The organism is Apilactobacillus quenuiae (genome assembly GCF_002994005.1).
GTDB lineage: Bacteria > Bacillota > Bacilli > Lactobacillales > Lactobacillaceae > Apilactobacillus > Apilactobacillus quenuiae.
In genome coordinates this window covers 1-49339 of record NZ_POSN01000007.1, presented here as the reverse complement: position 1 = coordinate 49339, position 49339 = coordinate 1, and the positions used below count along the sequence as shown (strand labels likewise).

Here is a 49339-nt window from a genome sequence, read left to right as displayed (position 1 = left end):
TAGGCTAGAAGTGGAAGTGCAGCAATGTATGGAGCAGACTAGTACTAATTGGTCGAGGACTTAACCAAGTAAGGTGGTTCTCTAAAGGAATAATAATATCTAGTTTTGAAAGAACGAAGTTCTTTTAAAAGAATAGTGTGGTGGCGATAGCTAGAAGGATACACCTGTTCCCATGCCGAACACAGCAGTTAAGCTTCTAAACGCCGAGAGTAGTTAGAGGATCGCCTCTTGCAAGGGTAGGAAGTTGCCGCGCTAATATTAAATAAAGAGTCCTCGGTTTAATTATCGAGGGCTTTTTATTATACATGCCGTTTTAGCTCAGAAGGTAGAGCGTTTCCATGGTAAGGAAGAGGTCCCGGGTTCAAATCCCGGAAACGGCTTAAAAATAAAGGTGTACTACTATAAAAAATAGTAGTACACCTTTTATATTTGATGATTAATATTTAATTCATTAACTGGTAGATTAGCATTTTTAATAATAGGAGATACACTTCCAATACTTATTAATGCTAAATGATGCATTGATCTTGTAGCAATTGTATATAATGTACCGATTAACTTATTAGAACTGTAGTTTTCAGCAGAAATATTCCAAGCAATTACTGAATCAAATTCTAACCCTTTAGCCAAATATATCGGCATTACTACAACACCATTAGGTAATGAACGATCAGTATCTGAAAGCAGGGTTGAATCTATTTTTGTAGTTATATGTTGATAAACTTCTTTTGCTTCAACTAAATTTTTAGTAATAACCGCAACGGTTCCCTCAGTTTTTAATTCTTCTTTTGCCTTCTTAATTAATGAATCTATACCATCTGTTGAACTATGTCTGATAATAATTTCTGGTGATGGTCCTTGACGATTAAAAGCTTCAATTTTATTACCATTAGGCAATAATGATTTAGCAAAATTAGTTATTTGATAGGTAGAACGATATGAGCGATTTAATGTTATTAATCTTGATCTTTTAGTTGCAAAAGCATCATTTAATTTATTTAGTAGTGTTTCTGGGGATTCAACTTCTTTGAATAGAGCTTGTTCACTATCGCCAATCAAATTAATTTTTGTTCTAGGAAAAGCATGTTTAATGTAAATTAATTGTGCAATTGAATAATCTTGCATCTCATCGACAAATAAATATTGCATTTTTTGGTTTTGTCCGCCACCCATTAATAGATCACGAAGATATAGAACTGGAGCTGCATTATCCAGATCAAGTCTGTGCAACTCTATTTGCTTATCATAATTATCAATATTATTTTTCCAATCATTTTTATTAATAGTTTTATCTAAATTGATTTGTTTCATAAAATTCATATATTGGGCATAAGGATCAAAGAAGTTTCCGTTATAGATAGCATCATACATTTTTCTAAAATGTTCAGTTACAATTTGCTTAGCAATGAAGTATCTTTCATCGTCTTCATCTTGGAAGCTTCCCAATTCATGACCATCAATAAAATCGTGGTATTGTTCTGAATTAAGTTGATCAATTTTCTCATCAACCCATGGTTTATATACTTCAAGTTCAATTCTTTTTTTCAAAAGTTTGATTAATCGATTCTTAGTATTCAAGAACTTATCAGCAGCTTTCATTAGTTTAGGTTGTTCATCATAAATATTTTCAATCACTTCATTATCGAAAATAACCTGTCCATCTAGCATTAAATCATTGAAAAACATATTTTTAGCATTGATGTTTTCAGAATAATTATAAATTTGCTTCATATATTTATGACTTTCTTTGAAATTCCTGATTGCTGCTGACTTATCATCTAAATTAACTTCATTTTCATATCTGTCAAATAAACCTTGAACTTTTAGTCCTTCAAATCGATTATCAATAAATTCTTTAAGGGTTACTTGGCGCATATTACGTTCACCCAAACTAGGTAAAACATCAGAAATATAGTGTGAAAATAATCGATTAGGGGAAAACAAAATAATTTGATCAGCTTCTAGTGAACTTCTACTATGATATAGTAAAAAAGCAATTCTTTGTAAAATTGCAGAAGTTTTACCAGAACCAGCAACACCTTGTACCACTAATAAGTCACTATTAGTATCTCTAATAATGTCATTTTGTTCACTTTGAATAGTTGCAACAATATTTTGCATAGTCTCATCATTTTGGCCACCTAATGCACTTTGTAGCATTTCATCGCCAACAGTCTCATTAGTATCAAACATATTATCTATATGGCCATTTTTAATTTGAAATTGACGCTTTTTTACTAAATCAGTACTTTGTTTACCGGCAGGCGTTGAATAATTAACTTTACCTAAAGTTCCATTATAATAAATACTAGAAATAGGAGCACGCCAATCATAAACTAAGAAATTATCATTATCATCAACAAAAGATGCAGTTCCAATATATAATTTTTCATTTTCTTTTTCACCATCATCTAAGATATCGATTCGACCAAAGTAAGGTGAATTTGATAGTCTTTTATAAGTTTGTAATTGGTTTTTGATAATTGCTTCATTTTGAATAACATTATTAACTAAGCCTCTTTGCTGTTGTAAATCAGCGGATGTTTCGATACGATCATCTACTTCAAAATAGTTAACAGAAGTATTGTTACCATAGTTTTGTTGAACTCTTTTAGTTTCACTATGTGCTTGATCATATTCCATTTGTGTTTGTTCTAAACGATGACCTAATTTTTCTACTACATAGTTAACACGTTTTTGTTCATCTTTTAAATCTTGAGCGTCCATTATAGTCCCCCTCAATTTTATAATGCAATTCGTTCAAATATGCTAGACAATTTTAATGAGATTTAGCTAAAATGTCAATGGATAGCAACTTTGACAGATACTATTAAATCCAGTAAAATATAAATGATTATAAGAGATATTAGCTAACCAACTACAGAGAGGTCATCATTTTGCTGAGATTGATCGGGAAAGCGAATTGGATTGAAAATGGGTATGCACCCTTATCGCAGAGAGGCATTTTGCAAATTAGGTGGTACCGCGTGAAGGCGTCCTATTGTTTATTTAACAATGGGATGCCTTTTTTGAAAGGATGATAAATTTGACAAAGAAAAAAGTAATTTTAACTGGTGACCGTCCAACTGGTAAATTGCATATTGGACACTATGTAGGTTCATTAAAGAATCGTGTGGAATTACAGAATTCTGGTAAATATGACACAAACATTATGATTGCTGATATGCAGGCATTAACTGATAATGCTCGTGATCCAGAAAAAATCAGACATTCATTATTACAAGTAGCATTAGATTACTTGGCAGTTGGAATTGATCCTAAGAAATCGACTATCTTAGTTCAATCACAAATACCAGCTTTGAATGAATTAACAATGCATTACTTAAATTTGGTATCTGTAAATAGATTAAAACGCAACCCAACTGTTAAGAATGAAATTCAACAAAAGAAGTTTGGTGAAAGTGTACCTGCTGGATTCTTTATTTACCCAGTTAGTCAAGCTGCCGATATCACTGCATTTAAAGCTGATACAATTCCAGTTGGTGAAGATCAAGAACCAATGTTGGAACAAACGAGAGAAATCGTTAGAAGTGTTAATAATATTTATGGTAAAGATATTTTAGTAGAGCCTGAAGGATATTTTCCACCTAAGGGAATGGGACGTATTCCTGGCTTGGATGGTAACGCTAAGATGAGTAAATCATTAAATAACTGCATTTATCTATCAGATGATGCTAATACTATTAAAAAGAAAGTTATGTCTATGTACACTGATCCAAATCATATTCATGTTGAAGATCCTGGCAAAGTTGAAGGAAATACGGTGTTTACTTATCTAGACATTTTTGCCGATGATAAACAAAAGGTGCAAGATTTAAAAGATCAATATTCTCATGGTGGTTTAGGCGATGTCAAAATTAAACGTTATTTGAATGAAGTATTACAAGCTGAATTGCAACCAATTAGAGAACGTCGAGAAATGTATGCTAAAGATCCTCAAGCAGTTTATGACATCTTAAAAGCAGGTAGTGAGAAAGCTAATAAAGTTGCTAGTAAGACCTTGGATGAAGTAAGAGATGCTATTGGTATCAATTATTTTAAATAATCAGTTTTTAGATACTTTTGATTAAGGTGGATTGGAATGAAAAATTTAGTAATTGTAGATATTGGTTCTAATTCATCAAGAATGGCCATCTATAAAATTGATTTAGATGGTTTTTGCACAGAAGTAAGACGTTGCAAAAGTAGTAGCCGTTTATCAGAAGGAATGGGACCTGAAAAGTATTTAACTCCTACAGCAATTAATCGGACAATAGATTCTCTTAAATCTTTTAAACAAATTTATAGTAGTGTTCCTAATCCAACGGTTATTACGATTGCAACGGCAGCTGTTCGCCAAGCTAAAAATCAGAAGTCATTTTTAAAAAAAGTACGTAAAAAAGTTGGCTTAAATGTTCGTGTACTATCAGGACGCGAAGAAGCATACTATGATTATCTAGGTGTTATTAATCGAGTTAAAATGAATGATTATGTGATTATGGATATTGGTGGGGCTAGTATTGAATTAGTTAGAGTTCGTGGTCGAAAGAGACGTGATTTAATCAGTATTCCAGTTGGCTCTGTTAATATTTCCGAGCGCTTTAACTTAAAAAATTATGTTAATGGTGCTGATTTATTCAATGCGCAACGTTTTTTAAAAAATGTTTTCCATCGAGTTCCATGGTTGAATAAAGCCGACCATTATCAAATTGTTTTACTTGGTGGTGCTGCTAGAACTTTGGCTCGTATTAATCGTAATCACCAGCATTTTCATAATATTGATTATTTAAATGGCTATCATTTGAATCAACATCGTATTTTAGGAACTTATGAGATGCTATTACGTAAAAACTTATCTGATCGAAAAAATGTGAATGGTTTAGAAAAAGATCGTGCAGATATAATTCTAGGTGGATTATTACCATTAATAACCCTTTTAGATGAACTAGATTCTAGAAGAGTTGTGTTTTCAGATGGTGGTGTCAGAGAAGGGATTATTAACGAATACATTAATAAACACTATAGAAAGTATTAATTTTGGTTTTTAATCTTAAATTAAAGGTTAAAAACCTTTTTAATTATTAATCTTTTAATAAATGTTATCATTGTATAATATAGAATTAAAAATATGAGAGGTGTTTGTTTTGGGCACTTTTAAGCATTTTTATCATAAAGACTATGATGAAAGATTAAATATCATTTCTGATTTTTCTGGTTTAAATAATCAAGAAGTTAATGAATTTTCAGCTAGTAAAAATCAAAAAAATAACAATTTAATTGAAAATTATATTACAGACTATTCTTTACCAGAAGGAATTGCAGTTAATTTTATAATTGATGGGATGTCTAAAGTTGTCCCTATGGTAACTGAAGAGCCTTCAGTCATTGCTGCTGCTAGTAATGGTGCACGAATGTTTAGTAAAAGTAACGGCTTGCATACAAAGGTGATAAGCCATAATTTAACAGGCCAAATTATTATTAAAACAGACAGTGTTAATTTACTTTATGGATATGTAAATACTCATTATGATGAGCTTTTAAAAGTGGCTAATAATGCTCATAGTTCAATCATTGAACATGGTGGTGGCGCTAAAAAAATTAAAGTTCGAAAATTAGATAATAACTACTGCTCGTTAGATTTATTCGTTGACGTTGCAGAAGCTATGGGTGCTAACATTATGAATTCGATGTTAGAAGCTTTAGCAAGTTTTATTAGGACTAGTCATAATGAAAATGTTTTAATGAGCATTTTATCTAATTACTCAATTGATAGTTTGGTAAAAGTGACTGGAAGTGTTTCATTTGCTCAGTTAGGTAAAAATGACATTTCTGGTGAAAGAGTTGCTAAAAAAATTGTTGAAGCATCATATATTGCACAGATTGATCCTTATCGAGCAGCTACTCATAATAAAGGAATTATGAATGGAATTGATGCTTTTGTTATGGCGCTTGGCAATGATTGGCGTGCTGTTGAAAGTGGTGTGCATGCCTATGCTAGTCGTAATGGACATTATCAAGGATTAAGTAATTTTAAAATCGAAGATAATGCTCTATTTGGTGAAATGACGATTCCATTGTCGCTGGGCTTTGTTGGTGGAGCCACTAAAGTTTTACCAAAAGTCAAAATCAACCAAAAAATTGCAAAAGTTAATTCTAAAAAAGACTTAATGCAAATGGCTGCAGCTGTTGGATTATCTCAAAATTTAGCTGCTTTAAAAGCTCTAGTTACTGAAGGTATTCAAAAAGGCCATATGAATTTACAACTAAAATCTTTAGCAATGAGTGCAGGAGCTGACGATGCAGATATATCTTATGTTGTAGAAAATCTGCGTCAGATGGTCAATCCTAATCTTAAAGATGCCCAATCAATCATTAAAAACTTAAGAAAATAATAACGAAGGTGAAAATAAAATGGATATTCAATTAAATAAAGAAACACAAGGACTAATTAATGTAGTAAATAAATATTTCCCAGGTAAAATTGAAGTGCAGTTTATCGGCCAATTACAGTCGGGATATGTTCGTCATGATCAAGCACAAGTAGTACAAGATGGTAAAAATCTTTTTGTACAAATCTCTGACTTATCTGCTCCTGATTACACTGCTTCACATGAATTAATTCATTTATTAATGACTTTACGTGGTTTTCCACAACTATTTTTCTCATTATCAACAGGTAATGAAAAAATTGATGAACAATTACAAGTAATGGGGACCGAACTTTTTGATATTGTTTCACATTTCGTAGTAGTTTCAGAACAACGTAAACATCATTTAATTAATGATGATATTGAATCAATGTACTTAAAGGGAATTCAAAATACAATTGAACCTGAATCAGATGAACTAGATAATTCAATGGAATTACGTTTATTAACACTTATTGACGCACACGTATTTTATGGTGATTCTTTTGATAAGAAAGTTCGTGCTACTTTAGAAAAAGATTATCCGGTGGCTTTAAAAGCAGCTGACAAAATTTATGAAATCATTACTGAAAAACCTACTGATTCACCATTTGGTTTACGTCGTAATGTTGTGAAATTATTTAAATCATTTGATAAACAATTAATAGAGTGGGGATTGCCTGCATTGCATAATACTGAATATGCTACGATTTCCAGTGTAGTTTCAGAACGTCAATTAAACTTGAATGTTCAACAAATGTTTGAAATCTTTCATTCAGAAATGCATGAAAGTAATACTAATCGTCGTGCATATGTTGGTTTTAACAAGAGTGATGATCAAAACTCATTTGTTGTACCAGCACCAACAGGAATGGATGACAGTCCTGCATATTTCAAAAAGTTATATTCACTAAAAGTTAAAGATTTATTTAAAGAATTAAAGATGCCATACATCATTAGAAAATAATTTTGGGAGGCTTTTTATAATGGATGAAGAAATTCAATCATTATTTGATAATGCAAAACATATTGTATTCTTAACAGGAGCTGGAGTTTCAACAGCATCAGGAATACCTGACTATCGTTCTAAAAATGGTTTATACACAACTGATACAACTGGCAAACCAGCTGAATACTATTTAAGCCATGCTTGTTTAAATAATGAACCAGATACCTTTTATACTTTTGTAAAAGAAAATATGTATTATCCGGATGCCAAACCTAATGCAATCCATGAAAAACAAGCAGAACTAACTCGTCAAAATCGTGCATCAATTGTCACACAAAATGTCGATGATTTGTATCAAAAAGCAGATGCTAAAAACCTAATTGAATTTCACGGTAATCTGTACAATGTTTATTGTCAAAAGTGTCATCAATCAGTTGATTGGCATGAATATATGCAAAGTCCAATTCATAAAAATTGTGGTGGAATTTTAAGACCAGGAATTGTTTTATATGATGAAGGTTTAAATCAAGAAAACATTATGAATAGTGTGAACCTAATGGAAAAAGCTGATTTAGTTGTAATTGTCGGGACTTCAATGCGTGTCTATCCGTTTGCTGGATTATTGGATTATCGTAATCCAAAAGCACAAGTTTTGGCAATTAATCAAGAAGAACTTAATTTTAGTTTTCCATTTAAGATGATCAAAGCAGATGCTACTAAGTTCTTTAGTGAATTAAATGTTTAAGAGTGGGATGATTTTATGATAACGATTGGTTTAACAACTTGGTCTGATCATCCGGTTTTAATTGATGATGAACAACGTAAAGTTAAATTAAATGAGTATACAGGATATTTTCCTACGGTTGAAGTTGATAATCCATTTTATGGAATTCCACGTTTAACAACAGTGAAGCAATGGCAGCATCAAGTTCCTAAAGATTTTCAATTTGTAATCAAAGCGAATAAGTTAATGACAAAACATGATTTAAAATCATTAATGCCGGCAAATGATGAACAAAGATTACAAGCATTTGCTAACTTTAAGACAGCCATTCAACCATTATTAGAGGCTGGTCAATTAAAGACAATACTATTTCAATTTCCACCTTATTTTCAGAGAAACAATGACAATATTAGGTATTTAATTAAAATTCGACAATTGTTAGGCAAAGAAATGCCACTTACAGTAGAATTCAGAAATCCTGGTTGGACTGAAGATGGGATTTATGAATCAGTAGTTCAATATTTGAAGCGATTTAATATGACTTTAGCAATTGTAGATGAACCACATAACTTAAATAATGGAATTGAATTTAAACCTGTTATTACTAATAAGAAATTAGCCTTTTTAAGGTTACATGGACGCAATGAAGATGGTTGGTTTCATCAAGGAAAAGATTGGCGCATTCAAAGGACACTTTATCGTTATAATGATTCTGAACTTAAATCTTTTGCTGACAGTATTAAAGGTCTTGAACAAAAAGTTGATGAGGTATGTATTATTTTTAATAATAATTCAGGTAAAGATGCTGCTCCCAATGCTTTAAAATTAAAAAAACTATTGCATTTACATTTTAAAAATTTAGCACCTAAACAGTTAGATTTATTCTAATGAGGAATATTTTTGCATAATTAAATATGATATACTTATTAATAATATTATATAAATACAGGTTGAAAGGATGATTTGAATGGCTGATAACAATACATTTTATGTTACAACTCCAATTTATTATCCATCTGGACGTCTACACATTGGTAATTCATATACAACTATTGCATGTGATGCATTAGCACGTTATAAACGTTCTGAAGGATACGATGTCTTTTTCTTAACAGGGACTGATGAGCATGGTTTGAAAATTGAAGAAAAAGCTGAAGAATTAGACATGAGTCCACAAGCTTACGTGGATAAAATGGCTAAACAAATTAAACAACTTTGGAAGACTTTAGATATCACAAATGATAAATTTATTCGTACGACTGACGAAGATCATGAAAAAGCTGTACAAAAAATTTTTCAAAGATTGTTAGACCAAGGTGACATTTATCTTGGTGAATATAAAGGTTGGTATTCAGTATCAGATGAAGAATTCTTTACTGAATCTCAATTAGCAGAAGTCTATAAAGATGACCAGGGTAATGTAACTGGTGGAAAAGCTCCTTCAGGACATGAAGTTCAAATGGTCCATGAACAATCATATTTCTTTAAGATGAGTAAATATGCTGATTGGTTAGTTCAATACTATAAAGATCATCCAGATTTTATTCAACCTGAATCGCGAATGAATGAAATGATTAATAATTTTATTAAACCTGGTTTGGAAGATTTAGCGGTTTCTAGAACTTCTTTTAAATGGGGAGTACCTGTTAAATCAGATCCTAAGCATGTTATTTATGTATGGATTGATGCGTTAAGTAATTACATTACTGCTTTAGGATATGGTAGTGATGATGAATCATTATTTAATAAATTCTGGCCTGCAGATATTCAAATGGTAGGTAAGGAAATTGTTCGTTTCCATACAATTTATTGGCCAATTATTTTACATGCACTTGGCTTACCACTACCAAAACATATTATTGGTCATGGTTGGCTAACTATGAAAGATGGTAAAATGTCTAAATCAAAGGGTAATGTTATTTATCCAGAAACATTATGTGAAAAATATGGTCTAGATGCAGTTCGATATTACTTATTAAAGGCAGTTCCATTTGGTAATGATGGTATCTTTACTCCAGAAGACTTTATTGATCGTATTAATTATGATTTAGCTAACGATTTAGGCAATTTATTAAATCGTACTGTTTCAATGATTAATAAATATGAAGATGGTGTAATTCCAGAATATCAATCAGAAGTGACACCTGCTGATAAAGAATTAGAATCTATTGCAACTAGTGTAATTGCTGAATACAAAGAAAAAATGAACAGTGCTCATTTTTCTGATGCATTATCAGCTATTTGGAAGTTGGTTTCGCAAACTAATAAATATATCGATCAAACAACACCTTGGATTTTAGCTAAGAATCAAAACGAAAGTGATGCTGAACAATTATCAGCTGTTATGGCACATTTGGCTGCTAGTTTACGTTTGATTGCATTATTAATTAGTCCAATTATGACTAATGCACCAAAACAAATTTTTGCTCAGTTAGGATTGGATGATCAAAACTTAGATTTAAAGGATTCTAAACTTTCAGATTTAGGGACTGGACACAAAGTTGTTGCTAAAGGAACTCCAATTTTTCCACGTTTAGATAAGGAAGAAGAAGTTGCATTTATTAAAGGTCAAATGACTAAGTCTGATAAGAAAAAGGGACGTGCTGTAAAAGAAGAAGCTAAGCAAAAAGCACAAGCTAATTTTGATACAGATAAACCGCTAGAAGCTAATGATAAAAAAGAAATTCGTTTTGATGCCTTTGAAAAAGTTGAATTAAAAGTAGCTCAAGTTAAATCGGTAGTTAAAGTTAAAGGTGCAGACAAGTTGCTTAAGTTTACTTTGGATGCTGGTAAGGAAGAAGCTACCCAAATTCTTTCAGGTATTGCCAAATGGTATCCTGAATTTGATAAATTAGTTGGTAAAAAAGTAATCATTGTTTCAAACTTGAAGCCTAGAAAAATGCGTGGCGAATTAAGTCAAGGAATGTTGCTATCAGTTGAACATAAAGATGGTAATGTTGAATTGGTAACCGTTGGAAATCAATTTGAAAATGGTTCAACCTTAGAATAATGGTTATTTAATAACTATATAATTGAATAATAGCCATTAATTCTGAATTGAATTAATGGCTATTTTAGTGAAATGGAGTGTAATTAATATATGAAGATTTTTGATTCGCATACACATTTAAATGATGATGCATTTCGTGATAATGTGGATGCTTATATTGAACATGCTCATCGATTAGGCGTTGATAAAATGGCAATTGTTGGTTCAAACGCTAAAATGAACAAAGAGGCAATTGAATTAGCCCATAAATACGATAATTTATATGCAATTGTTGGTTGGCATCCAGAAGATTCATTAAATTATGACGATGAACAAGAAGCGATTTTAAAAGAACAATTAAAAGATGACAAGGTTGTTGCGCTAGGTGAGATTGGTTTGGATTATTTTCAATCAGTAGCACCTAAAAAATGTCAATTTCATGTTTTTAGACGGCAAATTAGACTAGCTAAAGCTATGAAGATGCCTATTTCTGTTCATAATCGTGAAGCTTTTGAAGATACTTATAAAATTTTAAGTGAAGAAAATGCTCATAACGGAATTATTCATAGCTTTAATGGTGATCCGGAATGGTTGAAGAAATTTATTGATCTAGGAATGTACGTTTCATATTCTGGAGTTGCAAGTTTTAAAAAGACACATGAGGTACATGATGCGGTTAGACAAACTCCAATCGATAGAATGCTAGTGGAAACTGATGCTCCTTATTTAGCACCAGAACCATTGCGTGGTCATCAAAATGAACCAGCATATACATTATATACAGTAGAGGCAGTGGCTCGTTTTAGAGACACTACGCCTGATAAAATAGCAGATGTTACTTATAATAACACTATGAGAATTTTTGGATTGGATAACTAATGGAAAAAATTAAAGAAGTAATTGTGGTTGAAGGTAAAGATGATACCAAGAGAATTAAGCGAGCAGTGAATGCTGATACGATTGAAACCAGAGGTTCTGCAATTGATGATGCTACTTTAGCGTTGATTAAAAAAGTAGCTCAAAAAAGAGGGATTATCATTTTTACTGATCCTGACTTTTCTGGTGAGCGCATTCGTCGAATCGTTTCAAAAGCCGTTCCTAATGCTAAGCATGCTTTTGTAGACCGTAAAAAATCTGTACCAACTAAAAGTGATGGTTCATTAGGTGTTGAGCATGCTAGTGTTATTACAATTAAAGAAGCACTAAAAAATGTTTATACCTCTGATGTAGAAAATCATATTGATGCTATTAGTCATGATGATTTAGAAGGAGCTCGTTTGATTAATGATGATCAAGCTAAAATTAGAAGAACTAAATTCTGCAATATTTTACAAATTGGATATGTAAATGGAAAACAATTACCCAAACGTTTAGCAATGTTTTCTATTTCTAAAGAACAATTTTTAAATGCAGTTAAGAAATTAAAGGAGTAACTATGACAAATAATCCAGATATTGCTAGTCCAGCAAGAACCCAAGCTATTTTAAATCGTTATCATTTATCAGCTAAGAAAAGTTTAGGACAAAATTTTTTAACTGATTTAAATGTTTTAAGTAATATCGTGAAGGCCGCTAATTTAAGTGATGAAGATAATGTCATTGAAATTGGTCCCGGAATTGGTGGCTTAACTGAATACTTAGCAAGAAATTCAAAAAGAGTTTTAGCCTTTGAAATTGACCAAAATTTATTACCAGTTTTAGATGATACACTATCACCTTATGATAATGTAAAAATTATTAATGAAGATATCTTGCAGGCTAATTTACCTAAAATTATTAAAGACTATTTTAATAATGAACGTCCGATTAAAGTTGTTGCTAATTTACCTTATTATATTACTACCCCCATTATATTAGACTTATTAAAGGGAAATGCTGAATTCGATAACATTACAGTAATGATGCAAAAAGAAGTAGCTCAAAGGTTGGTTGCTAATCCTGGTAGCCGTGATTATGGTTCCTTATCAGTAATTATTCAGTATATGAACGATGTTAAAATTGCATTTGAGGTTCCACGCAAATCGTTCATTCCAGCACCAAATGTTGATTCTGCAATCGTTACTTTAACTAAAAAAGAATCAATTGAAAATGAAGTTTTTGATGTTAAAGCATTTTCTAGTTTTGTAAGGGGATGCTTTGCTCATCGTCGCAAAACATTTTGGAATAATATGCAAGGACTATTTGGAAAGAAACCAGTTGTTAAAGAGCAAGTTCAATTAGTCTTAGATAAATTAAATATTAATTCTGGGATTCGTCCTGAAAAAATTTCGGTAAATCAATATGTTGAAATGGCTAATGAATTTCATGATAGAAAAATGATATAAAACAATTGCCATTTTCTAACGATTGTGATATAATTTGAAATTATTTATTTTGTGTGGTATAATCATTAAAGTGAGGTGAATGATTATGCCAACAAATTTGAACACAATCAAAAGTGAGTTGGAAGATCGTCTTGGCCAAAAGGTTATGGTGACCGTTCAAGTAGGAAGAAATAAAACACTAAAACGTCACGGAAAATTATCAGAAATTTTCCCAGCAGTTTTTATTGTTGATTTAGAAAAAGATGAGAATTTAAAACGAGTATCTTATAGTTATACTGATATTTTAACTAAAAATATTGAAGTGGACTTTGAAGATGACAATAAAACAGAAGAAGTATAAAAAAAGCTAATATTTGATATTAGCTTTTTTATTTACATAATTGCTTACAAAAAAGTTTCACTGACTTTTATATTTTATTTTAGTATAATGTTAAATAAATAAATGATGTGAAACGAGGTGTAATGCTTGAAAATTGTAGAAAAAGCAAAAGCCAAGCTTAATTTAGGCTTAGATACTTTATATCGACATAAAGATGGTAGTCCTGAATGGAATATGATAATGACCTCAATTGATTTATCTGACTATGTAGAAATCATCACTACTCAGGGTGACAGTATTCATGTTAATTCAAGTCAGGCTTTTCTCCCTCATGATCAAAGAAATTTAGCATATCAAGCAGCTTTGTTAATGAAAAATAAATTTGGTATTAAAGAAAATATTACAATTAATATTAAGAAAAATATTCCAGTTGCTGCCGGATTAGGTGGTGGGTCTTCTGACGCTGCAGCCGTTATTCGAGGATTGAATAGAATTTGGCATTTAAATTTATCATTTAAAGAAATGGCAATTATTGGATTAAATTTAGATTCTGATGTTCCATATTGTATTTATAGTAAAACTGCGCAAGTAACTGGGAAGGGTGAAGTTATCAGATTAATGCCCAAATTACCAAATATGTATTTTGTATTAGTAAAGCCTAGAATTAGTGTTTCTACTCCTGAGATTTTAAATAATATTAATTATGATAATTTACAACATGTTAATATTGATGATTTAATTAGGGCAATGCAATCTCAAAAATATGAACAGATTGTACAGAATATGGGAAATGTTTTAGAGCCAATCTCTTCTAAAAAATATCAAGATATTTTTAAAATAAAGTCAAAATTAATTAAGTATGGTGCTGATAATGCCCAGATGAGTGGCACTGGTCCTAGTGTTTTTGGATTATGTAAAAATGAAAGACACGCTAAACATATTTTCAATAGTATTCGTGGTTTTTGTTCAGAAGTATATATTGTAAAGTCTATGTAAAAAAATTATTTTTCAGTGATTTATAATTAAAAATAACAAAGTTGTGTCTTAAATCCGAACATTATGATAAAATTTACTTGTAGTTTTTACTTTTACGAGGTGAAAAAATGAAAGCCAAACGTAGTACTAGACTAGTTGATATGACTAGATTTTTAATGGAAAACCCTAACACAGTGGTTCCTTTAACATTTTTTGCACATAGATATGAATCTGCAAAATCATCAATTAGTGAAGATTTAACAATATTAAGAAAAACCTTCCAAGAAAGCGGAACTGGACTTTTGGAAACAATTCCAGGAGCCGCGGGTGGAAGTAAATATATCCCAAGTATTGAAAAAGATGAAGCTGTTCGTTTTATTGAAGAACTCCAATCATTTTTAGATGATAATACAAGAATGTTACCGGGTGGATATGTTTATATGAATGATCTATTAAACCGTCCATCAATCTTAAGACAAATTGGTAGATTGATTGCTACAATGTATAAGAATAAAAAAATCGATGCAGTATTAACAGTTGCTACTAAAGGAATTCCAATTGCACAAAGTGTGGCAACTTTATTGAATGTGCCATTTATTATTGCTAGACATGATTCTAGGATTACTGATGGATCTACCATCAGTGTTAATTATGTATCTGGTTCGCAACGTCGGATTGAAAAAATGGTACTTTCTAAAAGAAGTTTACCTGCTAATTCCAATGTTTTAATTGTGGATGATTTTCTACGTGGTGGAGGATCTGCAGCTGGTCTTTGCAGTTTAATCAATGAGTTTGATAGCAAAGTTGCTGGAATTTCTTTCGTTGCTGAAAGAGATTATGATGGTGAACGTAAAATTAGTAACGATCAATATACTTCTTTATTCAAAATTGATACAAATAGCGATAATATAAAGGTTTCACAAGGTAATTTTAATTGGGAACCATTTGATAATTTTAGTAAGAAGGGAAATTAGCATGAACACTAGAAATACAATCATTTTAGCTGCGGGTAAGGGTACCCGTATGAAATCTGAGTTGTACAAAGTTTTACATAAAGTTTGTGGTAGAACAATGGTGGACTGTGTATTAACTCAAGTTGAACAAATTAATATGGATAATGTTGTAACTGTAGTTGGCTATGGGGCTGAATCAGTTGAAGAACAACTAGGAAAAAGAAGTCAATATGTTCTACAAGAAAAACAATTAGGGACTGGTGATGCTGTTAAAAAGACTGCACCAATCTTAGGCAACTTAGAAGGGTCCACTATGGTAGTTAGTGGTGATACACCCTTATTTAAGGCTGATACTTTTAAAAAGTTATTTGATTATCATGAAGAAAGCAATGCTGTTGCTACAGTTTTAACTTCTAAAGCGCCTAATCCTTTTGGCTATGGCAGAGTTATTCGTGATTCAGAAGGTAATGTTAATAAAATCGTTGAGCAAAAAGATGCTAGTGAAGCTGAAAAGAAAATTGACGAAATTAATACTGGTGTCTATGTTTTTGATAATAAGGAATTATTTAATGCTTTAAGTCAAGTGAATAATAACAATGCTCAAGGTGAATATTATTTACCAGATGTCATTGGTATTTTTCAAGAACAAGATAAAAAAATTGGTGCATATCAAATGGATGATTTTAATGAATCTATGGGGGTAAACGATCGCATTGCTTTGTCTAATGCCAATCAAGTTATGCAAAAACGTATAAATGAAGCACACATGGCTAATGGTGTATCAATGATTAATCCTGATAATACTTATATCGATTTTGACGTTAAAATTGGTCAAGATACAATTATTGAACCGGGTGTAAAAATTCATGGGAACACTAAAATCGGTCAAAATTGTAAAATTGGTGCTAATTCAGAAATCCATGATTGTGTGATTCACGATGGTGTTACAATAACTTCATCTTACCTTCAAGAATCTGAAATGATGGAAGGATCTGATATTGGTCCTTACAGTCATTTAAGACCACATGCAATTATTGGTAAAAATGTTCATCTTGGCAACTTTGTTGAAGTTAAAAAAGCTCAAATTGATGAAGGGACTAAGGTTGGACACTTAACTTATGTTGGGAATGCACATCTAGGTAAGAATATTAATGTTGGTTGTGGTGTTATTTTTGCTAATTATGATGGTAAAAATAAGCATGAAACTAATGTTGGAGATGCATCGTTTATTGGTAGTAACGCTAATTTGATTGCTCCTGTAAACATTGATGATCATTCATTTATTGCGGCAGGTTCTACAATTACTGATGATGTTAAACAATATGATATGGCCATTGCTAGACAACGTCAGACTAACAAGCCAGGTTATTATAAAAAATTACCATATAACGGATAATTAAAACGTTTGTTTATAATTCCTATAACTTTTAAGTGAAAAAAGTATGGTTTTAGTGTAAAATAATGTTGAATGATTTATATTGAATTGACGAATAATATTTTATTGTTAGGTGGAGGAACTTTATGGCTGAAAAATATTCTGATCCTAAATTAAAGATTTTTGCATTAAATTCAAACATCCCATTGGCTGAAAAAATTGCTGATCGTGTTGGAGTAGATTTGGGTAAAACATCTGTGGATAGATTTAGTGATGGAGAAATCAAAATTAACATTGAAGAAAGTATCCGTGGAGATAACTGTTACATCATTCAATCTACATCTGCTCCAGTAAATGATAATTTAATGGAATTGATGATTATGATTGATGCATTAAGACGTGCTAGTGCAAAAACTATCAATGTTGTAATTCCTTACTATGGTTATGCAAGACAAGATCGTAAGGCTCGTTCAAGAGAACCAATTACTGCTAAATTAGTCGCTAACATGTTAGAAACTGCTGGAATTAATCGAGTAGTAGCGTTGGACTTGCATGCTGCTCAAATTCAAGGTTTCTTTGATGTCCCAGTCGATCATTTAATGGGTGCACCACTATTGGCTGACCATTTTATGAATCATGGATGGAATTCTGATGCAGTTGTAGTTTCTCCTGATCATGGTGGAGTAGTTCGTGCTCGTGCATTGGCAGAATTCTTGAAGTCACCAATTTCTATTATTGATAAGCGCCGTCCACAAGCAAATGTTGCTGAGATTATGAATATTATTGGTGATGTCAAAGGTAAATCATGTCTAATGGTTGATGATATGATTGATACTGCTGGTACAATCACTTTAGGAGCTCAAGCTTTAATGGAAGCTGGCGCTAAAGAAGTTTATGCTTGTTGTACTCATCCAGTATTATCTGGTCCAGCAATTGATCGCATTGAAAAGTCACCAATTAAAAAATTAGTAGTTACTGACACAATTCGTTTACCAAAAGAAAAACAAATTGATAAAATTGAACAAATTTCAGTTGCACCATTAATTGGAGATGCAATTAAACGTATTAATGAAGATCGTGCCGTTAGTCCATTATTTAGTAATCGTTTTAGAACTGATGACAAATAATGAATAAAAAAGATCTTGGTTTAATTGTTTCTGTTGTGAGTATAATTTTCGGCTTGATAATTTATATGTTTAATATACAAGTTATTGTAATTAGTAATATCTTTTTTCTCTTAGGATTATTACTAATTGTAGTTGGAGCGATTATGATACTTGCTAAGGGGCATCTATTTACTGGTTGGCGTATTTTTCATCGTAAGGATGATAATGAACGTTTTGAAAATGAAAAAATTCCAGCTAAAGAAATTGGCCGTAAAAAGAATGAATCCATAGTAATTAATGATTTTTCTAAATTATTTTTAATAATCGGTATTATATGGATTTTAATCGCAATTACAATTACTTTATAATAAAAAATGTCCACCAACACTTATAAGCGTTGGTGGACATTTTTATTTAATTATTATTTGTTCTTTAAAGCAAAATTACGAATGGCATATGCAACGCCATTTTCTTTGTTAGTTTTAGTAACCTTATTAGCAATTTTTTTTAATTCATCTACAGCATTACCCATGGCAACACCAGTTCCAGCATATTTTATCATAGTCATATCGTTGTTTTGATCACCAATAGCCATTACATTGTCAGCTGTTAGGTTTAGGTCTTTAGCTAAGCTATCAAGAGCGTTTCCTTTTGATGATTTTTTATTCATAAATTCAATAAAAACAGGGGTACTCTTAACAACAGAAAAACGATTAAACAAATCCTTTGGTAGTTCTGTAAAAGCTTTATCTATTACATCAGGATTAGCAATTAACATTGCTTTAACTATTTCAATATTTTTATCGATTTCTTTTGGCTCACGAACTTTAATTGGCATTTTAACTAAATAGCTTTCTGCAATTGAAAAAGGACTTAAATCTCGATTAGTAGCATAAATATAATCGGCAGTTTCAACTTGAAAATTAGTATTCAATTTATTACTTAATTTTTCTATTTCTAGAAATTCTTCATGAGTAATGTTTTCTTTTTCAATAATATTGCCATCAGCATCTTGAACTTGTGAACCATTAAAAGTAATAGCATATTCATCGTGACCTGAAATATTTAATGCTTTTAGATATGTTTTGACGCCAGTCAATGGGCGACCAGTACATAAAACGACTTTAATACCTTGTTTTCTAGCTTCTGTAATAGCATCAATAGTTTCTTGTGCTAAGTTATTTTCTTCGTTTAATAACGTTCCATCAATATCGATAGCGATTAATTGAATATCTTGCATAATATTACCTCCAAATAATTAGACTAATTGATTATTTTTGATGTGCTTTTGAAATTTTTCGTATATTGGTTGAAAGATTTCAATATTGTTTTCAGAATTAAGCATCTCTTTAGGGAAAAAGAATCGTTCATCACCGAGTTGTTTACCGGTTACTGCACTTACTAATCTTGATACTTTCGATAATTCAACCATTGTTCCGTCGGGACGACGAAGTTCAATTTGGGTGGCATGATGTTTCTTTTTGGGATCATAAGCATCATATGGTAAATCAAAACTATTGTTAGTATCTGTATAGTATTCAGGAGCAAAACCAACTTGTTTAATTAACTCTTGTAATTTAGGAATTAATTTTTTAGTTTCATCGTTAAATTCTGCAGATTTAAGAGGGCGACGATTAATAAAACGATCAGCCAAATCTGAAAGAATACTGTCTTTTGAATCCACCCAATGAATAAAATATGTGTTTAATACGCCATCGTCTAGTTTTAAGTAATCATCAATATCAAAATTATTTTGAAAAAATGGCATTAATAAATATGGAGTCGAACTATCATTAGTAGGCATTTTATCAGCTAATTCTTTTGCCCGCTTCAATAAATGACTTAAAATAACTTCCATTGAACGAGACACCGGATGAAAATAAACTTGCATGTACATTTGAAGACGACTGATAATATAGTCTTCAACGGCATGCATTCCAGAGATATCAAAGCAAATACCACCACGATATGGACGCATTACTCGTAAGATTCTAGTTAAATCAAAATTACCATAACTTGCCCCTGTATTATATGCATCCCTTAATAAATAGTCCATACGATCAGCATCACATTGACTAGAAATCATTTGAACAACTTGAGAATTTTTGTAAGTATGATTAATTACAGCAGCTACTTGTTTTGGGAAGTCTGGATCTACCTTGCGTAATACTGCATTTACTTCCGTTTTAGGCGAAGTGATAATTTCTTGTGTGATCATTTCATGATTAGTATGGAAAATATGTTCAAAAGTATGTGAATATGCACCATGTCCAATATCATGTAATAAGGCTGCACATAAAGCTACTAATCTTTCGGAATCATCCCAAAGTCCATCTCCGGGCTCTTTAGTAGGATAGTTTCTTAAAAATAAATCACAAATTCTACGAGTGATTTCATAAACGCCTAGACTATGAGTAAATCTAGAGTGCTCAGCACCGTGAAATGTGAATGATGAAGCACCTAATTGCTTAACTCTTCTTAGCCTTTGCATTTCCTTAGTGTTGATTAAATCTAGGATTACTTGATGTTGTACATAAATGTAATCATGAACAGGGTCACGAAAAACTTTTTCTCGTGGTAACATTTTATCTGTAAACTTCAATGATTGTCCCCCCTTATAAAAATATATCGTTAATAACCATTATAACAAATAATATTAATGGACAATTAAAAATATCCTTATTAAATTAATGCATTTAACGTACACACCATATATAATTAATGTAAGAATTTATAATGCAAGGGAGTGAAAATATATATGACCGATAATAGTGAAAGTGTAGTTGTAGATTTAACTACCTATATTAAACAAGATGATGAAAGTGAAAAATTTACTTTTCGTGAGTTAGGTACTTTGGTGAATGTTAATGATAAAACATATTTACGTTTTAAAGAAACCCAAAAGGAAGAAAAGGTGGCTTCAGTAACTATTAAGATTAGTGATGACCATGTTCAATTGACTAGACAGGATAATATGGGGCACCATTCAAGACTGATTTTCGCTGAAAATGAAAAGCATGATACCATCTACCAAACTCCATATGGACCGATTAAACTTTCAGTTAACACTAAGGATTTATTATATAATTACCAAGAGGCTCCACAAGCTGGTGATTTAGATATTGAATATGAACTAATGTCTGGAAATATGATGATTGGTGAGTACAAAATGGAATTGCATTTTTCCGCTTAAACGAGTATTATATTATTTAGTATTTTGAAAGGACGTGCACCGATTTGAAACTAGAAGCCTTAGAAGGTAAAGACAAGAAAGAATTATCAATGGTAGAAGTCGCTCATGCTATTTTAGCTGAACATGGTGATGTTATGGCCTTTGCTGATATCGCAAACGAAATCCAAAAATATTTGGGTGATTCTGATGAAGAAATTCGTAAACGATTAGTTCAATTCTATACAGATATGAACGTTGATGGTAGTTTTATTTCTTTAGGTGATAATCTTTGGGGATTAAGAACATGGTATCCATATGAATCAATCGATGAAGCTACTGTTCATCCAGAAGATGAAGATATTGATCGTCCTAGAAATAAAAAACGTCGTAAAGTTAATGCTTTCCTTGCTGATGCTTCTGATGATGATGACGTTATTGATTATGATGACGATGATCCAGAAGATCAAGACGACGAATTTGAAGATGCCGATGAAGGCACTGACGAAACCGATAAATATCATAAAGACTTAGATGACATTGATGAAGAAAATGATACCAAGGACGACGATATTCCAGATGGTATCGAAGGCGAATTGTCAGAGTTACATGATGACGACGATGATGATTCTAAAGATTAATTAAAATAATTTTATTTATATATTATCTTGACTAAAGATATATAACCATGTATTATTATTTTTGGGCTCCTTACAAAGGTGTTTGTAAGGACAATTGATCGATTAAAGTAATCAATAACTCCCTATTCTCGTGAATAGGGAGTTTTTACGTTTTTACCCTAATAGATTTTATGAGGAGTTATATACACATGACTAAATATGTTTTTGTTACTGGTGGAGTTGTTTCTTCACTAGGAAAAGGAATTGTTTCTGCATCACTAGGCCGTTTATTAAAAAACCGTGGATTAAATGTCACAATTCAAAAATTTGATCCATACATTAATGTCGACCCAGGTACTATGAGTCCTTACCAACATGGTGAAGTTTTTGTTACTAATGATGGTACAGAAACTGACCTTGACCTTGGACATTATGAACGATTTATTGATAATGATTTGAACAAGTACTCAAACGTAACTACTGGTAAAATTTATTCAGAAGTTTTACGTAAAGAACGTCGTGGAGATTACTTAGGGGCTACTGTTCAAGTTATTCCTCATATTACTGGAATGATTAAAGAAAAAATTATGCGTGCTGCTAAAGTTTCTGATGCTGATATTGTTATCACTGAAATTGGTGGTACTGTTGGGGATATTGAATCATTACCATTCTTGGAAGCAATTCGTCAAATGAAGGCTGAAGTAGGCGATGATAATGTATTTTACATTCATACTACTTTGATTCCTTACTTGCGTGCTGCAGGTGAAATGAAAACTAAGCCAACCCAACATAGTGTTAAAGAATTACGTGGCTTAGGTATTCAACCTAATTTATTAGTTGTCAGAACTGAACAAGATGTTACTGATGAAATGAAGAGAAAAATTGCTTTATTCTGTGACGTTAAGCCAGAAGCAGTTGTTGAATCAAAGGATGCACCAACTCTATACACTATTCCATTAATGTTACAAGCTCAAAATATGGATCAACAAGTGTTAGATCATTTTGGCGTAAAAGCACCAGCTGCTGATATGACTGCATGGAAACAACTTGAAAATAAAGTACAAAACTTAAGTAAAGAAATTAACATCACTTTAGTTGGTAAATATGTTAAGTTAAAGGATGCTTATATTTCAATTACTGAGTCATTAAAGCATGCTGGTTACCCATTAGATGCTAAAATTAATCTAAAAATGTTAAATTCAGAAAAAGTTAACGAAGATAACGTAAAAGATTTATTAAGCGATGCTGATGGTATTTTAGTTCCTGGTGGATTTGGTGATCGTGGGATTGAAGGAATGATTACTGCTGTTAAATACGCTAGAGAAAATGATGTTCCTTACTTTGGTATTTGTTTAGGTATGCAAATTGCAAGTATTGAGTTTGCTCGCGATGTTTTAGGATATAAAGATGCTAATACCACTGAAATTGATCAAGATACACCACATAAGATTATTGACTTGATGGCCGATCAAAGTGATATTGATGGTATGGGGGGGACTCAACGTTTAGGTGCTTATCCATGTAAGTTAGTTCCTGGTACTAAAACAGCTGCGGCTTATGATAATAAAAAAGAAATTTCAGAACGTCACCGTCATCGATATGAATATAACAATGCATATAGAAAAGAAATGGAAGATAATGGATTAGTTATTTCTGGTACTTCACCTGATAATCATTTAGTTGAAGTTATTGAAATTCCAGAAAATAAATTCTTTGTTGCTGCGCAATATCATCCAGAATTCTTGTCTAGACCAACTAAGCCAGAAGGTTTATTTAAATCATTTGTTAAAGCTGCCGGTGAAGAACACGACATAAAAAACAAATAGCTTATTGAAAAAAGGACTAAATTATTATTTAGTTCTTTTTTATTAACTTTTAATTAAATATACGCATAATTTGCCATAAAGTATTGTTTTTTTTTATGTTATTATTTATGATTGTTAATGTACTGTTCACTAAATTAAGTGAAACGTAAGTGAGGAATTTAAATAATGAATAAAATGATAATAAGAGGTGGACATCGATTATCTGGTGATGTAACTATTGGTGGTGCTAAAAATAGTACAGTAGCTTTAATTCCTGCTGCTATTTTAGCTGATACACCAGTACAATTTGATATGGTTCCCAATATATTGGATGTGCATAATCTAATGGTTATTTTGGAATCTATGAATGTTAAATCAGATTTTGCCGATGGCATTTTAAATGTTGATCCAACTAATATAATAGAGAATGCTTTACCTAGTAAAGCAATTAAAAGTCTAAGAGCTTCATATTACTTCATGGGTGCACTATTAGGTCGTTTTGGAAGGGCTAAAGTGACTTTCCCAGGTGGAGATAATATTGGCCCCAGACCGATTGATCAACATATTAAAGCTTTCAAAGCAATGGGAGCTAAAGTGGTTAATGATAAAGATAAAGTCATTATCACAACTGGTGAAAAAGGTTTACATGGGGCATCAATCTTTTTGGATGTTGTATCCGTTGGAGCTACTATTAACGCAATCTTAGCAGCTGTCAAAGCAAATGGACACACTGTTATTAGAAATGCAGCTAAAGAACCAGAAATTATTGATATTGTGACTTTTTTGAATAATATGGGAGCTAAAATTAGAGGCGCTGGTACTGATGTAATCAGAATTGAGGGTGTTTCAAAACTGTTTGCTAAAAATACCCATATTATTATTCCTGATCGTATTGAAGCAGGCACTTACCTAGCGATGGCTTCAGCTTATGGTGATGGCATTAATATTCACAATGTAATTCCAGAACATTTGGAATCATTTATTGCTAAATTATTGGAAATGGGAATTGACTTAAAAATTAATGAAGATAGTATTTATGTCCCTAAAAGCCATAAACTTAATAGTATTGAAATTAAAACGATGCCTTATCCAGGATTTGCTACTGATTTACAGCAACCAATCACACCGCTTTTATTGAAAGCTAATGGTGATAGTACCATTATTGATACTATTTACCCCAAGCGAACTAAACATATTAGCGAATTAAGCAAAATGGGAGCTAAGATTCGTTACAATGATGGTAATGGAAGTATTATTGTTAGTCATACTGATGATTTAAATGGCGCCACGATTTCTGCTGGGGAAATTAGAGCAGGTGCTTCAGAAATGATTGCTGGATTAATGGCTAATGGCACTACAATTATAAATAATGCTGATAATATTTTACGTGGTTATGATAATATTGTTGATAAGTTAACCCAACTAAAAGCTGAAGTTGAAATTATAAATGATGAAAAATAATTTTTTGGCTATTGCTGAAATTATTTTTTAATGTTAATATAATTAAGTCGACTAATCGATAATCTCTGAATCAACATATGATACAGGGCAAAGGAGCGATATATAATGAAACAAGGAATCCATCCAGAATACCACGAAGTAGTATTCCAAGATACTAGTACTGGTGCTAAATTCGTTGCTGGTTCAACTATGAACTCAAGCGAAACTATCAAGATGGACGATGGTAATGAATATCCATTAGTACGTCTTGAAATTTCTTCAGATTCTCATCCATTCTACACTGGCCGTGAAAAATTCACTCAAGCCGATGGTGCTGTGGATCGTTTCAACAAGAAATACGGTTTCAAGTAAATATAAAAAGCAAGTCTGTTTGGACTTGCTTTTTTTTTACCTAATTTTTTAAAATATAATTAATCCATTTAGACATTACCTTATCGATAATTTCAAATGTTTGTTCAAATTTTCCAGTGAACCATGGATCAGGAATTTCACGGTTACTTTTTTGATTATCAACATTTAAATATAAATGAATTTTTTGTAAATCATCTTTTGGGGACCAATGAAGTAAGTTGCTCATGTTTTCTTTATCCATACCAATTATGTAATCATATTTATCAAAATCTTTTGCTTCAATCTGAGAGGCATACATATTAGAGTAATCTAAATGATGTTCATCTAAAATTGTTCTAACTTTAGGATGAGGAGGATTTCCTAATTCTTCAGAACTAGTTGCTGCAGAACTAACTTTAATTTGATTTGATAAATTATCTCGCTTAATTAAATTTTTTGAAATAGCTTCATCCATCGCAGAACGACATACATTTCCATGACATACGAATAAGACTTTTTTCAAACTGATGACCTCCAATTGTTTATTTATATAAATTTTAACAGGATTTTATGTAATATTAAATTATATAGTTATTCAATATCAATAAATAGTTGTACAATGAAAAATAGGATAATTGAAAGAGTGATTAAAAATGCGTGATAATTTTATTTATATTAATGCTAATTTGTTACGTAATATGGTTAATACTCATGGTATTAGTTCAGATGACTTTGTTAACGGATTAGATAAATTGCCTCAAAACATCATTTTGCTTAATGATGATCGCATTAATGCTAATAATGTTAATGCACACACTAAATTTAGTGTAATTAATGGAAAAGATTCTATTCAAAAATTCTTATTGAATAAACAAATTGTTAATAAAAAGTTTATGGACTTTGAACGCAATTACGATTTGAATTTATTATTGAATACAGAAATAGCAAGTTTATTATATTTTGGACATATGGGATCACCAATGAATGAACCATTTTCTTCTAAATTACAAAATAAGTATGTTTACCTTGCTTATAAAAATAACTTGTTAACAACTTATTATCGTAATTTTTCTGATTTTAATCATATTCTTGAAATAAGTATTAAGCGTCATTTAAGAAATTTACATAGTAGCAGAAGAATGTTTAAGCGACCTTTATCGTTAAAATCAATACCTATAGATGTATTAAAATTATTAATTAAGTTAAGTAGTGAGGGATTAGTTATTAATCTTGATGCAGCTATTGAAAAACATCGATTATATCAAATTCCATTATTGTTGGAAAATAAACCGCAGAATCATTATGTTTGGCATACACAAAATGATATATATAATAATACAATTAATATTGGTTATTTAAAATATAATCTTGTTAACTCAAAATGGAATATTGATGTTGATAACAAGTCATTACCTAAGGAAATGGATGAATTATTGAATTAAAATAATTTTTTATTTCATGTTATACTATGATAATAATTATTTTTGTAAAAAGAAATGTATAGGAGATTAAAAGTTATGAAAATGTCGCTTGCAGAAATAGCAAGAGCAGTTTCCGCACAAAATGACATTAGTGATTATGAAGATGTTAATATTACTAATGTTTCTTTTGACAGTCGAAAATTGGAACCAGGGTCTTTATTTGTGCCATTGGTTAGTGAAAATGATGGACATGATTATATTAATGATGCAATAAAGCACGGAGCTAAGGCTGCGTTATGGCAATCAGATCACGATAATGTACCATCTGATTTTCCAATAATAAAAGTAGATAATACATTAAGTGCACTTCAATTTTTAAGTCAATATTATTTGGCAAAAATTAATCCTAGAGTAGTTGCCGTTACTGGTAGTAATGGCAAAACTACTACAAAAGATATGATTGCATCTATTTTATCTACCCAATTTAACGTTACTAAAACGCATGAAAATTTTAATAATGAAATTGGCGTCCCAATTACGATTCTGTCTATGGAGCCTAATACAGAAATGTTAGTAATTGAAATGGGAATGGACCGCCCTGGACAGTTAGATTTATTAAGCCATTTAGTAGAACCAGATATAGCAATTATTACAATGATTGGTGAAGCACATATTGAGTTCTTTGGAACTCGTGATAAAATAGCTGATGCTAAAATGGAAATTACTCATGGTTTAAAGGAAGACGGCGTCTTTATTTATAATGGAGATGAACCGTTGCTAAGACAAAGAGCCAAAGGATTACCATTTAGAATGCTTACCTTTGGTAAAAATGAAGATAATGATTTCTATTCAACTAATATTGATAGCGAAGAAGAACAAACCAGTTTCACTGCTAATAATTGGGATGCTAAATTTACAATTCCAATGATTGGTTCATACAATGTTAATAATGCTTTAGCAGCTTTATCAGTAGGAAATCTATACCGTATTCATGAAAATTATATGATCCAGGCCTTAAAGAACTTTTCAGCAACTGATAATCGAACTGAATGGATAGAGGGTAATAAGCACGAAATGATATTATCTGATGTTTATAATTCCAATCCAACAGCAGCTAAATTAGTTTTAAAAGCATTTTCTAATAGTGAGACAAGAGGAATTCGAATTGCAGTATTAGGTGATATGTTAGAACTTGGTGATAGATCAAGAGAAATGCATGAATCATTATCTGACTCGCTAGATCCATCAATCATTAAAAGTGTCTATTTAATAGGTGAAGAAATGAAATATCTAGCAGATAAATTGTCTAATAAATATGAACCACAATCGCTACATTATTTTAAAAAAGGTGATTTAGATCAGTTGTTTGATCAACTGAATTCTGAAATTTATGAAACTGATGAAGTATTATTAAAAGCTAGCCATGGAATCCATTTAGAAAAAGTATTAAATAAATTAACTGAAATTTAGGCTAATTTATTTGCTAATTGTGAATAAAAGGTTTAATATAGGCTAGTTACATTTTTTAGATTATCGGAATTTTTATAATCAAGTCACTAACGTAATGATGAGAACGGATTTTTCTCAAGTTAGTGATGGTATTATATAAAATGTTTCGTTTAGGAGGAAACATATTTGAAGTTTAGAGAGTTAGGTCTTTCAGAAGACTTATTAAAAGCAATTGAGGAAAAAGGTTTTAAGGAAGCCACCCCAATCCAAGCTGAAACAATTCCTTTAACATTAAAAGGTGAAGATGTTTTGGGTCAAGCTCAAACAGGTACTGGTAAAACAGCTGCCTTTGCTTTACCAATTATTGAACATATTGATTTAGATAATCCCAATGTTCAAGCTTTAGTTATTTCGCCAACTCGTGAATTAGCTATTCAAACTCAAAACGAAATAAGTCGTTTTGGTAAAAATAAGGGTGTAAAAACTACTGCTGTATACGGTGGTTCAGATATTAGAAGACAAATTAAAGATTTGAAGCATCGTCCACAAGTTGTGGTTGGTACTCCAGGTCGTTTATTAGATCATATTAATCGTCGTACATTAAAGTTAACTAATGTTAAAACATTAGTTCTAGACGAAGCTGATGACATGTTAGACATGGGATTCTTAGAAGATATTGAAAATATTATTAAGCAAGTTCCTGAAGAAAGACAAACATTATTATTCTCAGCTACAATGCCACCATCTATCAAACGTGTTGGGGTTCAATTCATGAAAGACCCTAAGCAAATTAAAATTAAAGCTAAAGAATTAACTACTGATTTAATTGATCAATATTATATTCGTGTAAAGCAATTTGAAAAATTTGATGTGATGACCAGATTCTTTGATATTCAAGCACCTAAAGTGACAATTGTATTTTGTCGTACTAAGCGTCGTGTTGATGAAGTATCAAAGGGGCTACTATTAAGGGGTTACCGTGCAGCTGGATTACATGGTGATTTAACTCAAAATCGTCGTTCACAAATTATGCGTGAATTTAAAAATGATAAAATTGATGTTTTAGTTGCTACTGATGTTGCGGCTCGTGGAATTGATGTTTCAGGGGTTACTCATGTTTATAATTATGATATCCCTCAAGACTCAGAAAGCTATGTTCATAGAATTGGGCGTACAGGTCGTGCTGGTAATCATGGTGTTTCAATGACTTTTGTCGAACCTAATGAAACTAGTTATTTGAGAGATATTGAAAAGCTAACTAAGGTTAGAATGTTACCATTAAAGCCACCTTCAGCTGATGAGGCCTTGAAGGGACAATTAAAAGCAGCAACTAAACAAATTGATTCATTAATTAAAAAGACTAAAGTTGAAAAATTTGCTGATACTGCTGATCAATTATTAGAAGAATATGATGCAAAAGATTTAGTTTCTGTCTTATTAAGCAAAATGACTAGAAATCAAGTTAAAGTTCATATTTCATCTGAAAGACCACTACCAAGTCGTAATAAGCATCACCGTGGTGGTGGATTCCATCGTGGCGGTCGTCGTGGTAACTTTAGAAGAAATAATAATCACCGTAATGGTGGCGGATTTAATCATGGTGGTAAGCGTCGTAATGGTGGCAATCATCGCAATGATAATTATTCTTCAAAACGTCGTCCAAATAAGTCTTTTACAATTAAAAACAAAGATTAATTTTAATAAAAAGTCATCGATTTATAATATAAGTCGATGGCTTTTTTGCTAGTATAGATATACAATTAGAGTATAACTAGTGTTAATTGGAGGATAAATATTATGGTGGTAGCTAAGCATCGTAATGCTGAATTAATTATTGATAGAAGTGCCATATATAAGAATATTAATGCTGAAAAACAACGTTTGCAAAATAACACTGCTTTATTTATGGTAGTTAAAGCTAATGGTTATGGACATGGGGCAATTCAAGTTGCTAAAACAGCGGTTAAAGCAGGTGCCGATGGATTTTGCGTTGCTATGTTAGATGAAGGAATTGAATTACGTAATGCTGGTTTTAATCAACCAATATTAGTTTTAGGTATTAGTCGAATTGAAGATGTTTCATTAATTGCTGAAAAGAATATTTCGGTAACCGTTTCTTCTTTAGATTGGTTAAAACGTGCTAACAGAATATTAAAAAATACTGATTTATTATTACATGTTCATTTGGGATTAGATACTGGAATGGGTAGAATTGGTTTTCAAAATGCCACGGATTTAAAAGAATCTATTGATTACTTAAATAAAAATGATAATTTTGACTTTGAGGGCATCTTTACTCATTTTGCTACAGCTGATGAAAATGATAAAAGTTATTTTAATTTACAAGTAAAAAGATTTAATGATTTTATGAAGGTTGTGAATCCTAGACCTAAGTATGTGCATGTATCAAATACTGCGACTAGCTTGTGGCATAGTCAATGTAATGGTAACATGGTAAGATATGGTATTGCGGGTTACGGATTAAATCCTTCGGGTGGAAATGTAGAACCACCATTTAAATTGTATCCAGCTCTATCTTTAACTAGTGAGATTGTTCATTGCAAATTGGTTAATCCTAATCGTTCTGTTGGTTATGGAGCTACCTATACAACAAAAAATCAACAATGGATTGGGACTGTTCCGATTGGTTATGCTGACGGTATTACTAGAAAAATGCAGGGATTTTCATTATTAGTAAATGGATATGAGTGTCCGATTATAGGACGCGTATGTATGGATCAATTAATGATTAAACTACCTGAGGAAGTAGCTGTTGGCACAAAGGTTACAATCGTTGGTAAAAATGGCAACAAAGAAATAACTTTACAGGATATTGCTGATTATTGTGATACAATTCATTACGAGGTGGCTTGTTTATTTACTAATCGTCTGAAACGAGTTTATATTAATTGATATAAATATAATTTAGAAAATAGGAGCAATTTATATATGGTATTGAATAATGGAACTTATTTTAACGTTAATAAATATTCATCAGCTCAATATGAGTTGAATGAATTCGCTAATGGTATTTCAGCCAAATTAGATAATAAAAATAGTGTTAAAGTGAGTCCAATGCTTGATGACTATTTATTAATTAATTCTATGATTAATGGATATACTGAGATGGGAAATCTTAATCAAGAAATATCTCGTGAATTTGCACCTTGTGAAGCAGATGCAGAAAGTAAATTAATTAGAATGAAGTTTAGATAGGGGATGTTAAGATTGTCAAACGTTGAAATTAAACGTGGCGATATTTTTTATGCTGACCTATCACCAGTAATTGGCTCAGAGCAAGGTGGGATGAGACCAGTATTGATTATTCAGAACAATATTGGTAATCACTACAGTCCTACTGTTATTGTTGCTGCGATTACTGCAAAAATTTCAAAGCCTAAGATGCCAACCCATGTGGGCATTAGTGCTGATAGGACAAAGATTGAAAAAAATTCTGTTGTTCTATTAGAACAAGTTAGGACCATCGATAAACAGCGTTTAAATGATCGAGTTGATCATTTAAGTGATAAATTTATGAAACGTATCGATAAAGCTTTGAAATTAAGTGTTGGGGTTCAGTGATTTTATACATAAAATAAAAAAGATGCGATATAATCGCATCTTTTTTATTATCTTTCATCATTTAAATTTTCAATTTCTGCAACTCTAAATGCTTTGCGATTAAGATTAGATGTAATTCGGTCTAATAGTTCTTTATCAACGTTAGCAGGTAATGTAAACATAATTCTATGTACAAGTTCACCTTCCTGAGCATCTAAACTTATAACGCTGGCAATGGATGTATATTTTGTTATTATTTTAGAGATTGCTTCTAGATCTCCACGGTTGCCGGGCGCTAACACAGTAATAACATAACTACCGATATTAACATTCCATGATTGTGACAACATATCCAGTAATCTAGTATGAGTTAAGATTCCATAAAACTTATTTTCTTTGCTTAAAACCGCAATGTATGGTAAATCTTTAATTGAGAAAAATACATGGAAAAATGCTGAGTCAACACTAATAAATTTTGTAGCATTTTTTAATAAAGTTGTAACCGGTAAATTCATATCGCCACCACGTGATTTATGGCGGTAAATATGCATTTTATAAATGTTTCCTCTAAAAATAGTACCAGTTTCATCTAAAATAGGCACACATCTAAAACCAGATTCTTCTAAAACATTCAATGCATCTTTTAAAGATACATTTTCTGTTACAGTGACTAGTCTACTCTTTGGTTTTACTAAAGATTTTAATAACATATATATCACTCCTTAAAATATTAGAAAACGTCTAATATTCTCATTTTAGCATAAATGATTAATAAATATTAATTATTTATAAAATAAAAAAGCCACGTTGAAAAAATCAACGTGGCTTTTTAATAGATTATATTACTTTAAAGATTCCATACCTTTTTCAGCAGTTTCCTTTAAAGTTTTAGCAGAAGAATCCATCTTAGCTTTTTCTTCATCACTTAGAGGAACTTCAATAACTTGTTTTACACCTGAAGCATTAACAACAGCAGGAGTACCAATGTAAATATCGTTTAAACCATATTCACCATTCATTGGAGCACCAATAGGCAATACTGAGTTTTCGTCACGTAGAATAGCACGTGAAATTCTCATTAATGCAGTAGCAACACCATAGAATGTGGCACCTTTCTTGTTGATGATAGTGTAAGCTTTATTTCTAGTTTCATCTTCAAGTTTTAGTAAGTCATCTTTGCTTACTCCAGCATCTTTAGCTACATCTAATAATGGACGTGAACCAACAGTTGCTTCATCGATAGCAGCAAATTCTGAATCACCGTGTTCACCCATGATGTATGCATTAACATCAGCAGGGTTAACACCGATTTTCTTAGCAACAGCTACTTGGAAACGAGTTGTGTCTAGTGAAGTACCAGAACCTACAACCTTTTCCTTTGACCAACCTGAAAGTTTTTGAACACCGTATGTTAAAACATCAACTGGGTTAGCAGCAACTACAAAAATACCATCAAAACCAGATTTAACAACTTCTGGTACGATTGAAGATAAAATCTTTAAGTTCTTGCCAACTAAGTCAAGACGAGTTTCACCTGGTTTTTGTGGTGCACCAGCAGTGATAACAACTAAGTCAGCATCTGCACAGTCACTGTAATCACCAGCGTAAATGTTCTTAGGAGCAGTAAATACTTGAGCATCTTCTAGATCAAGTGCGTCTCCTTCAATACGATCTTTAATAATATCAACGATGACGAATTCTTCACCGATTCCTTGTTGCATCATAGCAAATGCGTATGATGAACCTACGGCACCGTCACCAACTAAAACGACTTTTTGATGTTTCAAAGCCACAATAATCATCCCTTCAAAAACATATTTAAAGTTACATGAAAATTATATCATTAAAATTTGATTTCGTAAGGATATACCCTCAAAAAATCTTATTTTCTTAATATTTAATATACATTATAATCTTATATTGAATTGTTGAATTCCAGAAAACATCGTTAATTATGATATAATCTAGGATAATTAGTTAAAATAAGGAGCGTTTAAATATGAAGATGATTGTTGGATTAGGAAACATTGGTCCACAATATGATGGAACTAGACATAATACAGGTTTTTCAGTAGTTGATAAGTTTGCTGAAAAGTACAATATTGTTTTATCAACTAGAAAGATGGAAGCTAAATTTGGCGCAGGATTAATTGATGGCGAAAAGGTTATGCTAGTTGAACCTTTAACTTTTATGAATGAATCAGGTCGAGCAGTAGGACCATTAATGAAATACTTTAAACTACCATTAGAAGATTTAGTGGTTGTTTATGATGATATGGATTTACCAGTGGGCAAAATTAGATTAAGAAATCATGGTTCAGCTGGTGGCCATAATGGAATTAAAAGTCTAGTCGCACATTTGCAAACGGATAAATTCAATCGTGTGAGAGTTGGAACTGGTCACCCAACACGAGAAAGTGTTGTTGATTACGTATTAGGTAAATTCACGGCAGAACAAAAGCCTGATTTTGAAAAAGCAGCTGATAATTCAGTTTCAGCGTTAGAAGATTTTGTTGCTGGAAAAGAATTCAGTCGTTTAGAAAATAAATATAATTAAAATTCAAAGAGGGGGAAAACTAAATTGGAAATCAAACAATTTTTCTCTCAATTACCACAATATTCTTCGATAATTGAAGATTTAAAACCTAATCATCGTCAGTTAATAACTGGACTTTCAGGATCTGCAAAATTAATGTTGATTGCAACTTTGATGCAAGACACACAGAAAACATTTTTGCTTGTGACCGATTCACTATCTCGAGTTTCCGATATTGTTGAAGATTTACAAAACATTTTGCCATCGAAGGACGTTTTAGAATTTCCGGTGGAAGAAGTTTTGGCAGCTGAAATTGCAACGAGCTCACCAGAATTTAAAGCATCTCGAGTTTTAGCACTAGATGCTTTACAAAGTGGAAAACCCAAGATAGTTGTTACTTCTGTATCTGGTGTAAAACGATATTTACCTAATGTGAATAGTTTTAATCAATCAAAATTAACTATTGAAACTGGGATGGATGTTGATTTAGAAAAATTAAGATCTATGCTTTATCAAATGGGATATAATCCTGAAAAAATGGTTGCAGCTCCTGGTGAATTTTCCATCAGGGGTTCAATTGTTGACATTTATCCATTAAATTCAGAATTTCCAATTAGAATTGATTTTTTTGACACTGAGGTTGATTCATTAAGATATTTTGATATTTCTAATCAACGCAGTATCGAAAATACGCAAAAAGTTTCGGTTTTGCCAGCTAACGATATGATAGTTAGTGCAGATGAAAGAAAAAAGGCTTCTGATAAAGTTAGTGAAGTTTTAGAGCAAAGATTACTTTCCATTAAAAATGATGATGATAAACGAAAATTATCTAATGCTGTCCAACCAATTGTTGATGATATGAAAAAGGGGATTGTTGATAGTAATTGGCTTTTATATGCTAAGGACTTATTTGATCGACCTAGCTCAATCTTGGATTATGTTCCAGATGATGGAGCTATATTATTTGACGATTATAGCCGCTTGTTAGATTCAGATCGGCAATTAATGACGGATGAAAGTAATTGGGCCGAAGATAAATTAGAACATGCTGAATTATTGTCTTCCAATAAAATTACTCTAGATTTTAAAGAGCAATTTCATAAAATTAAACAAGCTGAAATATTATTTTCATTATTTCAAAAAGGATTAGGTAATATTAAGCTAACTCAATTGCAAGATATTAAAGTTCGTCCAATGCAAAAATTCTTTGGTCAAATGCCTTTATTAAAAACTGAGATTGATAAATGGTCTAAACAAGGTGAGACAGTAATTATTTTGGTTAAAGATAAAAATCGAATGCAAAAGGTTACGCAAACTTTAAATGATTTTGAAATTGAAGTTATCCAAAACTCTAGGGACAATATTTTACCGAATAAGGTTCAAATCATTCCTGAACGATTGAAAAATGGTTTTGAGATACCAATTAACCAATTAGTCATTATTACTGAATCAGAAATGTTTGCCAAAGTGCATAAGAAGCGTCCACGTCGACAAACCTTTTCAAATGCACAAAGGATTAAAAGTTATACTGATTTAAAACCTGGTGACTACGTTGTTCATGCTAATCATGGGATTGGTAAATATGAAGGCATGAAGACAATGGAAGTTGATGGTAAGCATCAAGATTACATTACGATTACTTATCGTGATAATGCACAGTTATTTATTCCGGTTACGCAATTAAACCTAATTCAGAAATATGTTTCATCAGAAGATCGTCATCCACGTGTTAACAAGTTAGGTGGCAGTGAGTGGCAAAAGACTAAGCGTAAAGTTCAAGGTAAAATTGAAGATATTGCTGATGATTTAATTGATCTTTATGCTAAACGATCATCACAAAAAGGTTTTGCATTTCCTAAAGATGATGAATATCAAGATAAATTTGAGGATGCATTTCCGTATGAACCAACTCCTGATCAAGTGCGTAGTTCCGAAGAAATTAAAACTGATATGGAACAGCCACATCCAATGGATCGCCTATTAGTTGGGGATGTTGGCTATGGTAAGACTGAAGTTGCTTTACATGCTGCTTTTAAAGCAGTTGAAGCGGGTAAACAAGTGGCTTTTTTAGTACCAACCACAGTTTTAGCACATCAGCACTATGAAACAATCCTTAATCGATTTGAAGGGTTTCCAGTTAACATTTCAGTATTATCAAGATTTAGAACTAGAAAACAATTAAATGCTGCTAAAGATGGTTTGTTAGATGGTAGCGTTGACATCGTTGTAGGAACCCATCGTTTATTATCAAATGACATTCAATTTAAAGATTTAGGATTGCTATTAGTGGATGAAGAACAACGCTTTGGGGTAAAACATAAAGAAAAGATTAAGAAATTAAAATCAAACGTCGATGTTCTAACTTTGACTGCTACGCCAATCCCAAGAACTTTAAATATGTCTATGATGGGGGTTCGTGATTTATCAGTGATTGAGACACCGCCGGCTAATCGTTATCCGATTCAGACCTATGTGATGGAAGAAAATGCAGGAGCCATTCGTGAAGGAATTAATCGTGAAATTAGTCGTGGTGGGCAAGTTTTTTATATGCATAATCGAGTTTCTGATATTGAAGAAACAGTTAATCATTTACAGGCGTTAGTTCCAGATGCCAGAATTGGTTATATTCATGGTCAAATGACCGAAAATCAATTGGAATCAGTATTATATGATTTTGTTAATGGTGATTATGATGTGTTAGTAACAACCACCATTATTGAGACTGGCGTTGATATACCGAATGCCAATACGCTCTTTGTGGAAAATGCTGATCATATGGGACTGTCCCAGTTATACCAAATTCGTGGACGTATTGGTCGTTCTAATCGTGTTGCTTATGCTTATTTTATGTATAAACCAAATAAAGTATTAACTGAAGTTTCTGAAAATAGATTAGAAGCAATTCGTGATTTTACGGAATTAGGTTCAGGATTTAAAATTGCCATGCGCGATTTATCATTGCGTGGTGCTGGCAATTTGTTAGGAAAACAACAATCGGGATTTGTTGATTCAGTTGGATATGATATGTATACTGAAATGCTTTCAGATGCAGTAGCTAGAAAACGTGGGCGTAAAACAGATGCTAAAGTTGAAACGCATATGGACCTAGACATTGAGGCTTACTTACCAGATGAATATATTCAAGATGCACAACAAAAGATTGAATTATACAAACGAATTAGGCAAATGAGTAATGATGATCAATATCGTGAATTACAATCGGATATGATTGACCGCTTTGGTGATTATCCCAAAGCAGTAGCTAATTTATTAGCAATTAGTAGAATCAAAATGTATGCAAGTACTGCTCTAGTACAAAGTATTACTAGAGGTACTAAACAAATTGTGATTACATTATCCAAAATTGGAACGGAATTTTATGATAGTAAACAAATCTTAAAATCAATTGCGGCAACTGAATTTCGTTCAATGATTGGTACTGCTGATGGTAAGATGCAAATTGCTTTAACAGTGCAACCAACTATGAATGATGATAAGTGGATGAATGAATTGATGAAATTTGTTTTAGAATTAGATAAAGAACATACAGGAAATTTAAATAATGAAAAATAGTGAAAAAAAACTCTCAGCTCTTATGAAAGGGGCAATGTTATTATCAGTTGCCTCATTGATTAGTAAAATACTCAGTGCTTTTTATCGAGTACCATTTCAAAACTTGGTTGGTAATGTTGGCTTTTATATTTATCAACAAGTTTATCCTATCTATGGAATTGGCATGACGCTTGCATTAACAGGATTACCCATTTTTATATCACGAGTGATTGCCGAGCAAGATAGTGAAATGAATAAAAAAGCTTTATTAAGACAGATTTTAATTACGTTATCTTGCTTTGGCTTAGTTATATTTATTGGATTACAAATGGGTGCATTTAAGGTTGCTCAACTAATGGGTGATCCTAATTTGGTAGGGATAATTAGGGCAATCAGTTGGATGTTTTTATTTATGCCATTTTTAGCTAGCTTTCGTGGATACTTTCAAGCAATCCTTTTTATGAAGCCGACTGCTTATTCACAAGTGATAGAACAATTGATGCGGGTATCAGTAATATTGATAGCTGCATATATTGGATTTATAAACCACCTAAGTCCTTATACGGTGGGAAAGTATGCAATGCTAGCAGTGCCAATTGCTGAAGCATTTTCACTGGCAGTCTTGTTAATATATTATCGTAAAAATATTGGTAAACTACCGAAAATAAAACAGCTTGCTTACCCTAATTTAACTAAGCAACTTTTTTTAGAGGGTGGAACACTTTGTTTACTAGCTTCTATTATGGTTCTATTGCAACTTGTTGATTCCTTTACGGTTAGGAAAGGATTGGTACTATCTGGATTGTCATTATTCGATTCGCAAGTATCAAAAGGGATTTATGATCGGGGACAAACACTGGTTCAGTTAGGATTAGTGTTTGCAACCTCATTTTCAACTGCAATTTTGCCTTCATTGAGTCAGTCCTATAAGAAAAAAGAATATAATAGCTTTAATAGTATTGCTAATGAGATGATGCGTGTTAGTATTTTCTTGACAGTAGCAATTACCACCGGGATGATTAGCTTGATGCCAATGATTAACCAATTATTATTCAATAGTCAAACAGAAAATCATACTCTTAGTATTTACTGTCTCAGTATTTTAATAACAACGATTATTACAATTTACAGCAGCATTTTACAAAGTGTTGATCAATTCAAAGTAGCTGCATTTTCCATAATGGCTGGTTTATTATTAAAATTGATAATAACTGAATATTTGACTGCCCAGATTGGAATTATGGGTGCTAGTATTTCAACAATTGTTAGTCTTCTTTTTGTACTAAGTTTAGAATTGTATTTCTCTAAACTTAAGTTAAAGATCAATGATAAAGTATCCTTTACTATTAAAATTGTCTTAAATGCTATGATTATGCTATTTATTGAAATCTTATTATCAAATATTGTGGTTGAATATATTCCAATCAATAGTCTTAGAATAAAGGCATTGATTTTACTATTAATTTTGATACCAATTGGAATATTCTCATTTATTTTTATTGCTAAGAAAATTAATATTTTAAGTGATGAAGAATGGAAATCAGTTCCTATAATCAATAAATTTATAAATAAATAAGGAGATTATTTTTTATGAGACTAGATAAGTTTTTAAAAACTTCAAGAATCATTAAACGTAGGACGGTCGCTAAAAGTATTGCTGATCAAGGTAGAATTTTAGTTAACGGGCATGTTGCTAAGTCTTCTACTGATATTAAATCTAATGATAAATTAGTTATAAAGTTTGGTAATAAGACATTAACACTGCAAGTTAATCAACTTTTTGAAACAACTAAAAAAGCTGAAGCAGATCGTATGTATACAGTTTTAGATGAACAATATGAGCGTGATTTTTCTAATGAATAAATTTTAAAATGAATATTTACTATTTTATTTTTTATAAGTAATGATTATACTTGTCTATAACAACTATGAATATGGAGGTTACTAAAAATGTCTAACAAAGTACGTCATTTGAATAACGATTATGAAAAACTTAAGATATATAGACATCAAAAGATTCTACGTACTCGTAAAAAACGTGCGTTGATTTTAGTATCTATATTTTTAGTTGTCATTTTAGTTCTTATTTATCAAATAATAGCAACTAAAAATGAATCTAGCAGCGTTGAAAATAAGGCTAATAATATGCAAGTTGTGTTACAAAATAATAAAGAAAACAATAAAAAATTAAAACAGAATGTTAAGCAACTTTATAATAATGATTATTTAGAAAAATTAATTAGACAAAAGTATTATTATAGTAAACCTGGTGAAACAGTTTATGGTTTACCTGGCGATGTATCTAAAGATGTTATTCAAAATTAAAATGGTATAAAATACCATTTTTTTTGTACAATAATATCGATAATGGTGCTATACTTAAAATACTTACTTTTTTAGGAGGAACATTTTTTTTATGGCAATTGAAGTTGGATCAATAATTTCCGGCAAAGTCTCAGGAATTACTAATTTTGGAGCATTCGTTGATTTAGGAGATAATAAAACGGGATTAGTTCATATTAGTGAAATTTCTGATAGCTATATTAAAGACATCAAAGATGTTTTAACAGTTGGCGATGAAGTTAAAGTTAAAGTTTTAAAGATTGGTGATGATGGTAAGATTGCTCTTTCAATCAGAAAAGCCAAGCCAGATTCTGAAAGAAAGCCAGAACATCATTCACACAATCACAATAATCATGGTAATTCTAAACGTGATTTTGGTAATAACCACCGTCATAACGATAACCATAAAAAAGCTAGTTTTGATGATTTAATGAATAACTTCTTAAAAGATAGTGAAAGTAGACTAGCAACAATTAAGAAAAATACAGAAGGCAAACGTGGTGGCCGTGGTGGTCGTCGTAGCTAAAACTAAAAAATGATTGAGGCATTTGCCTTAATCATTTTATTTTTATAAAATTTTAAGGAGAAAAATGATGCAAAGTGGTAGAACATTGCGCGAAAATTTTTTCGATTTGATATCTCAAAAGCATTGGTGGAATAATGATGAGTATGTTGTAATTGGTGTTTCTGCAGGAGTTGATTCGATGTGCTTATTATATTTAATGAAAAGCCTTCCTATAGCGTTAAGACCTAATATTATAGTTGCACATGTTAATCATAAATTAAGAACCCAAAGTGAAATAGAAGAACAATATATTAAGCAATTCTGTAAGCAAAATAATTTACAATTAGAAGTGGGTATTTGGCATAAATCTGATCATCCAATTAATGGAATAGAGAATGCGGCGCGTAATTTTCGTTATGATTTTTTTCAAAGTGTTATGGAAAAATATAATGCTAAAAAGTTATTAACTGCACATCATTTAAATGATCAAGCAGAGACCATTATAATGAAGCTTATTAGGGGGTCATATGTTAAGCAGATTAGTGGAATTAATAGGATTAGACAATTTTATCAGGGCTTTTTATTAAGGCCATTATTAGATTTTAAAAAATCTACCTTGAAACAATTTGCTATTGATAATAATATTAAATGGTTTGAAGATGAAACTAATCAAGATCTGGATGTACAGCGCAATCGGATCCGACATCAAATTTTGCCAATGATGGAAAAAGAGAATCCTAAAGTAATTGAGCATTTAGGATCATTTTCTAAACAGCTAAAGCAATTGGTTGATACTAATCAAGAACTTTTATTAAAATTAATTGGAGATTTAAAATTAAAAAATAATAATTTGAATTTAGAAAAATTTACAAGCAAAAGCGAGAACCTTCAATTTGAAATTTTAGAAGAAATTTTAAATCCAATTAATAATTCTGCTTTAGCTAATCAAGATAAAATATATGAAATTATTTATTTGCTAAATAATAGACAAAAACCTCAATTAAGGTTTAAATTAAATGATAATTATTACCTTTTTAAATCATATAATGAATTTGGTATACAAAAATATAAAAATAATTTTATAAGTTTATCAAAGAAAGATGAGTTTGTGGTAACATTAAACCAATGGTTTTCTACATTAAATGGAAAGCTGTTTATGATAACCGATCGTGAAATTAAACATCCTGATAAATACCAAAGAATTTCTCAATTTAATTTATCAAGGGAAGACTTTCCTTTATTTGTTCGGATGACTGAAAATTCAGATAAAATCACCTTAAAAAATGGCGGTCATCAGTCAGCAAAGCGTATCTTTATTAATAAAAAGATTCCTAATTCACTTAGAAAAAATGCTCAGACACTAGTAAGCTCAAATAATGATGTTTTATCTATTTTGGGATATAGTGAATCTACTATTTTAAATTCTTTTAATAAAAGATATAATTTAATCATCAAACAAAAGCTTTTGGAAGGAGAACGTAATGAATAACGACATTCTTAAGACCTTATATAGTGAAGAAGACATTGAAAATGCATGTAAAAGATTAGGTGAACAGATCACAAAGGACTATCAAGGTGAAAATCCGATAGTGATTGGAGTCTTGAAGGGTGCAATCTTCTTTATGACTGATATTGTTCGTGATATTGATTTATATATGGATATTGATTTTATTGATGTATCTAGTTATCATGGTGGAACTCAATCTAGTGGATCAATTGAGTTGATGAAGGATGTTGATATTGATGTAAATGGTCGTAATGTTTTATTTATTGAAGATATTATTGACACTGGTAGGACATTAAAGTATTTAGAAGATTTATTATCTGATCGTGGAGCTAAGTCTATTAGTGTATGTACTTTAATGGATAAACCAGAAGGGCGTGTGGTTGAAGCTAAAGCTGATTATGTAGGCCTAGAAGTTCCTAATGAATTTGTAGTTGGTTATGGCTTGGATTATGATGGCAAATATCGTAATTTACCATATGTTGGAGTTTTAAAACCAGAAGTTTATTCAAACAAATAGATAGTCTATATAACAAAAAAATGATAATATATGTTTTGTGTCTTAAATTTGCAAATCACAATAAGCTTTATTTATCTTAAAGTGATATAATAAAATATTAAATAATAGTCTAAGACATTAAGAACAGGAGGCAATTGATGCGTAATAACAAAGGATTATTCAAGAACAGTCTGTTCTATATTGTTGCTTTCTTGATTTTAATGGGAGTATTCTTTTTTGCAACTAGTAATAAAGGAGAAACTCATAATCAAGAGATTCAATCTAGTCAGTTTGTTAAACAATTAAAAGATAACAAGGTAAAAGACTTTTCTGTTCAACCTTCTGATGGTGTTTATAACATCTCTGGTCAGTATAGAGAAGCTCAAGAAACAAAGTCTAATAGTGGTAGTAGTTTCCTATTTGGAAATTCCCAAAAAACTACTAAGGTTTCATCATTTAAAGCTAATGTTTTAAAGAACAATAGTACAATTGCTGAAATCACTAATTATGCTAAGAAAAATAACGTCAAGATGAACGCTAAAGAAGCTGATACTAATGGTGGTTTCTGGACCAACTTATTAATTTCAGTTGTACCTATGCTAATTATTTTAGTATTCTTTTTCATTATGATGAACCAAGCTGGCGGTAAAAACGGCGGTAAAGGTGGCATTATGGGAGTAGGTAAGTCTAAAGCTAAGCCTACTCATAGTAATGTGAAATTCTCAGATGTTGCTGGTGAAGAAGAAGAAAAGCAAGAATTAGTTGAAGTTGTTGAATTCTTAAAGAATCCAAAAAAATATTCAAAGCTAGGTGCTAAGATTCCTCATGGTGTGTTACTAGAGGGGCCTCCTGGTACTGGTAAAACTTTACTAGCTAAAGCTGTTTCTGGTGAAGCTGCAGTACCATTTTATTCAATTTCTGGTTCTGATTTCGTCGAAATGTTTGTCGGAGTTGGTGCTAGTCGTGTTCGTGATTTATTTACTCAAGCTAAAAAAGACAGTCCTGCGATTATTTTCATTGATGAAATTGATGCTGTAGGTAGAAAACGTGGTAATGGCATGGGCGGTGGCCATGATGAAAGAGAACAAACTCTTAATCAACTACTTGTTGAAATGGATGGTTTCTCAGGTAATGATGGTGTTATCGTTATTGCTGCTACTAATCGTTCTGATGTCTTAGATCCCGCTTTAACTAGACCAGGTCGTTTTGATCGTAAAGTTTTAGTTGGTCAACCTGACGTACGTGGAAGAGAAGCAATATTAAAAGTTCATGCTAAGAATAAGCCTGTTTCTGACAAGGTTGATTTACATGAAATTGCTAAACAAACTCCTGGCTTTGTGGGTGCAGACTTAGCTAACTTGCTTAATGAAGCTGCTTTATTAGCTGCTCGTCGTAATAAGGATAATATTGGTCCTGCTGAATTGGATGAAGCTGAAGATCGTGTTATTGCTGGTCCAGCTAAAAAGGATAAGGTTGTTAGCAAAAAAGAACAAAATATCGTTGCTAATCATGAAGCTGGTCATACTATTGTAGGATTAGTATTAAATGATGCCAGAGTTGTTCATAAGGTTACAATTGTTCCTCGTGGCCGTGCTGGAGGATATGCAATTATGCTTCCTCGTGAAGATCAACAATTGATGTCCAAGAAGAATGCTATGGAACAACTTGCTGGATTAATGGGTGGTCGAACTGCTGAAGAAATCATTTTTGATTCAGAATCTTCTGGAGCTTCTAATGATTTTGAACAAGCTACTAATTTAGCACGTGCAATGGTTACTCAATATGGTATGAGTGAAAAGTTAGGCACTGTTCAATTAGAAAGTCCAACTCAAGATCCATATGCTCGTAAGTATTCTGAAAAGACTGCTGCAACTATTGATGATGAAGTAAGACGAATTATCAATGAAGCACATGGTGAAGCTCATGATATTATTGAACAACATCGTGAACAACATCATGCAATCGCTGATGCCTTGCTTAAGTATGAAACACTAGATGAAAAACAAATTCTAAGCTTGTATCGTACTGGTAAGATGCCAGAAGAAAACAATGATGTTGATGAAAATGCATCTTTTGAAGAATCTAAAGAAGAATTAGAAAAACGTGATGAAGAAAGAAATAATCATGATGATTCTAATGATTCAAATAATGATCAACAATAATTTGATTAAATAAAAGCGTGGGTTGAATAAAATATTTAACTCACGTTTTTTTATAAATATTTAAATATAAAAGGAGATTTAACATGTCAGACTATTTAACCAAAAGTGTTACTAAAGATGGAATGTTTAGAGCTTACGCAATGGAAGCTACAGAATTAGTTTCTGAATCACAAAAGGATCATAATACTTGGCCAACTTCTTCTGCTGCATTAGGCCGTAGTTTAATTGCTAGTTTATTATTATCTTCATCAGTACTTAAGGGAAAAGAATCTATGACGGTTAAAGTGATGGGGGATGGACCTGCCGGAACAATTGTAGTTGATGCTGATGCAAAGGGTCATGTTAAGGGATATATGCATAACCCTTATGTTGATATTCCTTTAAATAAGCATCACAAATTAGATGTTGGCGGAGCTATTGGTCATAATGGAACATTACAAGTTATGAAAAGCCAAGGCGGAAAAGAACCTTATACTAGTAATGTGGATTTAGTATCTGGTGAAGTAGGTGATGACTTTACTTATTACTTAGCGCAATCAGAACAAATTCCTTCAGCAGTTGGAGTTTCTGTTTATGTAAACGAAGATGGTACTATTGGTGCAGCTGGTGGATATTTAATTCAAGTATTACCTGGGGCTTCTGATGATGCAATTTCTAAGCTAGAAAAAAGATTGAAGTCAATTCCAATGATTTCAGAATTATTTTTATCCAAGCAAAAACCAGAAGATATCTTAAAATTAATTTTTGGTGAAGATAATCTAACAATCTTACAAAATTTACCAGTTGAATTTAAATGTGATTGTTCTAAAGAAAAATTTGCTAATGAAATCGCTGGAATTGGTAATAAAGAAATTCAAGCTATGATTGATGAAGATCATGGTGCAAAAGTTGTTTGTAATTTCTGTCAAACTACTTATAATTTTAGCGAAGATGATCTAAAAGAATTAGAAACATCATCTATTAATAGTAAAGAAGACAAAGATAAAAAATAATACTATAAAAATGACCATTAATATTTATTATGCTATTATATTTAGCAGAATAAATATCTGACTGATTTGTATGAGGTGAAAAGTATGGAATGGAAAATTGGGGACGTTACAATCCCAAACCAAGTGGTAGTAGCTCCAATGGCTGGAGTAACTAATACAGCATTTAGAATGATTTGTAAGGAATTTAATGCTGGATTAGTTGTTTGTGAAATGATTTCTGATCGTGGAATTATGTATAATAATCAAAAAACTTTAGATATGATTAACGTTGATGCTAAAGAACATCCAATGAGTATTCAAATCTTCGGTGGAAGTAAAGAAACTTTAGTACAAGGTGCTAAGTTTATTGATCAAAAAACTGATGCTGATATTATTGATATTAATATGGGATGTCCAGTGAATAAAGTTGTTAAGACCGATGCTGGATCAAAATGGCTATTAGATCCTAATAAAGTTTATGAAATGGTTTCAGCAGTCACTTCAGCAGTTAATAAACCAGTTACTGTTAAAATGAGAACTGGTTGGGATGAAGACCATATTTATGCTGTTGAAAATGCTTTAATGGCTGAAAAAGCAGGTGCTTCAGCAGTTGCTATGCACGGTAGAACTAGAAAACAAATGTATCAAGGATCTGCTGATTGGGATGTTTTAAAAGCAGTTGCTGATAAGCTAACAATTCCATTTATGGGAAATGGTGATGTTACTACTCCACAAAAAGCTAAAAAAATGCTTGACTATGTGGGATGTGATGCTGTAATGATTGGCCGTGCTGCTGAAGGTAATCCGTTTATGTTAAAACAAACAGCTCATTATTTAGAGACTGGTGAAATGCTACCAGAACCTTCAGTTGAAGAAACGATTAAAACTGCTAAAGAACATTTGCATAGATTGGTAGGCATTAAAGGTGAATTTATTGGACCTCGTGAATTTAGAGGGCAAGCAGCATATTATTTAAAGGGACTTAGACGTTCAGCTAGAACTAAGGCTGCCTTAAATGAAGCTGGTACGGAACAAGAAATGATTGATATTTTTGATAACTTTCTTGAAAAAACAACTAAAAGAAATGCAAGTAAAGTATAGAATTTAATAAATATTAATAGGTTAAGCTTATTTATGGTATTATTATTATAGAAAATAATTTATTCTGATGGAGGTATTACTGTGGCAAAAGAAAAGCAAATGAATGATCAATTGCGGGTTCGTCGCCAAAAGATGAATGAATTACGAGAAGAAGGTATCGATCCATTTGGTAGCCGCTTCGAACGTACTCATTTAGCTAAACAATTGCATGATGCATATAATGATTTAACAAAAGAGGAATTAGAAGAAAAAGATAAAAAAGTTGTTATTGCTGGTCGTATGATTGCAAAACGAGGTAAGGGTAAAGTTGGTTTTGCTGATTTACAAGATCGTTCTGGTAAAATTCAACTTTATGTTAGAAAAGATGTTGTTGGTGAAGACAATTATCATATCTTTAAACGATCTGATATTGGGGATCATTTAGGTTTTGAAGGTGAGGTTATTAAAACTGATATGGGTGAATTAACAGTTAAGGCTACCCATGTAACTTTCTTAGCAAAGGCTTTGCGTCCATTACCAGATAAATACCATGGTTTACAAAATAAAGAACAAAAGTATCGTCAAAGATATTTAGACTTAATTGCTAACCGTGATAGTTTTGATCGTTTCCAAAAACGTACTAAAATTATCTCAGCTATCCGTAGTTATTTAGATAATCAAATGGATTGCACTGAAGTTGAAACTCCTGTGCTTCACAACCAAGCTGGTGGTGCTAATGCCCGTCCATTTATTACTCATCATAATGCACTAGATATTGATTTATATTTACGTATTGCACTTGAATTACATCTTAAGCGATTAATTGTCGGTGGTATGGAACGTGTATATGAAATAGGTCGTGTATTTAGAAATGAAGGGATGGATCAAGACCATAATCCTGAATTTACTGAACTAGAATCATACATTGCATATTTTGATTTTCATGATGTAATGGATGAAACTGAAGGTATCTTTAAAGCCGCATCTAAAGTTGTTTCAGATGATGGAATTATTGAATACCAAGGTGATAAAGTAGACTTTAATAAGCCATTTGTTCGTTTACACATGGTAGATGCTATTAAGAAATATACTGGTGTTGATTTCTGGAAAAAAATGAGTTTAGAAGATGCTAGAAAATTAGCAGATGAACATCATATTGAATATAAAGATTTTTGGAAGGTTGGACATATTATTAATGAATTCTTTGAAGAATTAGTACAACCTAAGATCCAAGATCCTACATTTATTTATGGTCATCCAGTTGAAATTTCACCATTAGCTAAAAAGAATGCTGACGATTCAAGATTTACCGATCGTTTTGAATTGTATGTATCTGGAATGGAATATGCTAATGCATTTTCCGAATTAAATGATCCTATTGATCAAAAGGCAAGATTTGAAGCTCAAGCTGCAGAAAAAGCTCAAGGTAATGATGAAGCTCAACCTGTCGACTTAGATTATGTTGAAGCTTTAGAATATGGTATGCCTCCTACTGGTGGTTTGGGTATTGGAATTGATCGTTTAGTTATGCTATTAACTAATGCTGAATCAATTAGAGATGTTTTATTGTTCCCAACCATGAGACCAGAAGATAATTCTACAGAAGAATAAGAAAATAAAAAAGTTCTTACAATTAAAAAATTGTAGGAACTTTTTTATTTTCTTATTGACTTACATTGTCATTATTGATATTATTATTTCTGTTGTCATTTTGGTAACGAAAGTTACAAACCATTTAAAAATAATTACAAAAAGTTATTGACTTTCAGTTGTTAAGATGGCATAATAATTAGTGTTGCGTTGTTGATATGACAAACAGCAACACGCTAATTAAAAAATAATTACAAAAAGTTATTGACGTTGAATTGTTAATATGATATAATTAAAAAGCTGCTTGTTTTAAGCGGCTAACTGATAAGTAGATCTTTGAAAACTGAACAAGATTGATAATCAATGATGTGTAAGGAACTTACGATTTAGATCGTAAGTAAATTAAACACAGCGAAGTCAATTCGCTTTTAAAAACAATTAATTTGATGAGCTAGTTAAAAGCTTTTCATCTATAAGATGAGAGTTTGATCCTGGCTCAGGACGAACGCTGGCGGCGTGCCTAATACATGCAAGTCGAACGAGTCCTCCCAATTTGATTTTATCCTAATACATGCAAGTCGAACGAGTCCTCCCAATTTGATTTTATGCTTGCATAAATGATTTTTGGATTCGGGACGAGTGGCGAACTGGTGAGTAACAC

General features: G+C 31.7%; 45 protein-coding genes, 1 tRNA gene and 2 rRNA genes. 42 read left to right on the top strand and 6 right to left on the bottom strand.

Going from position 1 to position 49339, the window contains the following annotated elements; translation table 11 throughout:
- The first annotated feature begins 136 nt into the window (after positions 1 to 136).
- Both rrf and C7N44_RS07885 read left to right on the top strand, forming a co-directional pair.
- Positions 137 to 253, top strand: a 5S ribosomal RNA gene (gene rrf / locus C7N44_RS07890).
- A 54-nt stretch (positions 254 to 307) separates the two neighbouring features.
- Positions 308 to 380, top strand: a tRNA-Thr gene (locus C7N44_RS07885).
- A gap of 43 nt (positions 381 to 423) precedes the next feature.
- Here C7N44_RS07885 and helD read toward each other — a convergent pair.
- Positions 424 to 2727: an RNA polymerase recycling motor HelD gene (helD, locus tag C7N44_RS07880; protein ID WP_105957370.1), complete on the bottom strand. Its 2304-nt coding sequence runs from the start codon at positions 2725 to 2727 to the stop codon at positions 424 to 426.
- 310 nt (positions 2728 to 3037) lie between these two features.
- Here helD and trpS point away from each other — a divergent pair, with 310 nt between their 5' ends.
- From trpS to C7N44_RS07800, 16 genes are all read left to right on the top strand, one after another.
- A complete protein-coding gene (gene trpS, locus C7N44_RS07875; RefSeq protein WP_449657868.1) occupies positions 3038 to 4066 on the top strand; it encodes a tryptophan--tRNA ligase in 1029 nt (342 codons plus the stop codon).
- Positions 4067 to 4102: 36 nt separating this feature from the next.
- Positions 4103 to 5035: a Ppx/GppA family phosphatase gene (locus C7N44_RS07870; RefSeq protein WP_105957368.1), complete on the top strand. Its 933-nt coding sequence runs from the start codon at positions 4103 to 4105 to the stop codon at positions 5033 to 5035.
- 109 nt (positions 5036 to 5144) lie between these two features.
- The gene (locus tag C7N44_RS07865) at positions 5145 to 6392 is read left to right on the top strand and encodes a hydroxymethylglutaryl-CoA reductase, degradative (protein ID WP_105957367.1); all 1248 of its coding nucleotides are present in this window, start codon (positions 5145 to 5147) and stop codon (positions 6390 to 6392) included.
- A 19-nt stretch (positions 6393 to 6411) separates the two neighbouring features.
- Entirely contained in the window at positions 6412 to 7374 is a 963-nt protein-coding gene (locus C7N44_RS07860; protein WP_105957366.1) for an IpaB/EvcA family protein, read from the top strand.
- Positions 7375 to 7390: 16 nt separating this feature from the next.
- Positions 7391 to 8101, top strand: a complete 711-nt coding sequence (locus tag C7N44_RS07855; RefSeq protein ID WP_105957365.1) for an NAD-dependent protein deacylase — start codon at positions 7391 to 7393, stop codon at positions 8099 to 8101.
- Between the two features lie 15 nt (positions 8102 to 8116).
- Positions 8117 to 8968, top strand: coding sequence for a DUF72 domain-containing protein (locus tag C7N44_RS07850; protein ID WP_105957364.1), 852 nt, complete (start codon positions 8117 to 8119; stop codon positions 8966 to 8968).
- A gap of 79 nt (positions 8969 to 9047) precedes the next feature.
- Positions 9048 to 11090 carry a methionine--tRNA ligase gene (gene metG / locus C7N44_RS07845; RefSeq protein ID WP_105957363.1) on the top strand — a complete coding sequence of 681 codons (2043 nt, stop codon included), beginning with the start codon at positions 9048 to 9050 and terminating at the stop codon, positions 11088 to 11090.
- Between the two features lie 90 nt (positions 11091 to 11180).
- On the top strand, positions 11181 to 11948 hold the full coding sequence (locus tag C7N44_RS07840; protein ID WP_105957362.1) for a TatD family hydrolase: 768 nt from the start codon (positions 11181 to 11183) through the stop codon (positions 11946 to 11948).
- Positions 11948 to 12502, top strand: a complete 555-nt coding sequence (rnmV, locus tag C7N44_RS07835) for a ribonuclease M5 (protein ID WP_105957361.1) — start codon at positions 11948 to 11950, stop codon at positions 12500 to 12502. The genes C7N44_RS07840 and rnmV overlap by 1 nt, the downstream gene beginning before the upstream one ends.
- 2 nt (positions 12503 to 12504) lie before the next feature.
- Positions 12505 to 13392, top strand: a complete 888-nt coding sequence (gene rsmA / locus C7N44_RS07830; RefSeq protein WP_105957360.1) for a 16S rRNA (adenine(1518)-N(6)/adenine(1519)-N(6))-dimethyltransferase RsmA — start codon at positions 12505 to 12507, stop codon at positions 13390 to 13392.
- An 85-nt stretch (positions 13393 to 13477) separates the two neighbouring features.
- Positions 13478 to 13732 carry a Veg family protein gene (locus C7N44_RS07825; protein ID WP_105957359.1) on the top strand — a complete coding sequence of 85 codons (255 nt, stop codon included), beginning with the start codon at positions 13478 to 13480 and terminating at the stop codon, positions 13730 to 13732.
- A gap of 126 nt (positions 13733 to 13858) precedes the next feature.
- Entirely contained in the window at positions 13859 to 14707 is an 849-nt protein-coding gene (gene ispE, locus C7N44_RS07820; RefSeq protein ID WP_105957358.1) for a 4-(cytidine 5'-diphospho)-2-C-methyl-D-erythritol kinase, read from the top strand.
- Positions 14708 to 14814: 107 nt separating this feature from the next.
- Positions 14815 to 15660 (top strand): pur operon repressor, encoded by an 846-nt coding sequence (purR, locus tag C7N44_RS07815; RefSeq protein ID WP_105957357.1) that lies wholly within the window; start codon positions 14815 to 14817, stop codon positions 15658 to 15660.
- A gap of 1 nt (position 15661) precedes the next feature.
- Positions 15662 to 17035 (top strand): bifunctional UDP-N-acetylglucosamine diphosphorylase/glucosamine-1-phosphate N-acetyltransferase GlmU, encoded by a 1374-nt coding sequence (gene glmU, locus C7N44_RS07810; protein ID WP_105957356.1) that lies wholly within the window; start codon positions 15662 to 15664, stop codon positions 17033 to 17035.
- Positions 17036 to 17160: 125 nt separating this feature from the next.
- A complete protein-coding gene (locus tag C7N44_RS07805) occupies positions 17161 to 18141 on the top strand; it encodes a ribose-phosphate diphosphokinase (RefSeq protein ID WP_105957355.1) in 981 nt (326 codons plus the stop codon).
- Positions 18141 to 18488: a DUF3899 domain-containing protein gene (locus C7N44_RS07800; RefSeq protein WP_105957354.1), complete on the top strand. Its 348-nt coding sequence runs from the start codon at positions 18141 to 18143 to the stop codon at positions 18486 to 18488. The genes C7N44_RS07805 and C7N44_RS07800 overlap by 1 nt, the downstream gene beginning before the upstream one ends.
- Before the next feature lie 53 nt (positions 18489 to 18541).
- Here C7N44_RS07800 and yidA read toward each other — a convergent pair whose 3' ends face one another.
- Both yidA and C7N44_RS07790 read right to left on the bottom strand, forming a co-directional pair.
- Positions 18542 to 19360 (bottom strand): sugar-phosphatase, encoded by an 819-nt coding sequence (yidA, locus tag C7N44_RS07795; protein WP_105957353.1) that lies wholly within the window; start codon positions 19358 to 19360, stop codon positions 18542 to 18544.
- Between the two features lie 18 nt (positions 19361 to 19378).
- Positions 19379 to 20722 (bottom strand): HD domain-containing protein, encoded by a 1344-nt coding sequence (locus tag C7N44_RS07790; RefSeq protein WP_318530509.1) that lies wholly within the window; start codon positions 20720 to 20722, stop codon positions 19379 to 19381.
- Positions 20723 to 20878: 156 nt separating this feature from the next.
- Between C7N44_RS07790 and C7N44_RS07785 the strand changes: the two genes are divergently transcribed.
- The 5 genes from C7N44_RS07785 (at position 20879) to C7N44_RS07765 (ending at position 25526) form a co-directional block, all read left to right on the top strand.
- Entirely contained in the window at positions 20879 to 21313 is a 435-nt protein-coding gene (locus tag C7N44_RS07785; protein ID WP_105957352.1) for a DUF1934 domain-containing protein, read from the top strand.
- 44 nt (positions 21314 to 21357) lie between these two features.
- On the top strand, positions 21358 to 21930 hold the full coding sequence (gene rpoE / locus C7N44_RS07780) for a DNA-directed RNA polymerase subunit delta (protein WP_105957351.1): 573 nt from the start codon (positions 21358 to 21360) through the stop codon (positions 21928 to 21930).
- 188 nt (positions 21931 to 22118) lie between these two features.
- Positions 22119 to 23735: a CTP synthase gene (locus tag C7N44_RS07775; RefSeq protein WP_105957350.1), complete on the top strand. Its 1617-nt coding sequence runs from the start codon at positions 22119 to 22121 to the stop codon at positions 23733 to 23735.
- A gap of 165 nt (positions 23736 to 23900) precedes the next feature.
- Positions 23901 to 25175: a UDP-N-acetylglucosamine 1-carboxyvinyltransferase gene (locus tag C7N44_RS07770; RefSeq protein WP_105957349.1), complete on the top strand. Its 1275-nt coding sequence runs from the start codon at positions 23901 to 23903 to the stop codon at positions 25173 to 25175.
- Between the two features lie 105 nt (positions 25176 to 25280).
- Positions 25281 to 25526: a type B 50S ribosomal protein L31 gene (locus C7N44_RS07765; RefSeq protein ID WP_105957348.1), complete on the top strand. Its 246-nt coding sequence runs from the start codon at positions 25281 to 25283 to the stop codon at positions 25524 to 25526.
- A 40-nt stretch (positions 25527 to 25566) separates the two neighbouring features.
- Here the strand turns inward: C7N44_RS07765 and C7N44_RS07760 are convergent, their stop codons facing one another.
- The gene (locus C7N44_RS07760) at positions 25567 to 26028 is read right to left on the bottom strand and encodes a low molecular weight protein-tyrosine-phosphatase (RefSeq protein ID WP_105957347.1); all 462 of its coding nucleotides are present in this window, start codon (positions 26026 to 26028) and stop codon (positions 25567 to 25569) included.
- Positions 26029 to 26158: 130 nt separating this feature from the next.
- On the opposite strand from C7N44_RS07760, the gene C7N44_RS07755 reads away from it, so the two are divergent.
- From C7N44_RS07755 to C7N44_RS07730, 6 genes are all read left to right on the top strand, one after another.
- Positions 26159 to 26947 carry a hypothetical protein gene (locus tag C7N44_RS07755; protein WP_105957346.1) on the top strand — a complete coding sequence of 263 codons (789 nt, stop codon included), beginning with the start codon at positions 26159 to 26161 and terminating at the stop codon, positions 26945 to 26947.
- A 75-nt stretch (positions 26948 to 27022) separates the two neighbouring features.
- Positions 27023 to 28396: a UDP-N-acetylmuramoyl-tripeptide--D-alanyl-D-alanine ligase gene (locus C7N44_RS07750; protein WP_105957345.1), complete on the top strand. Its 1374-nt coding sequence runs from the start codon at positions 27023 to 27025 to the stop codon at positions 28394 to 28396.
- A 165-nt stretch (positions 28397 to 28561) separates the two neighbouring features.
- On the top strand, positions 28562 to 30070 hold the full coding sequence (locus C7N44_RS07745) for a DEAD/DEAH box helicase (protein WP_105957344.1): 1509 nt from the start codon (positions 28562 to 28564) through the stop codon (positions 30068 to 30070).
- Positions 30071 to 30172: 102 nt separating this feature from the next.
- Complete coding sequence (alr, locus tag C7N44_RS07740) at positions 30173 to 31288, top strand: alanine racemase (protein WP_105957343.1); 1116 nt, start codon at positions 30173 to 30175, stop codon at positions 31286 to 31288.
- 36 nt (positions 31289 to 31324) lie between these two features.
- Positions 31325 to 31591: a hypothetical protein gene (locus C7N44_RS07735; protein WP_105957342.1), complete on the top strand. Its 267-nt coding sequence runs from the start codon at positions 31325 to 31327 to the stop codon at positions 31589 to 31591.
- A 3-nt stretch (positions 31592 to 31594) separates the two neighbouring features.
- Positions 31595 to 31957, top strand: coding sequence for a type II toxin-antitoxin system PemK/MazF family toxin (locus tag C7N44_RS07730; protein WP_167387303.1), 363 nt, complete (start codon positions 31595 to 31597; stop codon positions 31955 to 31957).
- Between the two features lie 47 nt (positions 31958 to 32004).
- Here C7N44_RS07730 and cbpA read toward each other — a convergent pair whose 3' ends face one another.
- Positions 32005 to 32646, bottom strand: coding sequence for a cyclic di-AMP binding protein CbpA (gene cbpA, locus C7N44_RS07725; protein WP_105957340.1), 642 nt, complete (start codon positions 32644 to 32646; stop codon positions 32005 to 32007).
- Positions 32647 to 32778: 132 nt separating this feature from the next.
- Complete coding sequence (locus C7N44_RS07720) at positions 32779 to 33729, bottom strand: L-lactate dehydrogenase (RefSeq protein WP_105957339.1); 951 nt, start codon at positions 33727 to 33729, stop codon at positions 32779 to 32781.
- 206 nt (positions 33730 to 33935) lie between these two features.
- Between C7N44_RS07720 and pth the strand changes: the two genes are divergently transcribed.
- The 13 genes from pth to C7N44_RS07655 form a co-directional block, all read left to right on the top strand.
- Positions 33936 to 34493, top strand: a complete 558-nt coding sequence (gene pth / locus C7N44_RS07715) for an aminoacyl-tRNA hydrolase (RefSeq protein ID WP_105957338.1) — start codon at positions 33936 to 33938, stop codon at positions 34491 to 34493.
- Positions 34494 to 34517: 24 nt separating this feature from the next.
- Positions 34518 to 38045 (top strand): transcription-repair coupling factor, encoded by a 3528-nt coding sequence (gene mfd / locus C7N44_RS07710; RefSeq protein ID WP_191983107.1) that lies wholly within the window; start codon positions 34518 to 34520, stop codon positions 38043 to 38045.
- Positions 38035 to 39600, top strand: coding sequence for a putative polysaccharide biosynthesis protein (locus C7N44_RS07705; RefSeq protein ID WP_105957337.1), 1566 nt, complete (start codon positions 38035 to 38037; stop codon positions 39598 to 39600). The genes mfd and C7N44_RS07705 overlap by 11 nt, the downstream gene beginning before the upstream one ends.
- A gap of 14 nt (positions 39601 to 39614) precedes the next feature.
- Positions 39615 to 39887: an RNA-binding S4 domain-containing protein gene (locus C7N44_RS07700; protein WP_105957336.1), complete on the top strand. Its 273-nt coding sequence runs from the start codon at positions 39615 to 39617 to the stop codon at positions 39885 to 39887.
- A gap of 87 nt (positions 39888 to 39974) precedes the next feature.
- Positions 39975 to 40349, top strand: a complete 375-nt coding sequence (locus C7N44_RS07695) for a septum formation initiator family protein (protein WP_105957335.1) — start codon at positions 39975 to 39977, stop codon at positions 40347 to 40349.
- Positions 40350 to 40440: 91 nt separating this feature from the next.
- Positions 40441 to 40893 carry a S1 domain-containing RNA-binding protein gene (locus C7N44_RS07690; protein WP_105957334.1) on the top strand — a complete coding sequence of 151 codons (453 nt, stop codon included), beginning with the start codon at positions 40441 to 40443 and terminating at the stop codon, positions 40891 to 40893.
- Positions 40894 to 40960: 67 nt separating this feature from the next.
- Positions 40961 to 42361: a tRNA lysidine(34) synthetase TilS gene (gene tilS, locus C7N44_RS07685; RefSeq protein WP_167387302.1), complete on the top strand. Its 1401-nt coding sequence runs from the start codon at positions 40961 to 40963 to the stop codon at positions 42359 to 42361.
- On the top strand, positions 42354 to 42896 hold the full coding sequence (hpt, locus tag C7N44_RS07680; RefSeq protein WP_105957332.1) for a hypoxanthine phosphoribosyltransferase: 543 nt from the start codon (positions 42354 to 42356) through the stop codon (positions 42894 to 42896). The genes tilS and hpt overlap by 8 nt, the downstream gene beginning before the upstream one ends.
- A 137-nt stretch (positions 42897 to 43033) precedes the next feature.
- Complete coding sequence (gene ftsH, locus C7N44_RS07675) at positions 43034 to 45037, top strand: ATP-dependent zinc metalloprotease FtsH (protein ID WP_105957331.1); 2004 nt, start codon at positions 43034 to 43036, stop codon at positions 45035 to 45037.
- An 83-nt stretch (positions 45038 to 45120) separates the two neighbouring features.
- A complete protein-coding gene (hslO, locus tag C7N44_RS07670) occupies positions 45121 to 46029 on the top strand; it encodes an Hsp33 family molecular chaperone HslO (protein WP_105957330.1) in 909 nt (302 codons plus the stop codon).
- A gap of 84 nt (positions 46030 to 46113) precedes the next feature.
- Complete coding sequence (dusB, locus tag C7N44_RS07665; RefSeq protein WP_105957329.1) at positions 46114 to 47109, top strand: tRNA dihydrouridine synthase DusB; 996 nt, start codon at positions 46114 to 46116, stop codon at positions 47107 to 47109.
- Between the two features lie 99 nt (positions 47110 to 47208).
- The gene (gene lysS / locus C7N44_RS07660; protein WP_105957371.1) at positions 47209 to 48699 is read left to right on the top strand and encodes a lysine--tRNA ligase; all 1491 of its coding nucleotides are present in this window, start codon (positions 47209 to 47211) and stop codon (positions 48697 to 48699) included.
- A 452-nt stretch (positions 48700 to 49151) separates the two neighbouring features.
- Positions 49152 to 49339 (top strand): 16S ribosomal RNA (locus tag C7N44_RS07655); the annotation flags it as partial.

Coding starts and splice junctions, on each gene's coding strand:
- helD (WP_105957370.1), bottom strand. CDS start 2,727: ATGGACGCTCAAGATTTAAAAGATGAACAAAAACGTGTTAACTATGTA.
- trpS (WP_449657868.1), top strand. CDS start 3,038: ATGATAAATTTGACAAAGAAAAAAGTAATTTTAACTGGTGACCGTCCA.
- C7N44_RS07870 (WP_105957368.1), top strand. CDS start 4,103: ATGAAAAATTTAGTAATTGTAGATATTGGTTCTAATTCATCAAGAATG.
- C7N44_RS07860 (WP_105957366.1), top strand. CDS start 6,412: ATGGATATTCAATTAAATAAAGAAACACAAGGACTAATTAATGTAGTA.
- C7N44_RS07850 (WP_105957364.1), top strand. CDS start 8,117: ATGATAACGATTGGTTTAACAACTTGGTCTGATCATCCGGTTTTAATT.
- metG (WP_105957363.1), top strand. CDS start 9,048: ATGGCTGATAACAATACATTTTATGTTACAACTCCAATTTATTATCCA.
- C7N44_RS07840 (WP_105957362.1), top strand. CDS start 11,181: ATGAAGATTTTTGATTCGCATACACATTTAAATGATGATGCATTTCGT.
- rnmV (WP_105957361.1), top strand. CDS start 11,948: ATGGAAAAAATTAAAGAAGTAATTGTGGTTGAAGGTAAAGATGATACC.
- rsmA (WP_105957360.1), top strand. CDS start 12,505: ATGACAAATAATCCAGATATTGCTAGTCCAGCAAGAACCCAAGCTATT.
- C7N44_RS07825 (WP_105957359.1), top strand. CDS start 13,478: ATGCCAACAAATTTGAACACAATCAAAAGTGAGTTGGAAGATCGTCTT.
- purR (WP_105957357.1), top strand. CDS start 14,815: ATGAAAGCCAAACGTAGTACTAGACTAGTTGATATGACTAGATTTTTA.
- glmU (WP_105957356.1), top strand. CDS start 15,662: ATGAACACTAGAAATACAATCATTTTAGCTGCGGGTAAGGGTACCCGT.
- C7N44_RS07805 (WP_105957355.1), top strand. CDS start 17,161: ATGGCTGAAAAATATTCTGATCCTAAATTAAAGATTTTTGCATTAAAT.
- C7N44_RS07800 (WP_105957354.1), top strand. CDS start 18,141: ATGAATAAAAAAGATCTTGGTTTAATTGTTTCTGTTGTGAGTATAATT.
- yidA (WP_105957353.1), bottom strand. CDS start 19,360: ATGCAAGATATTCAATTAATCGCTATCGATATTGATGGAACGTTATTA.
- C7N44_RS07785 (WP_105957352.1), top strand. CDS start 20,879: ATGACCGATAATAGTGAAAGTGTAGTTGTAGATTTAACTACCTATATT.
- C7N44_RS07775 (WP_105957350.1), top strand. CDS start 22,119: ATGACTAAATATGTTTTTGTTACTGGTGGAGTTGTTTCTTCACTAGGA.
- C7N44_RS07770 (WP_105957349.1), top strand. CDS start 23,901: ATGAATAAAATGATAATAAGAGGTGGACATCGATTATCTGGTGATGTA.
- C7N44_RS07765 (WP_105957348.1), top strand. CDS start 25,281: ATGAAACAAGGAATCCATCCAGAATACCACGAAGTAGTATTCCAAGAT.
- C7N44_RS07755 (WP_105957346.1), top strand. CDS start 26,159: ATGCGTGATAATTTTATTTATATTAATGCTAATTTGTTACGTAATATG.
- C7N44_RS07750 (WP_105957345.1), top strand. CDS start 27,023: ATGAAAATGTCGCTTGCAGAAATAGCAAGAGCAGTTTCCGCACAAAAT.
- alr (WP_105957343.1), top strand. CDS start 30,173: ATGGTGGTAGCTAAGCATCGTAATGCTGAATTAATTATTGATAGAAGT.
- C7N44_RS07735 (WP_105957342.1), top strand. CDS start 31,325: ATGGTATTGAATAATGGAACTTATTTTAACGTTAATAAATATTCATCA.
- C7N44_RS07730 (WP_167387303.1), top strand. CDS start 31,595: ATGTTAAGATTGTCAAACGTTGAAATTAAACGTGGCGATATTTTTTAT.
- cbpA (WP_105957340.1), bottom strand. CDS start 32,646: ATGTTATTAAAATCTTTAGTAAAACCAAAGAGTAGACTAGTCACTGTA.
- pth (WP_105957338.1), top strand. CDS start 33,936: ATGAAGATGATTGTTGGATTAGGAAACATTGGTCCACAATATGATGGA.
- C7N44_RS07705 (WP_105957337.1), top strand. CDS start 38,035: ATGAAAAATAGTGAAAAAAAACTCTCAGCTCTTATGAAAGGGGCAATG.
- C7N44_RS07700 (WP_105957336.1), top strand. CDS start 39,615: ATGAGACTAGATAAGTTTTTAAAAACTTCAAGAATCATTAAACGTAGG.
- C7N44_RS07695 (WP_105957335.1), top strand. CDS start 39,975: ATGTCTAACAAAGTACGTCATTTGAATAACGATTATGAAAAACTTAAG.
- C7N44_RS07690 (WP_105957334.1), top strand. CDS start 40,441: ATGGCAATTGAAGTTGGATCAATAATTTCCGGCAAAGTCTCAGGAATT.
- tilS (WP_167387302.1), top strand. CDS start 40,961: ATGCAAAGTGGTAGAACATTGCGCGAAAATTTTTTCGATTTGATATCT.
- hpt (WP_105957332.1), top strand. CDS start 42,354: ATGAATAACGACATTCTTAAGACCTTATATAGTGAAGAAGACATTGAA.
- ftsH (WP_105957331.1), top strand. CDS start 43,034: ATGCGTAATAACAAAGGATTATTCAAGAACAGTCTGTTCTATATTGTT.
- hslO (WP_105957330.1), top strand. CDS start 45,121: ATGTCAGACTATTTAACCAAAAGTGTTACTAAAGATGGAATGTTTAGA.
- dusB (WP_105957329.1), top strand. CDS start 46,114: ATGGAATGGAAAATTGGGGACGTTACAATCCCAAACCAAGTGGTAGTA.
- lysS (WP_105957371.1), top strand. CDS start 47,209: ATGAATGATCAATTGCGGGTTCGTCGCCAAAAGATGAATGAATTACGA.